This is a genomic window from Paenibacillus sp. GCM10027626 (assembly GCF_042676285.1).
Classification (GTDB): domain Bacteria; phylum Bacillota; class Bacilli; order Paenibacillales; family Paenibacillaceae; genus Paenibacillus_Z.
Map to the genome: position 1 here is coordinate 576714 of NZ_JBHTHC010000003.1, position 57671 is coordinate 634384.

At 48.3% G+C, this 57671-nt stretch carries 50 protein-coding genes, 1 tRNA gene and 1 other RNA gene; 12 read left to right on the forward strand and 40 right to left on the reverse strand.

Features of this window, described 5'->3' with window-relative positions:
* Positions 1-99 precede the first annotated feature (99 nt).
* On the reverse strand, positions 100-1023 hold the full coding sequence (locus ACFQ0N_RS09490) for an Abi family protein (RefSeq protein ID WP_379325223.1): 924 nt from the start codon (positions 1021-1023) through the stop codon (positions 100-102).
* A gap of 271 nt (positions 1024-1294) precedes the next feature.
* Between ACFQ0N_RS09490 and ACFQ0N_RS09495 the strand changes: the two genes are divergently transcribed.
* Positions 1295-1522, forward strand: a complete 228-nt coding sequence (locus tag ACFQ0N_RS09495; RefSeq protein ID WP_379325225.1) for a ribbon-helix-helix domain-containing protein — start codon at positions 1295-1297, stop codon at positions 1520-1522.
* Positions 1523-1549: 27 nt separating this feature from the next.
* The gene (locus tag ACFQ0N_RS09500) at positions 1550-2362 is read left to right on the forward strand and encodes an alpha/beta fold hydrolase (RefSeq protein ID WP_379325227.1); all 813 of its coding nucleotides are present in this window, start codon (positions 1550-1552) and stop codon (positions 2360-2362) included.
* Here the strand turns inward: ACFQ0N_RS09500 and ACFQ0N_RS09505 are convergent.
* From ACFQ0N_RS09505 to ACFQ0N_RS09550, 10 genes are all read right to left on the reverse strand, one after another.
* Complete coding sequence (locus ACFQ0N_RS09505) at positions 2313-3644, reverse strand: alpha/beta hydrolase family protein (protein ID WP_379325229.1); 1332 nt, start codon at positions 3642-3644, stop codon at positions 2313-2315. The two genes, ACFQ0N_RS09500 and ACFQ0N_RS09505, sit on opposite strands and share 50 nt — an antisense overlap.
* A 231-nt stretch (positions 3645-3875) precedes the next feature.
* On the reverse strand, positions 3876-4316 hold the full coding sequence (locus ACFQ0N_RS09510) for a DUF3021 family protein (protein WP_379325231.1): 441 nt from the start codon (positions 4314-4316) through the stop codon (positions 3876-3878).
* A gap of 14 nt (positions 4317-4330) precedes the next feature.
* Positions 4331-4780 carry a LytTR family DNA-binding domain-containing protein gene (locus ACFQ0N_RS09515; RefSeq protein ID WP_379325233.1) on the reverse strand — a complete coding sequence of 150 codons (450 nt, stop codon included), beginning with the start codon at positions 4778-4780 and terminating at the stop codon, positions 4331-4333.
* A 19-nt stretch (positions 4781-4799) separates the two neighbouring features.
* Positions 4800-5192 (reverse strand): type II toxin-antitoxin system death-on-curing family toxin, encoded by a 393-nt coding sequence (locus ACFQ0N_RS09520; RefSeq protein WP_379325235.1) that lies wholly within the window; start codon positions 5190-5192, stop codon positions 4800-4802.
* A gap of 1 nt (position 5193) precedes the next feature.
* Positions 5194-5487, reverse strand: coding sequence for an AbrB/MazE/SpoVT family DNA-binding domain-containing protein (locus tag ACFQ0N_RS09525; protein ID WP_379325237.1), 294 nt, complete (start codon positions 5485-5487; stop codon positions 5194-5196).
* 205 nt (positions 5488-5692) lie between these two features.
* Positions 5693-6451 carry an ABC transporter ATP-binding protein gene (locus ACFQ0N_RS09530; protein WP_379325239.1) on the reverse strand — a complete coding sequence of 253 codons (759 nt, stop codon included), beginning with the start codon at positions 6449-6451 and terminating at the stop codon, positions 5693-5695.
* Between the two features lie 4 nt (positions 6452-6455).
* Entirely contained in the window at positions 6456-8774 is a 2319-nt protein-coding gene (locus ACFQ0N_RS09535; protein ID WP_379325241.1) for an ABC transporter permease, read from the reverse strand.
* 20 nt (positions 8775-8794) lie between these two features.
* Positions 8795-9442: a TetR/AcrR family transcriptional regulator gene (locus ACFQ0N_RS09540; RefSeq protein ID WP_379325243.1), complete on the reverse strand. Its 648-nt coding sequence runs from the start codon at positions 9440-9442 to the stop codon at positions 8795-8797.
* A gap of 220 nt (positions 9443-9662) precedes the next feature.
* Positions 9663-10055: a DUF8051 family protein gene (locus ACFQ0N_RS09545; protein ID WP_379325245.1), complete on the reverse strand. Its 393-nt coding sequence runs from the start codon at positions 10053-10055 to the stop codon at positions 9663-9665.
* A gap of 93 nt (positions 10056-10148) precedes the next feature.
* Positions 10149-10943 (reverse strand): DUF6597 domain-containing transcriptional factor, encoded by a 795-nt coding sequence (locus tag ACFQ0N_RS09550; protein WP_379325247.1) that lies wholly within the window; start codon positions 10941-10943, stop codon positions 10149-10151.
* Positions 10944-11292: 349 nt separating this feature from the next.
* On the opposite strand from ACFQ0N_RS09550, the gene ACFQ0N_RS09555 reads away from it, so the two are divergent.
* Entirely contained in the window at positions 11293-11733 is a 441-nt protein-coding gene (locus ACFQ0N_RS09555) for a Dps family protein (protein WP_379325249.1), read from the forward strand.
* Between the two features lie 114 nt (positions 11734-11847).
* On the opposite strand, the gene ACFQ0N_RS09560 is transcribed toward ACFQ0N_RS09555, so the two are convergent.
* Positions 11848-12837 (reverse strand): hypothetical protein, encoded by a 990-nt coding sequence (locus tag ACFQ0N_RS09560; protein WP_379325251.1) that lies wholly within the window; start codon positions 12835-12837, stop codon positions 11848-11850.
* Positions 12838-13123: 286 nt separating this feature from the next.
* Positions 13124-17206, reverse strand: coding sequence for an NHL domain-containing protein (locus ACFQ0N_RS09565; protein ID WP_379325253.1), 4083 nt, complete (start codon positions 17204-17206; stop codon positions 13124-13126).
* Between the two features lie 393 nt (positions 17207-17599).
* Here ACFQ0N_RS09565 and ACFQ0N_RS09570 point away from each other — a divergent pair, with 393 nt between their 5' ends.
* Entirely contained in the window at positions 17600-19678 is a 2079-nt protein-coding gene (locus ACFQ0N_RS09570) for an AAA family ATPase (RefSeq protein ID WP_379325255.1), read from the forward strand.
* A gap of 103 nt (positions 19679-19781) precedes the next feature.
* Here ACFQ0N_RS09570 and ACFQ0N_RS09575 read toward each other — a convergent pair whose 3' ends face one another.
* Together ACFQ0N_RS09575 and ACFQ0N_RS09580 are read right to left on the reverse strand one after the other, a co-directional pair.
* A complete protein-coding gene (locus tag ACFQ0N_RS09575; protein ID WP_379325257.1) occupies positions 19782-24326 on the reverse strand; it encodes an NHL domain-containing protein in 4545 nt (1514 codons plus the stop codon).
* Complete coding sequence (locus ACFQ0N_RS09580) at positions 24283-24876, reverse strand: TetR/AcrR family transcriptional regulator (RefSeq protein ID WP_379325259.1); 594 nt, start codon at positions 24874-24876, stop codon at positions 24283-24285. Before ACFQ0N_RS09580 ends, ACFQ0N_RS09575 begins: the two co-directional genes overlap by 44 nt.
* 411 nt (positions 24877-25287) lie before the next feature.
* Between ACFQ0N_RS09580 and ACFQ0N_RS09585 the strand changes: the two genes are divergently transcribed.
* From ACFQ0N_RS09585 to ACFQ0N_RS09595, 3 genes are all read left to right on the forward strand, one after another.
* Positions 25288-25512 carry a DUF6843 domain-containing protein gene (locus ACFQ0N_RS09585; protein ID WP_379325395.1) on the forward strand — a complete coding sequence of 75 codons (225 nt, stop codon included), beginning with the start codon at positions 25288-25290 and terminating at the stop codon, positions 25510-25512.
* A 27-nt stretch (positions 25513-25539) separates the two neighbouring features.
* Complete coding sequence (locus ACFQ0N_RS09590; protein WP_379325261.1) at positions 25540-25920, forward strand: hypothetical protein; 381 nt, start codon at positions 25540-25542, stop codon at positions 25918-25920.
* 149 nt (positions 25921-26069) lie between these two features.
* Entirely contained in the window at positions 26070-26414 is a 345-nt protein-coding gene (locus ACFQ0N_RS09595; RefSeq protein ID WP_379325263.1) for a hypothetical protein, read from the forward strand.
* 416 nt (positions 26415-26830) lie between these two features.
* On the opposite strand, the gene ACFQ0N_RS09600 is transcribed toward ACFQ0N_RS09595, so the two are convergent.
* From ACFQ0N_RS09600 to ACFQ0N_RS09610, 3 genes are all read right to left on the reverse strand, one after another.
* Positions 26831-27340 carry a serine hydrolase domain-containing protein gene (locus ACFQ0N_RS09600; RefSeq protein WP_379325265.1) on the reverse strand — a complete coding sequence of 170 codons (510 nt, stop codon included), beginning with the start codon at positions 27338-27340 and terminating at the stop codon, positions 26831-26833.
* Positions 27341-27600: 260 nt separating this feature from the next.
* On the reverse strand, positions 27601-28110 hold the full coding sequence (locus ACFQ0N_RS09605; RefSeq protein ID WP_379325267.1) for a GDSL-type esterase/lipase family protein: 510 nt from the start codon (positions 28108-28110) through the stop codon (positions 27601-27603).
* The gene (locus tag ACFQ0N_RS09610; protein ID WP_379325399.1) at positions 28046-28306 is read right to left on the reverse strand and encodes a hypothetical protein; all 261 of its coding nucleotides are present in this window, start codon (positions 28304-28306) and stop codon (positions 28046-28048) included. The genes ACFQ0N_RS09605 and ACFQ0N_RS09610 overlap by 65 nt, the downstream gene beginning before the upstream one ends.
* An 88-nt stretch (positions 28307-28394) precedes the next feature.
* Here ACFQ0N_RS09610 and ACFQ0N_RS09615 point away from each other — a divergent pair, with 88 nt between their 5' ends.
* Positions 28395-29294, forward strand: a complete 900-nt coding sequence (locus ACFQ0N_RS09615; RefSeq protein ID WP_379325269.1) for a helix-turn-helix transcriptional regulator — start codon at positions 28395-28397, stop codon at positions 29292-29294.
* A gap of 23 nt (positions 29295-29317) precedes the next feature.
* Here ACFQ0N_RS09615 and ACFQ0N_RS09620 read toward each other — a convergent pair whose 3' ends face one another.
* The 11 genes from ACFQ0N_RS09620 to ACFQ0N_RS09670 all read right to left on the reverse strand — a co-directional run bounded on the left by ACFQ0N_RS09620 (position 29318) and on the right by ACFQ0N_RS09670 (position 41322).
* Positions 29318-30481, reverse strand: a complete 1164-nt coding sequence (locus ACFQ0N_RS09620) for a Gfo/Idh/MocA family protein (protein WP_379325271.1) — start codon at positions 30479-30481, stop codon at positions 29318-29320.
* A gap of 22 nt (positions 30482-30503) precedes the next feature.
* The gene (locus ACFQ0N_RS09625; protein ID WP_379325273.1) at positions 30504-31334 is read right to left on the reverse strand and encodes a carbohydrate ABC transporter permease; all 831 of its coding nucleotides are present in this window, start codon (positions 31332-31334) and stop codon (positions 30504-30506) included.
* A 13-nt stretch (positions 31335-31347) separates the two neighbouring features.
* Complete coding sequence (locus tag ACFQ0N_RS09630; protein WP_379325275.1) at positions 31348-32256, reverse strand: carbohydrate ABC transporter permease; 909 nt, start codon at positions 32254-32256, stop codon at positions 31348-31350.
* 75 nt (positions 32257-32331) lie between these two features.
* Positions 32332-33807, reverse strand: a complete 1476-nt coding sequence (locus tag ACFQ0N_RS09635) for an extracellular solute-binding protein (protein ID WP_379325277.1) — start codon at positions 33805-33807, stop codon at positions 32332-32334.
* Positions 33808-33840: 33 nt separating this feature from the next.
* Positions 33841-35826: a hypothetical protein gene (locus ACFQ0N_RS09640; protein WP_379325279.1), complete on the reverse strand. Its 1986-nt coding sequence runs from the start codon at positions 35824-35826 to the stop codon at positions 33841-33843.
* 4 nt (positions 35827-35830) lie between these two features.
* The gene (locus ACFQ0N_RS09645) at positions 35831-36520 is read right to left on the reverse strand and encodes a hypothetical protein (protein ID WP_379325281.1); all 690 of its coding nucleotides are present in this window, start codon (positions 36518-36520) and stop codon (positions 35831-35833) included.
* A 159-nt stretch (positions 36521-36679) separates the two neighbouring features.
* A complete protein-coding gene (locus tag ACFQ0N_RS09650) occupies positions 36680-38230 on the reverse strand; it encodes an alpha-L-rhamnosidase-related protein (protein ID WP_379325283.1) in 1551 nt (516 codons plus the stop codon).
* A gap of 61 nt (positions 38231-38291) precedes the next feature.
* Positions 38292-39284, reverse strand: a complete 993-nt coding sequence (locus tag ACFQ0N_RS09655) for an alcohol dehydrogenase catalytic domain-containing protein (RefSeq protein ID WP_379325285.1) — start codon at positions 39282-39284, stop codon at positions 38292-38294.
* Positions 39281-40288 carry a zinc-dependent alcohol dehydrogenase gene (locus ACFQ0N_RS09660; protein ID WP_379325287.1) on the reverse strand — a complete coding sequence of 336 codons (1008 nt, stop codon included), beginning with the start codon at positions 40286-40288 and terminating at the stop codon, positions 39281-39283. The genes ACFQ0N_RS09655 and ACFQ0N_RS09660 overlap by 4 nt, the downstream gene beginning before the upstream one ends.
* 508 nt (positions 40289-40796) lie before the next feature.
* A complete protein-coding gene (locus ACFQ0N_RS09665; RefSeq protein ID WP_379325289.1) occupies positions 40797-41132 on the reverse strand; it encodes a hypothetical protein in 336 nt (111 codons plus the stop codon).
* Entirely contained in the window at positions 41125-41322 is a 198-nt protein-coding gene (locus ACFQ0N_RS09670; protein WP_054403700.1) for a hypothetical protein, read from the reverse strand. The genes ACFQ0N_RS09665 and ACFQ0N_RS09670 overlap by 8 nt, the downstream gene beginning before the upstream one ends.
* A 759-nt stretch (positions 41323-42081) precedes the next feature.
* Here ACFQ0N_RS09670 and ACFQ0N_RS09675 point away from each other — a divergent pair.
* Positions 42082-42519: a DUF6978 family protein gene (locus ACFQ0N_RS09675; protein ID WP_379325291.1), complete on the forward strand. Its 438-nt coding sequence runs from the start codon at positions 42082-42084 to the stop codon at positions 42517-42519.
* 1 nt (position 42520) lies between these two features.
* The gene (locus ACFQ0N_RS09680; protein WP_379325293.1) at positions 42521-43291 is read left to right on the forward strand and encodes a DUF1829 domain-containing protein; all 771 of its coding nucleotides are present in this window, start codon (positions 42521-42523) and stop codon (positions 43289-43291) included.
* Between the two features lie 42 nt (positions 43292-43333).
* Here the strand turns inward: ACFQ0N_RS09680 and ssrA are convergent.
* The 11 genes from ssrA to ACFQ0N_RS09735 form a co-directional block, all read right to left on the reverse strand.
* Positions 43334-43697: a transfer-messenger RNA gene (gene ssrA / locus ACFQ0N_RS09685) on the reverse strand.
* A gap of 159 nt (positions 43698-43856) precedes the next feature.
* Complete coding sequence (gene smpB / locus ACFQ0N_RS09690; RefSeq protein ID WP_379325295.1) at positions 43857-44336, reverse strand: SsrA-binding protein SmpB; 480 nt, start codon at positions 44334-44336, stop codon at positions 43857-43859.
* A 141-nt stretch (positions 44337-44477) separates the two neighbouring features.
* Positions 44478-47435 carry a ribonuclease R gene (rnr, locus tag ACFQ0N_RS09695; RefSeq protein ID WP_379325297.1) on the reverse strand — a complete coding sequence of 986 codons (2958 nt, stop codon included), beginning with the start codon at positions 47433-47435 and terminating at the stop codon, positions 44478-44480.
* A 179-nt stretch (positions 47436-47614) separates the two neighbouring features.
* Positions 47615-47854: a preprotein translocase subunit SecG gene (gene secG, locus ACFQ0N_RS09700; protein ID WP_379325299.1), complete on the reverse strand. Its 240-nt coding sequence runs from the start codon at positions 47852-47854 to the stop codon at positions 47615-47617.
* 124 nt (positions 47855-47978) lie between these two features.
* Complete coding sequence (locus ACFQ0N_RS09705) at positions 47979-48746, reverse strand: sugar phosphate isomerase/epimerase family protein (protein ID WP_379325301.1); 768 nt, start codon at positions 48744-48746, stop codon at positions 47979-47981.
* 192 nt (positions 48747-48938) lie between these two features.
* Complete coding sequence (gene eno, locus ACFQ0N_RS09710) at positions 48939-50231, reverse strand: phosphopyruvate hydratase (RefSeq protein WP_379325303.1); 1293 nt, start codon at positions 50229-50231, stop codon at positions 48939-48941.
* A gap of 38 nt (positions 50232-50269) precedes the next feature.
* On the reverse strand, positions 50270-51802 hold the full coding sequence (gene gpmI / locus ACFQ0N_RS09715; RefSeq protein WP_379325305.1) for a 2,3-bisphosphoglycerate-independent phosphoglycerate mutase: 1533 nt from the start codon (positions 51800-51802) through the stop codon (positions 50270-50272).
* Position 51803: 1 nt separating this feature from the next.
* Positions 51804-52556 carry a triose-phosphate isomerase gene (tpiA, locus tag ACFQ0N_RS09720; RefSeq protein ID WP_379325307.1) on the reverse strand — a complete coding sequence of 251 codons (753 nt, stop codon included), beginning with the start codon at positions 52554-52556 and terminating at the stop codon, positions 51804-51806.
* 51 nt (positions 52557-52607) lie between these two features.
* Positions 52608-53789, reverse strand: coding sequence for a phosphoglycerate kinase (locus ACFQ0N_RS09725; protein WP_379325309.1), 1182 nt, complete (start codon positions 53787-53789; stop codon positions 52608-52610).
* Positions 53790-54075: 286 nt separating this feature from the next.
* The gene (gene gap / locus ACFQ0N_RS09730) at positions 54076-55080 is read right to left on the reverse strand and encodes a type I glyceraldehyde-3-phosphate dehydrogenase (protein WP_379325312.1); all 1005 of its coding nucleotides are present in this window, start codon (positions 55078-55080) and stop codon (positions 54076-54078) included.
* Positions 55081-55169: 89 nt separating this feature from the next.
* Positions 55170-56210 (reverse strand): sugar-binding transcriptional regulator, encoded by a 1041-nt coding sequence (locus ACFQ0N_RS09735; RefSeq protein ID WP_379325314.1) that lies wholly within the window; start codon positions 56208-56210, stop codon positions 55170-55172.
* Positions 56211-56441: 231 nt separating this feature from the next.
* On the opposite strand from ACFQ0N_RS09735, the gene ACFQ0N_RS09740 reads away from it, so the two are divergent.
* Positions 56442-56516, forward strand: a tRNA-Arg gene (locus ACFQ0N_RS09740).
* Positions 56517-56683: 167 nt separating this feature from the next.
* The gene (clpP, locus tag ACFQ0N_RS09745) at positions 56684-57265 is read left to right on the forward strand and encodes an ATP-dependent Clp endopeptidase proteolytic subunit ClpP (protein WP_379325316.1); all 582 of its coding nucleotides are present in this window, start codon (positions 56684-56686) and stop codon (positions 57263-57265) included.
* Positions 57266-57671 lie beyond the last annotated feature (406 nt).

Sequence of the window (57671 nt, forward strand, 5' to 3'; positions counted from 1 at the left end):
GCTCCGATCTAGGGTGGCCAGATAAAGCAGCCGCCTTATCGAAGAGTGACGAATATGCATCATCGCCAAATACGACTTGCACAGACTCCGACTGGAGCTTTATTGAATTCCTGATTTATCAGGATGGATATCGGTTGGGATAGAACGTAAGTGTTTTTCCCAATCTTCTATAAATCCCATCCTGCTTAAATCGCAGACATCTCTGTAGTGATCAATTAAGGAACTTAATTCAATAATCCAGGGATTCAAGACAGAATATTCTTTTACTGGATATTTCAAAGTAAAGATAATACTATAAAGAGAATTCGGTTCGATTTTCAATTCCTGGGCGTTAAAAGTTAGGGATATTTGCTGAGTTAGTTTGGTGTTGTAGATTCTGGAGAAATGAGCACACCGATTTCGAAGAACACACATGGAATGTAGCCAACTGTCCAATAGTCTGGCGGTTTTCAGTCCAAATTCTCTCGAGATAATCCTCTTGTCCTCTGGTTTCAAGTTCGTATATAGAATAGACAAGCTGGAAAATGAGAGCACTTCAACTGCTACCCATATTGGATACCTATTTCCATATTTCGTTTTATAATGATTAACGAATAATTCCTTGCTTCGATCTAATTCTTCACTTATTTTTGTTACAAAATTATGGTGATCGGTAATTTTTCGAAAGGAAAAGTTAGAAGGATTTTCATAGCACTCAGAACCATATTTATGAGCCAGATGATATGAAATCTTAGACCGCATACTAATTTCAACATATTCAAATATATCTAACAGCAGAGACCTTAGACGCATATCAAAATCATACAAATCCACTACCTGCTCAAAGGTAGTTCCATGAATATATTCTTCTTCATTGATCTTATATGGTAACAGATACCCTGTTAATCGATAGTAGTTAATTCGCTTGAGAATGTCGATGGCTCTACTCTCGTTCTCAACCGTTAACCCGCGAGATTTAAGAATACCTATCATTTCTTTATATGTTGCAGGGGGTTTCAGTTCGTACTCACAACTTTTGTCCATTGGCAGATGTCCCCCTAAAATAAAATGGCCCGCCCAGTTTCGCATTGTTAAGAGGCGCGGGCGGGATCTGTTAATTTCAGTATACACCTTCGTCATTTTATCGTCAATTCTTCAGCAACTCCCGGGCGGTGATGTGACAGTGGATCCCGCTAAGTCTTCATCTCGGTGTTTTAGAATACGGTATCTCAATTTAGAGTTTAGAGTTTGATTAAGGTAGCATTAATTGACTGCAAAATAATTATATGGAATCATATGGTTGGGTGGTGACATGATGGAGTTGATAAATAATAAAGATTCGGGTTGTCCGACTGGCAGCAGAGGAGGCAGCCGCAAAGGCGCCGGCCGCAAGCCAATCGGTACGACTCGAAAAATATCATTAACCTTGCCGCAGGCATGTTGGGATGAAATCGATCGCTACTGCCACAAAGGCGATTATTCCGTTTCCGAAGTGCTGAGATCCATTATAGAAGACAACCTTCATAATGCCGATCTCTTGTAAATCAGTAGGCGAAGGAGATTCAATTTTATGGTTCAGGACTATTTAAACTTAGACAATGGTCAAATTTTTTATACGGTTTCAGGAAACGGAGAGCCGCTTGTTCTATTGCATGGAAATTTCAATGATCATCAGATCTGGAACGAACAGGTCGGCTCTCTCTCCACCTATTATAAATTAATCCGCTATGATTTACGGGGATATGGTCTTTCCAGTACACCGAACTCTTCCTACTCCAATGTCGATGATTTAAAAGCACTCATTGATTCCTTAAAGCTGCATAACGTTACACTAATCGCTTCTTCCTTGGGTGGCGGCACTGCTATTGACTTTACGCTCACATACCCCAATCTAGTTCGCAGCCTTATTCTGGTTTCTCCATCTATAAACGGCAATCCTTATCCAATGAATATGATGTGGCAAGGAATTAAAAATTATCTCAATGTTCGTCTAAAAGGGCGTGAGAAAGCTATCGAATCATTCATCACAAATCATTTTTGGCAATACTTCTTTCCCTCCCTGAGAAAAGAAGAAGCGCGAAATAAAGTTCTCCATAATGTTCGGAACCCTAGAAACTTCTGTCGGTTCTCTCCAAACCTCTCGGCCGCTGTTAAACCCTACGCCATCAGCCGATTGCACGAGATTAACATTCCGACCCTTATCATCATTTCTGATCAGGATCATCCATATAACATAAAGACTGCAGAGACCTTGCATACAAGCATAAAGCAATCTTCCAAAATTATGATGCAGGGCTGCGGCCACCTCCCATTTATTGAGGAGCCGCATGAATTCAATCAAGTGGTTCTTGATTTCCTGATCCATAGGTTCCCTCTGATGTGAAGCGGCCCCTACCCTTCAATGTATAATCAAAGAATCTAAGAATAAGTTCATTCTCCGTTTCGATGCAGTAATATTGGTCAATCGTCGCTTTTCCGCCCTGCAGCATATTTGCAAGCAGAGGAGAGAAAAGCGGTAAATCGGTGAGGCTTAAATGCTTTGCGCCTTGGAAATGAACGGTATATGATTCTTTGAAGTTTTTGTCAGCGGCGTAGTTTGCCGCATAAGTGGAGTTGCTTCCAATCTGTCTCCAAACATCGTCAGAATAAATGTTAAGAATTGGGGTCGTGTAGGCTTTGCCGCTTGCCGCAAAATCACCAGACTCTCTATTATAAACAAGCTCGCTAAAAAACGGGGCATCGATATTTACAACTGCACTTACATCTTTACGTTCTCTGCCGAGCCAAACACTTGCCGCACCGCCCATGGAGTGCCCGAACACACCAAGTCTATCTTTATTGATATGCTCGTAAACAGGGGCTTTATCGTTTTGGGATTTTTCAATGATTGTATCAATGACAAAATTCATGTCGTCCGTTCGCAGTTTCATCCATTTTTGAATGAGCCCATAGCGCTGCTCCCTAGTGTAAATGCCCTCTTTGGTGGCATTGTCGAATTCCCTCTTATATTCCGAATTGATTAAGATAAAAGACTCGTCCTCTGAAACTGTATAGAAAGAATGATAAGGATGGTCAATGGAACATACAACATACCCGTGGCTTGCAAGCTCCCTAAACGTAGAGGCGTTGCTTGCTTTAATCCCAACGGCCCCATGCGAGAATACCAAGAGCGGGTATGTTCCATCAGCATTCTCGGGATACCAAAACTGTACATTAACAACCCTGTTCTTGCCGGTATCGTCAAATTCCTCGATGCGGCTTTTGTCTATGTATGTATATGTTGCCGTTGCTACTTCGTATTGGCCCGTAACTTTAGGCAGTTTATACTGCGGAAAAACAATTGCAGGCACAAGTGCAAGTGTCAGCAATAGTGTCATCGTCACTGCTTTTACGACCATACGGGAAGTTTTGTATGCACGGTGGCTCGCTTTATTACGAATAAGGGAAAAGCCCCCGATTCCCGCTAGTATGAATAGCAATGCTGCAAGCAATATCCAGCGGAAACTCCAGACGATAACCGATGAAAAGACGAGAATCGCAAATGCTGCGAAGGCTGAAATTCTCACCCAATTCCTACTCTTTTGATGGTTTTGCTTCGTTACAATACAATACACGGTGAAAGCAATCTCGAAAATCAAAGCGATAAAAAATAGTGTAGTTCCCACAAGTGGTTACTCCTTTCTGTCTCTGGCAGTTTTTTGTGCATTCAGCATACAAAACTCGCAGAAAGGATGTATATAGAAAATCAATAAGCTGTATCTACAGGCCAATAAGTTGCATGAGAAGAAACGGCTGACGCCGTCCTTGGCGCGAGGCAAGTTTCTTCCCCTGAAATTTTATAGAATTTACCCTAGTGAAACTTATAAATTCTATAAAATCAAAAAAGGCGGCAAGCCTTATGGCTCACCACCCATGTCTTTCTTCAATGACTTGAGGCCTTCGTTAATTTGTTCGGCCACTTTTTTATCGTTTTGCCATGAGAGCAGACGAACGATAACATAGATTACCGCTATTTCCAATGCTAATATGAGTATGCTTGATGCACTAGTCGGAAGACCAAAAATAACTCCAAGGGAGATCAGTATTGTTTCTAAAGCAAAAAAATGAATGGCCATTCTGATACGCATATTCTTCTCGCTTATGTTCAGAGAAGAATTCAAAATGAATCCAACCAATGCACTTATGAATGAAAAGCCCATGATGATATAAATCGACTTCAAATCAAAGGGCATGTCGGGGTAAAAAAATTGCCGCAAAATCGTTAAAACAATGATGATGGATGCGAAGATGAGCATATAGTTTTGAACCAGCTTTTTTATAAATTCATTCAGTTTCATCGTTGTCCCTTCTCTCACAATCCAAGCATATTTTTTAGCACCGGCACGTACTGCCTTGATATCACAACATGTTCCCCGTTATCAAGCACTGCTTTAAATCTGCCGCTTAACGATGGACGAATGAATGAAATTTTGGCTATGTTCAAAATCGTTGATTTAGATGCACGAAAACATTTCTTTCCTTTGCATAATTCCTCCAACTCATAAAGCTTGTGCTTCACCTCAAAAACTTCATTCTTGCAATAAATAAAAACTTTTCCGTCAACGGCCTCGAAATAATAAATATCGCTAATCTTTATACGGTGAATACTTTCATTTTGAAATCCTAACAGTATAAGCTGTTCCATTTTTAGCTTGTTTACGATTTCGTATATTTTGTTATTCACCTCATGGCACCTGATGAGGATTTCCTCTTCCTGCTCTCTGCCTATCTCTTCTATTGAAACTTTCATATCCTCACTCATTCAAGCATCACCCTTTAAATCACCTTTCATCGGAATGCTCTTCCAGAACTTGAGCGATACTCTCTAATGCATGCAGCCCTTTTGCAATATCGACGATAAACTCCACTGCATACGTCCGTTCCATTCGCAAATGGTATCCGTTCAACAATAGAAATGACTTGGTAACAAGATAGGCTGTCCGCTTATTCCCATTATGAAAACAATGATTCTTGACCAGAGATTCCAGTAGTGCCGCGGCTTTATCAAATAGAGATGGATAAGCATCTTCTCCGAAAACACTTTGCTTAGGTCTATGTACCGCAGAGTCCAGCAAACTATGATCTTTGACACCCGCTTGCTCTGTGTCATTCATTCTTTTCATCATGAAATAATGTGCTGAGATAGCCTCTTCTTTGGTTAGAAAGTTCGTCATATCATCGATCCCTTAAGTCCTCAAGAATGCCCTCATCTTCTTCAAATACATCATAGAAAGCTTCCAGAACCTCAGGACGGACGTTATCAGGCAGTTTACCTTGCCGTGCTTTTTTCAGCACAATTTCACCATGATCATTTTCAATGAATTCGATCTCGTCTCCCTGCGTTACATTTAATTTTTCGGCAAGGCTTTTGGGCAAGCTTACGCCCAAACTGTTTCCCATTCTGCCTATTTTGCGGGAATAACGAGTCACATTCCGTTTTTCGTTCGTCAATTTGACCACACCATTCATTTTCCTATTCTCCTCTCATAGTATGATCAGCAACATATAAGTTATACCTTATAACAGTTATAACATTTATAACGTATGTACATTTTATCAAATTTATCTATCCATATAAAGCAAAAATCCACGGGCTGCATGCGGCCTGCGGATTTTACATGGCGGGAGCGAGGGAATTTGAGCAAGCTCCCATCTCCTGCCGTTAATTACCATGTTATATTCCTATTTCCCTCATTTTCGCCGTTACTTTCTCAACCCTGCCATCCATATCCGTCGCGTTATACTTCGGAAGCTGCAAATCGCTTACGATTGTTCCGTCGCGCATGAACATAATACGCTCCGTCCGCGCCGCAACCTTGGCGTCGTGCGTTACAAGCATAACCGCAGTCCCCTCCGCGTTGATTTCGGAAAAGATGTCCATAATTTCCTGCGCGGATTTTGAGTTGAGCGCACCCGTAGGCTCGTCGCCAAAGATAATTCTCGGGCTATTCATAAGCGCGCGGCATATGCCCGCACGCTGAAGCTGGCCTCCCGAAACCTGTGTAATATCGCGCTTTTCAAGCTCCGCAATGCCCACCCTTTTCATAAGCGCTCTGGCTTTTCCCGTCATTTTTGCGGCGTTTTTTCTATTGTCCCGCATGGACGGAAGAATGATATTGTCGAGGAGATTCAGATTTTTCAGCATAGTCGGCTGTTGGAAGACAAATCCTATTTTTGTTCGGCGTATATCTGCAAGCTCATTCTCCCCGATCTCCGATAAATCCCTGCCGTCAACAACGACTTTTCCGCCATTAACGCCATCCGTCCCGCTCAGTGCAAACAGCAGTGTGGATTTTCCCGAGCCCGAAGGTCCCATAACCGCAACAAACTCGCTCTCGTTTATATAGGCGGACACTCCGTCGAGAACATTGCGCTTTTCATCGCCCTCGCCGAAAGATTTTACGATCTGATCACCGATAATAACCTTCTTCATATGCCTACTCCTTAATATTTCCGGAAATTTTTATTCGTCCCGCGCCTGATGTCCCGATCAATGTTGCAATAAGTACCGTGCCGATCATCATCAACGGACTAAGCAGATACGCCGAAAGCGGATTTGCCGTAAAATGAAACGATGATGCTCCAAAGGAGGAAATCGCAGCGCCCGCGAGCATCTCTCCGAGCGTGTTAGCCAGAAGCGTGCCGAGAACAATTCCGACAATCAGAACGAATACCGAGCGCGAAACATATTGCGCCATAAAATCCGAGTTTGTAAAACCGAACGCTTTCATGACGGCAATGGAATATCTGTCTTTTGCAACAAGCATTTTCATAAACAACAGTGTCACCAACAACGCGATAAGCAACGCGACGGCAATTGCAGCATAAGAGGCCTTTCCGACAGAACTTATTGTGGGCCCGTATGTCTGTGCGATATATTCATCAATGTCTGAAACCTTTGCATAATCAAACCTGTTCGCATATTCCGAAACCTTACTGTCGATAAGAGATTGATCCGAAAGCTTCACACAGATCACGTACCACATAATGTCCGCCGAATTGTCGGTGAAAACAGCCTTTGCGGTTTTACCTCCGTTGGTAATGTCGGAATAAATGCCGCTTACCGTGAAATTTTTTTCTTTCCCCTCAATCAACAGTGTAATGATTTCGCCGACCTTTTTGCTCAGTTCGTTGGCGTTCATAGCTGAAAGCGCAATTTCGTCTTCTGCGGCGGGTGCTCTGCCCTCGGAATATTCTACAGGGAATATGGAATGATCGCCCAGTTCAATTTTCAACCTTTCCTCCGAACCGTCCTCCGTCTTTGCTTTGAATGTTTTTGTTGTAAGCACAGCATATTTTGAAATGGCACTGTCGCTGCTCATCGCTTTTATAATTTCAGCGGCTTTTTCAGAAATATGGTCGGTCTGCTGAATATCAATACGCATATCGCTGCTGCCTATCCCCATATATTTGATGAAGCTTTTTGAGGAAATCGTATGGTACAGATTCTGCGGAACAATAATGATAAATGACGAAATCATCAGCACCGCAAGCATTGTGATATAAAGCTTTTTCCTTGCGAGAACATCTTTGATACCAAGAAAAATATTCGTGTTAAACAGCCTGTTTCCGCTCAGGGTAAAACGCTTTGCGCCCGCTTTTTTTTCCTGTGAAGCGCCAACGCGGATTGCTTCGGCAGCAGATATTTTTCGAAAGCGTCTTAGCACTCCGCTTACATAAGCAATTATTGCAAGGAATACGAGCAGTATGCCGATTATTCCGAACAGTAAGGCAAAAGAAGCATTTTCGCTTTCACCCATATACAGCCGGATATTTTCAAGAAGCATGCCTTTGAGCATAAAAGAAAGAGCAAAACCAAGCATACTGCCTGCCGCGGCAATCGCCGCGTACTTCGCAAGATAAATCTTCTTTATGTCAGAGATACGCAGCCCTATCGCCTTCATCACGCCAATTTCGCGGTAATCGTCTTCGATTTTCGCAAGAAGCGTAAAGCGAATGCACATCAAGGCGATTGCCACGACAAGCACACTTACAAGCAGAATAACCCCAATCATCATCCCGTCAGAAAGTGCGTTAATCGTTTTAAAAAGCGGATAGGTAATCGTTGGTCCGTTCGCTTCAAGTCCCGCGGAAGCATACGCCGTTTCGAATTCGCTGAGCTTCGACAAATCCTTTAATCTAAATTCGATCAGATACTCTACACTTCCAACATTTTTTAGCTCCGCGAAATCATTTTTACTGATCAGAAATCTTTTAGAAGAGGCTAGCATGGAGTTCATCTGCGAATCTCGAAGAAAACCGGCAACTGTAAATGCTTTTCCGAATATAACAGCTTTATCGCCGACCTTTGCGGTACCGTCCTTCATATAGCTGATCGGAACATATAGTTCGCCATCTGATACGTTTATAATTTGTCCCTCAAGGTCAAGAAGATAGTCGAACTTTTCGCTCTGTATGCTTAATCCATTGTCCTGAACACTACTCACAAGCGAACGGTCGCCAAATCGAATCTGCGAGCCGTCCATGTTAAGAAATTCAAGCACCTGATATTCATCAACATTACTGTTCTGCTCCGCGAAAGCCGCCAGCCGCTCATGATCAACGTCGCCCGAATGCATCTGCATAAAATGCGGGGTCTTCGCTCGTGTCATAAGCGTATCTATCGCGCCCGAAAGATTTACGACGAGAATCGCCGCTAGTGAAACAAGCATAGCTGCAGCCGCAACAAATATCATGGTTGTCAACGTGACCAGTTTGCTTTTTGAAATATCATTGCGGATTATCCTGTAATACATAAGTCACCTCTGTTTTTGCTCTACATATTGCCGCTGTTATCCTCTCTACCAAACATCCTCATCGTGTCCATCAAGCTTCCGCTTTCTGCCCCAAGCAGCCTTTCTACATTGAAAATAAAGGCCTGTATTCGTGAGAAGCGCTCCTCGTCCGTCATCGTCACCATATCGTCGTCAAAAACGGTATTCGCATAGATCACAACCATTTCCATGCACTCATACGGAAACGGTGTGTTGAATAGTCCCTGCTCAATGCCCTCACGGATGATCCCTGTCAATATCGGCGGAACGCCATTGATGATGACCTTTTGTATTTTTTGATGCATCAGCGCGTTCTGCGGCTTGTGAATGTGCTCCATAATTTCCTCGCTGCTTCCGCCGCTTATGTTCAGTGCCATAACAACGCGGATAATGCGCTCGACTACAGGTATGCTCTTGTCTGCGGCAATTTCCTGCGCCGCACCTAAAAGTCGGACATTATACCGCTCAATCAGCGCGTCCATAATATCCGCCTTCGACTTGAAGTGATGGTACAATGTTCCCCGCGCAATTCCGACCTTTTGGAGAATATCATTTGTACTTGTGCCGTCAAAGCCCTTCTGACCGAAAAGCTCGTCCGCCGCGTCAAGGATTTCGTTCCTGCGTTGCTCCGCTTCTTTTACAACTCTCATATTTATATACCTCCGATATAACCGACCGACTGCCTGTCGGTTAAATAGTAACATACTATTTTATCATGTCAAGAGGGTTCTACCTCTCATCAACAAAAAGCCAACCTCACATGGTTGGCTTTTTTGATGTTGGCCCTAGCGAACTCCCTATAATCGGATTCCATTTAGAGGCGGACATAAGATAAAGTATCCCCCGGAACCGTAAAAGACAATGTACGCCTCATGCTCCGGCATGCCCAATCGCTGTCACAAAGAGGAAGAGAAATACAGCCATAGTTGTATTTATAATTTCGAAAGACATGAGCGGCTTAGACATTTTAGTCGGTGACTTTGGAAACATACCCGCCAAATCGATTGCGTACACGATAAAGTATAAAACAGCGATAATTTGCGTGATAAGAATGGCATTAGAATGGGAAATCAACAAAAGATAGCACGCGATAAACGAGGCAATTCCAAGCGAGATCAGAAACAGATTAAATCCCCAAAACACTACTCCTGTTAATTTTGAAAAGTCTCTATTCTCAATCGGCCCTCCCGGAACCAATATCGTGAGTAATGTTACATTTAAAAACACCAGCAAGCTTGCAATAATCATGATATTCTGCATCATTATCCCTTCCTCTCATCTATTAGTGTGTCTCAAGCATAGCAGGAGGGATAGATGTTGTATTGTAAAAAATCAGCACCCATGTTCAGCCGTTCATTACTTCTGACCGTGCCAAACATACTCAAGGGTCAGCTCTTGCTGCTGCTGTTCCAATTCTTTGACCGTTTTGCCTGCCAATTTTTTGGATGTTTTAATCAGATGAGACTGATCATAGTAACGATACTGTATATCCTTCCTCAGCCTTTCATCCTCAACATGCTTTTTGAATTTTACAATATCTCCATAAGCCTTTGGCGTGAGTCCGATATATTTTTTGAAAAATCGTTCCAACGAACTTACCGAAATACCAAAAAATTGGGCCATACTCACAATGTTCAGGCTTTCATACTCTCGCTCAACATATGTCAGCATTGCCTCGATACGGCCAGTGTCCTTGCGATTCAACGCCATTCTATGCAGCAAATAATGATTAATTAATGTGACTTGTTGCTCCACATTTTCAGATCGCAGCATCGACCGGTACAGTTCCTCCAATCCAGGATCCACATCAGCGGCCTGTACGATTCGCTCTGTCAATTCGAGACCGGGCAAATGAAATAATTGAATAAACCCTAGTGGAGTTAATAAAATTCCGATTTGATATAGCTGTTCGCCATACCGGACATGTTTGGCCCTTTTCATTTGGCCAATTACAGCCGCATCGGGAATCATCGTTTCCTGCTTCTCTTCCGCCAGCTTATAAGCAGACCTATAATTAAAAACAATATGAATTTGCCCCGTCGGCATAATTATGTCTTCCCTGCTGTCATCAGCGAGAAAGTCAAAGTCTACGATCCAGATGTAGTCCACAAGCTTATGCAAGGCATTGTTAGGTTCAAAGGTTCGAATCATTGCAAGCATCTCCTTAAACATCGAGTTCCGTCCGTGACCGCCTCACATCCAAAGTCATTTTTCTCAATCGCTATATGATCCCCTAACCTCTCTATTATAACTCATACGCAGGGTCAATTGGAGGCAGCAAGCGTCCATAACGATAAGATACTCATAGGCTAGCACACTATCCTTGAAGTTTCCCAGGTAACAAAAAAGTAGGGGATCCTTCGGATTTATCACTGACCTGCACTTGACATCCCACTTTCAATTTTTAATAATTATAAAAAAGAAATTATTATAATATGAATTTCCTAGCATAAAAAAAGTACCATTGATTGACCCTATATAAAACTGGAAAGGACTGACGATGAACATGACCTTGCATAATGAACTGAACAAACAAATCGCCAACTGGAGTATTTTGTACATCAAGCTTCATAACTTTCATTGGTATGTAAAAGGACCCCAATTTTTCACCTTGCACGCCAAATTTCAAGAGCTTTATGAAGAAGCGGCTCTGCACGTCGATGAAATTGCCGAAAGGCTGCTTGCCATTAAAGGACAGCCGCTTGCGCGCATGAGCGATTACCTGAAAGTTTCCAGCATTCAAGAGGCAAACAATAATGAAACGGCCGAGCAGATGGTTGACCAGCTTATCGCCGATTTCTCCACGGTCATTCAAGAGCTGAAAGAGGCGATGGCTATCGCCGATCAAGCAGGCGACGAAACAACTGCCGATATACTGCTTGCCATCCATACCTCACTTGAAAAGCATGTATGGATGCTGAGCGCTTTTAACGCGAGATAAGAAACTTTCTATTACAAACACCTTTCCGCTGTATATGCCACGTTCTACTAAATCATCGCGGCGGAAAGGTGTTTTTTACATGCTTTGCTCACCGCCTCTTCCCTTCATCTTAAGTCACGCTTTCTTCAATGAAAACAGAATATAGATCGTATCAATTTCATGGGATTCTTCCAAAATCCACGAGGTTTGGGTTAATATTCGCTGCAACCCCTCCAGCCCAAGATATCGGATTTGCACGCCAATAAACTCGGTAAATCCCAGGTATCCCGGATTTACATGCGTCCGGTCGAAAATTAATGAGCCCGTGACCCGGGCGTCCGCCGGGGAGTTGGTAAAGAAATGGTTTAAATTTTCAATAATATCTGAATCCGAACCGTACTCAAAAAGACCGCCCTCCGATGAACAGAGCTGAATCCAGCCGGAACGTTCCAAACTCATCTTTAGTAATGCCTCCGGTTGGCTCCAGTCATAATGAATAGTATTGAGGGTAATGTCCAGGCCATGGAAGCGTTCCCCCGGCTGCTTCAAAACATCGATGCACCGTTTTGCGAAATTGGGGCCGTAGTTATCGATATCTAAAATGTTGATCTCAATCTTCCGTCCCTCGAGTAATTCCGGGTCCGATTCCTGAATCAAAATCAGGGTGTTGATACTGTCGGTAGCGGCCCCCCCAGCAATATTGAAGAAGCAAAGGTTCCGTTCAGGGAATTGCTTGAGCTGGGGCAGCAAAATTTTCGACTGGCGCCGGCAAAGATCCCTCAGCCTGATCCGAAGTCCCATGAAAGAGGTTTGCTTCACCGCCCACTTGTCCCGGAAACCTAATTTTAGCCCCCGGCTTAAGCCGGGGCCAAGTTTGTACAGCAACGTACGCATGCCGCTAAGATAGGAATTGTCGACATTTGACATTTTTATAAAGATGTTCCTGATAAAGCCAGGCATCTTCTTTAATGATTCAATGCTCCGGGCTGACTTGAGACAGTTCAAATGATAAGCCTGTTCATCAATACTTGCGTTGAAAAGGGGATGAGTAATATCAAGGATCGGTAATTGAAGTTCATTCTCGAAAACCGCATAGAGAATTCGCTGATTTTGATTTGCATTCATGGTTTTCAACTCCACCTCACTTGAACGATGATTGATCGAACTAAAACCCAAAGCTTGCGTAATGGATCTTCTCGGAAGAAGTCCGGGGGAATCTACATAATTTATCACTTTTCGCGAGGTCTTCCCAGCAATACCCCTAAACCCGTCATGACATTCGGATCTTCGTAAATTAGCTCGCCTTGGAGTAAGGGATCTGTGACTTGAAAAAATTGGATACCCCCGACTAATCATAAACGATCAAAAGCCACCAGTAAAGATACTGGCGGCTTTTGCATTCATCCTACTGTTAATCTTCCTTGTATTCGAGCATTCGCAGCAGCATGACCGTCGCTTCCGCTCGCATCGCCGTTTCATTCGGTACAAAACGGTTCTGCCCGCGGCCATCCACAATACCAAGCGCGTGAATCGCTTCTATCGCCCCTTTTGCCCATTGCGGAATTGCTTCGTCGTCGGCAAAGCCGGTCGATGCATGGGCGTTGCGTTGTAGCTGGAGCGCCCGGGCGATCATGACTGCCATCTCTGAACGGGTAATGTGGTCATTCGAACGGAAACTGCCGTCTGCATATCCATTTACAATGCCCGATTGTACCGCCTGTGCAATGGCCTGCTTTGCCCATGCGCCGATTTGATTTTGATCAGAGAATGTCAACGAGGCACCTTGCCCCTCCAGTTTCAAAGCACCTGCCAGCATCACCGTAAACTCGGCGCGGGTGACGGGATCATTCGGTTTGAATGCTCCATCCGGGTAACCGCTGACGATGCCTTTCGCCGCGGCGCTTTTGATGCCGCTCTCCGCCCAGTGTCCGGCGATGTCGGTAAACGAGAGTACCGGAGATTCGGGTTCTTCCGGTTTAGGCATTACCCGGTTAACGGTGAGCGTATACGTTTTTCGAGAACCGTCTTCCGCCTGAACGATCAGCGAAATGACGTTCTCTCCTTCCTGCAAGTCAACCTGGATGCCGTCACCCAACGCCTTCCCTTGCCATGTGACTTTGGATGCCGCATGATCCGCAGTTACTTTCACTTCAATTCGTTCCGCTTCCGTTTCAGCCTTATACGAGTAGGAATTTGCCGAAAACGACGGCGTGAGGGAAACACGTTTGCCCGCCGTCCAAATTTCCAGCGCTTTCAGACTCGCATTGTTGGACAAATACCAGCCGCCCCCCCAGTTTCCACCTGAATCGTTACCACCTGAGGAGGAACGGCTCGTTGTGGCCGTTTTGCTTAATCCGGCTTTGCTTTCGTTCCCCGTCGCATCATAAGCCGTGACTTTGAACGTATAAGTGCTGTCTGCGTTCAAGCCATCAACAGTCGTTGCATAGACACTGCTACTTACCGTCTTGCGCTCCGTATCGTTCACGTAAATCCTGTAACCCATCACCCTTACATTATCCATCGCACTTGGCCACGACAGCTTCACACCAGTCTGAGTAATGTCTGAGACGGTCAGCTCACTGCCTTCCGGCCATTGCGGCACTTCGTTATCCGGTGGTGTTTGCGGCGTAGCGCTAACTTCCGCCGAATAGTCACTTTCGGTATCCTCATTACCTGCTTTTACTGCATAGTAACGGGTGATGTTATTAGCCAGTCCTTTAATAGAATAACTGCCCGTGAAATTTGTGATTCTCTCTATTTTTAGATAACTGCCCGGAGCCAAACCCTCATAAATATCATAATGAGTGGCTCCTGTCACGGGCTCCCATGACAAAATAACTTCGCCATCCCCGGCTGTCGCTTTCAAACCACTCGGCGCAGGGAGTATTACGATTGGCTCGATATGAATCGTAATCGTCTCCGTTCGCTTCACATCTGTCGAATCCATAACCGCTACCGTAATCGGATAAGTACCTTCACTAACAGGAGTACCGGAAATCAGGCCGGTTTGACGATCCAGGTCTATGCCAGCAGGCAAGCTGCCCGATTCGATCGACCAAGTTCGATTCCCGATGCCCCCTGTCGCTTCAAACTTACAAGAAAAGAATTCTCCCGTCGTTCCGTTACATGTGCCGGGGACAGATACATTTAAAGGCTCATAGATCGCAAGCCCCCAGCTGTTTACCAGTTGCTGCTTGACCCCCGGCGCCTCTACTTTTATGATTTCGTTTCCGGCAGAAAGAGGCGCTTCGTATACGAAAGAGAAATGTCCCTGATTATCTGTATAAGCGTTGATTAATCCTTTGCTAGTTATGATCGTAATCGGCAAACTGGCCATGGTATCGATAGTTCCTTTGATCGTGATCGATTTACCTACTTCCAGTTGATCCGGAACATCAAGGGTAATAACCGTTGGTGCTTGCAGCAAAACAATAGATTCCGAATCGTCTCTGGCATCTGATGTGGCCCGGATATTGATCAGGTTGCCTGTCCTGGTAACAGGCTGTGCCACGAAACGCAGTAAATGAGTGTCCATGATAGGGTCTGAAGCGTCAATCTTAAGCGAACTTGTACCTTCTGTAACGACTAAGTTTCCAGACGTATCCTTCAATGCAACCCCTTTGCTACTGTCATCAACGAAAACTTCGAGCTGATCAACGCCTTTGGTCGTGAACAATACATCCGCATAAGGTTCATTCGTGAGATAAACGTTGCCAACTATTTTTTTAAACTTTTCCGAATCATCATCTAAATGCGGCTGTTCGGGGTCATAGGGAACAGGCCACAACTGCGTGATTAATTTGCCGGAGTAAATTGGCGCCGGCAGCGTCACGGCTGCGCTCTCGATCGGTGATAAGCCCGCCGCCTCGAATGAAAGCTTGGCTCCTGTCACCATAGCTGCATGGGTTGCACCAAGATCGCCAAAGGTGACAACACCTGCACTGGCCCTCGCCGTCGCTGCACCTGTTAGCGTCCACGCTCCTGTGTCCTTTTTCGATGCTGTTACAATGGTGGTGTTATCGCCCACGCTCTTATTGCCGTAAGCATCGAGAAGCGTGATGACCGGCTGCTGCGCGAACGCACCTCCATTGCTGGCCGGAGCCGTAATATCCGTGGTTAGCTCCATCGAAGCTGCGCTTCCTGCTACTGGCGTGATGATCAATGGATTTGCCGCTGGCGATGCTACGTCCGCTACACTTAGGTTGATCGTTTGCGCTCCCGCTTTGTTCAGCTTGAGTTTTACCGTGGCAACGCCATTGTTAAACATGACGCTGATCGTGTTCGGAGATGCGCTTAAGGCCGTCCCGTTCAAGCTGCCATAGGAGTTATCCGGCGCTTGCAAGTATCCGGAGATCGTCACCTCATGCTCCCCGCTAAACGACATATCTGTGACCCCATTCGCATTCTTCACAAAGATCGTAATTGTATTATCCACATCCGCTCCGACTTCAGGGCTGTGCGAGTTGGCGAATGCGTCGACGGTTTGTGCACCCAGGCTTAATTTCCGAATCCGTTGGTTGAACACATCCGCAATATACAGTTCTCCATCGCTTGCTGCCGCTAAAGCGTAAGGATTGTAAAATTGAGCTGACGTTGCCGCCCCTCCATCTCCCGCATAGCCATGACTCCCCGTACCGGCTACTGTACTGATCGTCCCAGATGCGTCCACTTTTCTGATGCTGTGATTTCCTGCGTCTGCTATATACAACTGTCCGAAGCGATCTACCGCTACTCCCGAAGGATAGTTCAATTGGGCTGAAGTTGCTGGTCCTCCATCTCCCGAATAGCCATAAGCCCCCGTACCGGCGACCGTACTGATTATTCCAGCTGTGTCTACTTTTCGGATTCGATTGCCAGCAAATTCTGCTATATACAGATTGCCGCTGTCGTCTACCGCGATGCCACTCGGACTCCTCAACTCGGCTGATGTCGCGGATCCTCCATCACCCGAATCTCCAGCACTCCCCGTACCGGCGACCGTACTGATCGTCCCCGACACATCTACTTTCCGAATCCGATGATTAGACTGGTCCACAATGTAAACATTGCCATCGTTGTCCGTCGCCACTCCGCTAGGATAGCTCAACCGAGCTGATATTGCAGGTCCTCCGTCTCCCGAATAGCCAAGAACCCCCGTACCGGCGACCGTACTGATCGTCCCGGATGCATCCACTTTTCGGATTCGACAGTTTACCATATCCGAAATATACAGATTGCCGCTGTTGTCTACCGCTACTCCCATTGGGTGGTTCAACTTGGCAGATAGCGCATTCCCCCCATCTCCCGAATATCCGGCACTCCCCGTACCGGCCACCGTACTGATTGTCCCCGACGCATCTACTTTCCGAATCCGACTGTTTTCGTAATCGGCAATGTACAGATTGCCACTGCTGTCTACCGCCACTCCATGTGGATTGTTCAACTGAGCAGATGTCGCAGTTCCCCCGTCCCCCGAAAAGCCGCCAGTACCCATGCCAGCTACCGTATTTATCATGTAAGTGCCTGCAGCGGAGGTTTTTCCCCCAGACAGTTCCGGCAGCAGTGACGTGATCAACAGAAAAGCCAGCACACTGGCCGTTATTTTTTTTAGCTGCTTACGAATTTTGTCCCTCTCCTTTTATTGCTTTCGGCTTTAGATCTTTGATCTTTGCCACAGATTCATTTCTCCTCAAGAAACGACCGTTACTTTGCTTAAGCGTTTCCTTTCCAAGCTTCACCCTCCCAGTTTATTGTATAGGACTATGATCGCAATGGTATCTCATTTTTATCGCAATTTCGTCTCAGGTTAGAAAAGGATCGCCGTCTTTATTGTCGAATTGGTACTGCATATGGACGTTCCGACGCAGGTCCATGATCCTAATTTATCGAAAGGAGGAGCATATCTGTTATGCAGAAACTCGCCGAAATACTTGATATAGAGCGAAGCCGCTTGTTTGTAGGCAGAAAATCGGAGCTTTGCCTTGTACAAGATTGGCTGAAGCGTGCTCAAGCGCCCACTGAAGTGCTGTTCCTCTCCGGTATGGGGGGAGTAGGAAAATCTGCGCTTATGCTGCAATTTACGCGGATAGCGCGACAGGAAGGAGCGACCACAGTCTGGCTTGATGGTCGCGCCTGTACAGATTCTCCTGCTGGCTTCATGGAGGCGTTGCATCACTTTTTTTTGTCTAATCCGCAAGCCCCTCATGCAGCCGACAGTTCCTTTCAACAGCTTGCGTCTGCAATTGCAACAAAAAAGATGGTGCTGTGCATCGATAATTACGAATCCTTACAGCGAATCGAAGGTTGGCTTCGTGAAGCATTTCTTTCCAGCCTTCCTGCAACAGGCCTGCTCGTTGTGCTTGCGACCAGACAGGATGTATCTGCTGCCTGGGCAAGCGATTTGGCGTGGCACAGTCGCAGCAGGAGCATTCATCTCGGTTCTTTGTCGCGGGAAGAAGCGCTGGACTACTTGCGACAAAGAGGCTGGTACGATACGAATGAAATGAATCAGCTTATCAGCCAGTCTCGCGGACTGCCTTTGGCGATGGCCCTTTTTGTTGACCGCCTGCGATATCCGGAAGCACAACCGGGTTCATTCGCCTGGCCAGTCTCGATGCAGATCAGCGCAGGCATGCTGCGCGAAGCCGCCTCAGACGAATTCAAAGACCTGATCGATATATTATGCATCATCCCACATGCGACACCAAAGTGGTTGGGAAGATTTCTTGGCGCTCCGTTGACTTCGGTGGAGCTTCAGCGAATCTGCCAACTTTCCTTTATTCGGCCTACGGCCGGGGGAATTGCTCTGCATGATGTAGCGCGCACCTTTCTGACCCAGGACTTCCGGCTTCGCGAGCCCGAGCGTTATCAGTCGCTGTGGCACCGAATTATAGAAGAACTAGCGATAGAACTAAAGCATGCGACCAGTCATGAGAAGAGACGCATTGCTTCCGTTATGCTATCGACCTGTCAAGATATTTATCATATAAATTCCGTTTCCGTATTGTCTACCAGTAATCTGGATTCCCTGCATATGGAATCTTTTCAGCCCTTTGATCTGCCCCACTTGCATCAAATGATGAAAGATGAGGCGCAATACTCCTTTTCGGTCGAAATCGATCATGCCGTTATCGACGTCTTATCCGTACATTTTCCAGAAGATATTCGCGTGTACCGCAATTCGAAAGGGAAACCGATAGCTTTTACGGCGGGGCTGCTGTTATATAAGGAGACCGTATCGTTATTAGAACGCCTTTTTCCCGGTTTGCTTGATACTGTTTTTCCAAAGGAGATCAAAAGACTGCGGCAATCGTCAATTGAGGAAGCTGACACCTACTATCATTTGCGAGCAAGCGCATCGCCGTGCGATCCAATCTATACCTATCACCAATTGGTCGGTATCATCATGAAAGAACTGATTACTCACAAATCCGTTGGAATGCGCTATATCATTGTAACGGCTTACGAGGAGACAAACGAGTCTCTGCAAAATGCCGGTTTTCGAATGCGTACATTGCCGGATCATATCAGGGAGCACCTTTTTCAGGGAGCGAAGGCAGCTATTCATGAACAGGATTGGCGCGGCACAAGCTTTGTGGATCAAATCCTTGATCTGATTCATTTTGCTCCGGATTACAAAGAAAACAGAGCCAATAATTTCGAACTTACGGAAAAAGAGGTCAAAGCAGCAATCTCTTTGATTAACGATCCTGAAGCGTTGGCAGGGACCGAGCTTGCAGGAAAACTTGCATGCGATGGTCTTAAATTACAGCAAAAATTGCACAGGATTTTCTTAAATCCCCCTCCCTTTCCGCTTAACGATAACAACCTTGACTTGCTGAAGCTATATGCGGAAGCACCGCAGGTTACCGTGGACGCGGCTGCTGCGCAATTAAACATGAGCCGGGCGACTTACTACCGTGTCCGCAAGGAAACACTGCTTAATTTGAAGGATGTACTTATCAGAAAAACGATGGAATCAACGTAACGCGCGCGCTCCAGCCCGTCCAGCTCATCCACGTAACAAACCAGCTTCCCACGACAACGAAGCTGGTTTGTTAAAGAGTAAACTCCCCGCATTCATCTCACTGCTAACCTTCCTTGTGATCGAGCATTCGCAGCAGCATGACCGTCGCTTCCGCTCGCATCGCCGTTTCATTCGGTACAAAACGGTTCTGCCCGCGGCCATCCACAATACCAAGCGCGTGAATCGCTTCTATCGCCCCTTTTGCCCATTGCGGAATTGCTTCGTCGTCGGCAAAGCCGGTCGATGCATGGGCGTTGCGTTGTAGCTGGAGCGCCCGGGCGATCATGACTGCCATCTCTGAACGGGTAATGTGGTCATTCGAACGGAAACTGCCGTCTGCATATCCATTTACAATGCCCGATTGTACCGCCTGTGCAATGGCCTGCTTTGCCCATGCGCCGATTTGATTTTGATCAGAGAATGTCAACGAGGCACCTTGCCCCTCCAGTTTCAAAGCACCTGCCAGCATCACCGTAAACTCGGCGCGGGTGACGGGATCATTCGGTTTGAATGCTCCATCCGGGTAACCGCTGACGATGCCTTTCGCCGCGGCGCTTTTGATGCCGCTCTCCGCCCAGTGTCCGGCGATGTCGGTAAACGAGAGTACCGGAGATTCGGGTTCTTCCGGTTTAGGCATTACCCGGTTAACGGTGAGCGTATACGTTTTTCGAGAACCGTCTTCCGCCTGAACGATCAGCGAAATGACGTTCTCTCCTTCCTGCAAGTCAACCTGGATGACATCACCCAACGCCTTCCCTTGCCATGTGACTTTGGATGCCGCATGATCCGCAGTTACTTTCACTTCAATTCGTTCCGCTTCCGTTTCAGCCTTATACGAGTAGGAATTTGCCGAAAACGACGGCGTGAGGGAAACACGTTTGCCCGCCGTCCAAATTTCCAGCGCTTTCAGACTCGCATTGTTGGACAAATACCAGCCGCCCCCCCAGTTTCCACCTGAATCGTTACCACCTGAGGAGGAACGGCTCGTTGTGGCCGTTTTGCTTAATCCGGCTTTGCTTTCGTTACCCGCTGCATCATAAGCCGTGACTTTGAACGTGTACTTCGTATCTGACGTCAGGCCGTCAACCGTGATTGCGTATACGTTCCCGCCTACCGTCTCGCGCTCCGTACCATCCACGTAGATCCGGTAGCCGGTCACCCCGACATTGTCCATCGCGCTCGGCCAGGACAACTTCACATTCGTTTGCGTAATATCCGAGACAGCCAGTTCACTGCCTTCCGGCCATTCCGGCGCTTCGGTGTCCGGCTCCACTGGCTGCTGCAATGTTTTGGCCGTAGCTGTCAGTGCCGCGCTTTCGTTACCCGCCGCATCGAATGCTGTAACTTTGAACAGATAGGATGTATCAGCCTTCAAGCCATCAACAATCGTTGCATAGACACTGCTACTTACCGTCTCGCGCTCCGTATCATTCACGTAAATCCGATACGAGGTCACCTTGACATTATCTGCCGCGCTTGGCCACGAAAGCTTCACACTCGTCTGGGTAATGTCCGACGCCATCAATTCGCTGCCAACCGGCCATTGCGGCACTTCGTTATCCGGTGGTGTTTGCGGCGTAGCGCTAACTTCCGCCGAATAGTCGCTTTCGGTATCCTCATTACCTGCTTTTACTGCATAGTAACGGGTGATGTTATTAGCCAGTCCTTTAATAGAATAACTGCCCGTGAAATTTGTGATTCTCTCTATTTTTTGATAACTGCCCGGAGCCAAAGCCTCATAAATATCATAATAAGTGGCTCCTGTCACGGGCTCCCATGACAAAATAACTTCTCCATCCCCGGCTGTCGCTTTCAAACCACTCGGCGCAGGGAGTATTACGATTGACTCGATATGGATCGTAATCGTCTCCGTTCGCTTCACACCTGTCGAATCCATAACCGCTACCGTAATCGGGTAAGTACCTTCACTGACAGGAGTACCGGAAATCAGGCCGGTTTGACGATCCAGGTCTATGCCAGCAGGCAAGCTGCCCGATTCGATCGACCAAGTTCGATTGCCGATGCCCCCTGTCGCTTCAAACTTACAAGAAAACAATTCTCCCGTCGTTCCGTTGCATGTGCCGGGGACAGATATATTTAAAGGCTCATAGACCGTAACGCCCCAGCTTTTTACCAGTTGCTGCTCTACCCCAGGCGCCTCAACTTGAATGGTTACGTTTCCAGCTGACGAAGGCGCAGTAAATGCGTAAGAGAAATTCCCTTGGTCGTCTGTGTAGGTATCAAACAATTCTAGGGAAGTGGTGATCCTGATCGGTAAACTAGCCTTAGTATCGATAGTTCCTTTGATCGTGATCGATTTACCTACTTCCAGTTGATCCGGAACATCAAGGGAAATAACCGTTGGTGCTTGCAGCAAAACAATAGATTCCGAATCGTCTCTGGCATCTGATGTGGCCCGGATATTGATCAGGTTGCCTGTCCTGGTAACAGGCCGTGCCACGAAACGCAGTAAATGAGTGTCCATGATAGGGTCTGAAGCGTCAATCTTAAGCGAACTTGTACCTTCTGTAACCACTAAGTTTCCAGACGTATCCTTCAATGCAACCCCTTTGCTACTCTCATCAACGAAAACTTCGAGCTGATCAACGCCTTTGGTCGTGAACAATACATCCGCATAAGGTTCATTCGTGAGATAAACATTGCCAACTATTTTTTTAAACTTTTCCGAATCATCATCTAAATGCGGTTGATCAGGGTCATAGGGAACAGGCCACAACTGCGTGATTAATTTGCCGGAGTAAATTGGTGCCGGCAGCGTCACGGCTGCGCTCTCGATCGGTGATAAGCCCGCCGCCTCGAATGAAAGCTTGGCTCCTGTCACCATGGCTGCATGGGTTGCACCAAGACCGCTAAAGGTGACAACACCTGCACTGGCTCTCGCCGTCGCTGCGCCTGTTAGCGTCCACGCCCCTGTGTCCTTTTTCGATGCTGTTACAATGGTGGTGTTATCGCCCACGCTCTTATTGCCGTAAGCATCGAAAAGCGTGATGACAGGCTGCTGCGCGAACGCGCCTCCATTGCTGGCCGGAGCCGTAATATCCGTGGTTAGCTCCATCGAAGCTGCGCTTCCTGCTACGGGCGTGATGATCAATGGATTTGCTGGCGATGCTACGTCCGCTACACTTATGTTGATCGTTTGCGCTCCCGCTTTGTTTAGCTTGAGTTTTACCGTGGCAGTGCCGTTGTTAAACATGACGCTGATCGTGTTCGGAGATGCGCTTAAGGCCGTCCCGTTCAAGCTTCCATAGGAGTTATCCGGCGCTTGCAAGTATCCGGATATCGTGACCTCATGCTCCCCGCTAAACGACGTATCCGTGTTCCCATACGCATTCTTCACGGTCAGCGTGATCGGATCATCCACACCGACTCCAGGGATGGACGAGGCGGCGAATGCGACGACGGTTTGTAAGCTTAATTTTCGAATCCGATTATTTAAAACATCCGCTATGTACAGGTTTCCACTTCTATCTATCGCCATTCCATAGGCGTCACTCAGGTCGGCCGAGGTCGCTGGTCCTCCGTCTCCCGAATAGCCGTATCTCCCCGTGCCCGCTATCGTGCTGATCTTCCCCGATGTATCGACTTTCCGAACTCGGGAATTGGATCTATCCGATAGATACAAATTACCAATACTGTCTACCGCCACTCCATCCGGAAGACTCAATCGAGCCGACGTCGCAGGTCCTCCGTCTCCCGAAAAGCCATAGCTCCCCCCAATACCCGCTACCGTGCTGATTTTCCCCGATACATCAACTTTTCTTATACAGTAGTTAAAGTAGTCCGATATATACAGATTTCCAATACTGTCTACAGCTACTCCAGTCGGAAAGTTTAATTGGGCCAACACGGCATTTCCTTCGTCCCCCGAATAGCCGCGACCTCCCGTGCCCGCTACCGTGCTAATCGTCCCCAATGTATCGACTTTCCGAATCCGGTGGTTGCCTTTATCCGCGATATACAGATTTCCGCTACGGTCTACCGCCACTCCATCCGGATAACTCAATTGAGCCGACGTCGCCGGTCCTCCGTCTCCCGAATAACCGTCTCTCCCCATACCCGCTACCGTGCTGATTTTCCCCGATACATCAACTTTCCGTATAGAGTGGTTAGAGTAGTCCGATATATACAGATTTCCAATACTGTCTATCGTCAACCCATAAGGGTTATTCAATGACGCCGATGTCGCAGGTCCTCCATCCCCCGAATAGCCGCCAGTACCTGTACCCGCTATCGTGCTAATCTTTCCCGACGCATCGACCTTCCGGACCCGGTGGTTGGAGGAATCTGCGATATACAGATTTCCGCTGCTGTCTATCGCCACTCCACTAGGGTTATACAATTCGGCCAAGGTTGCCGGTCCACCGTCTCCCGAATAGCCGTTGGTACCTATGCCTGCTGCCGTGTTGATGGTATAGCCGCTTGCAGCGTGGACTTTTCCACCGCTTAGTTCCGGCACCACTGATGTGATCAATAAAAAAGCCAGTACGCTGGCCATTAACTTTTTTATCCGCTTACGAATTTTTTTCCCCTCCCAAGGCAAATTTCTATGGTACTGCAATTCCATATAAAAATAGACGTACAACCTCATCCGCCAACATCTCCGGCTTTTTAGACGCGCGGGCTTTTTGTGTCGCGATAAAGCGCTCCATCATGCCGACGAGACTATCCGCAACGATCCGCATATCCATGTCTTTACGGAAATAGCCTTCCTGCTGCTCCGCAATCAGGTTCGCAAGGATCTGATCGGCCAATTGGTCTTTAATCTCAGCCGCCTGGGGGGCAACCAAAAAACCGATACTGGCCAGATAGGGTTCTTCGATGAAAAACCGGAAGAACGGCGTAAGCCCCTCCACAATCCTTTGGCGGATGAGGGTTTTTGCAATACCTGGCTCGAGGCGACTTTTCTGGGTATAATCACTCAACCGGGAACGAAATAAATGGACCAACTCTTGAAACAACGCATCTTTATTCTCGAAGTAAAGATAGAAGGTTGGTTGGGTAACCCCGGCCTTCTCGACGATGCTGCTGATCTTCGTCTCATGATATCCTCGCAAAGCAAATTCCTCTGTGGCGATGCTTAACAACAATCCTCGACTTTGTTCGCCGCTGGCTCCTTTCTTCCTTCCTCTCTGCCCCATATCTATCGATCTCCCTCAATCAATCAAAATATATTACTATAGAGTATTATATTATCATTTCCCCCGATTTCGTCAAGGACTTGATCAACACTTGACACGAACTTATTACTTTCACGACCATTGGCGATGCCGGGCGACTTACTGCCGTGTCCGCAAGGAAACGCTGCTTTATTTGAAGGATGTGCTCATCAGAAAAACTAGCCTCAACAGTTTGCCTTCATTTATTTATGCCATAAAATATCATCAAAACCCAGCCCTCATGCGGACTGGGTTTTCACGGTGGAGTGAGGGGATTATTGAAATCCTGATCTAACTTACGCTGATAATAGCTCACCAACTAAGGTAAATTTCAATGCCATGTTCGTTCATGTTACTATTCAATGAAGCAGGTCATTGATTTCCTGCGCGCGGTTGAAGTCCCTAGATACAAATCGAGAATCGCTTTCCAGTGGCTATATTGGTAAAGTGGAAGTCGAGTACAGTGTTGATGGAGCGCCAGCTTTACCTCGCGATGATCGAGCATCCATACATCACATTCCAAACTCAAGGGTATTGCAAACATCTGCAAAAATGAAACCTGGACGCAACGAATTTTTTTATGTTGTAAAAAGAACGGAATGCAGTTTAGTATGTTAGTATGACTGTAGCCAGGGGTGAAGCTGAATGATTGACATGCGGTATATATACGATCTTGAGGCAGAGATGGATATAATGAAGCTTGTAGGTAATTATAATGAAATAAAATCAATCCTGCAGCAGTACCCTCAGGAACAGTGGTCATATGAAATGATTTTAGCATATGCAAGGGCACTGAATTATCTGCAAGATTATTCTGACCAGACCAATCCATTTGAGCAAGCATACGAGCTGCTGCAAACTGTTTCTGATAAGGGATTTACGGACGCTGAATGGCATTTAATAATGGCTTCTGTTAGTTTTAATCTACAACTTTACGCTGAGGCAGTACAACATGCTGAACAAGCAAATAGCATCATAGCTGGCTGTGCTGATGATATGCTTGCGCTGTACTCACAATATGACTAGCGGAACGCTTCTGAGGCATGGCTAGCATTTCGCTGTAGCTCGCGACTGTTGGTTGCAGGAGTGTCTGCCAAGCTCCTTGGCAACGTCTCTGGCACTTTTCTCCTGCTGAAGGAGTGCTACTATATTACCTAGCTGAAGGAGATCTCTTGATGAAACACACATTAAAAATCATCCCGGATAAATGGAAATGGAATGGGATTGTAACTATCGGCGGCATATTAATAGGGGCAGGAGTCGCCGATTGCCTATTCGCCGTTAATCAATTAGATTTAAATCAAATTGCTAGAGGGTTAACGGTCTTTAGTGCGGGCCTTACCATTTTAGTCGTAATGGATAACTCCAAAACGCAAAAGGATACCGAAAGAATTCAAAAAGAAACTCAACTTCGATTAGAAAAAGTAGAGGATAAGCTAAATGCAATTCATCAATCTCAACAAATGACTGAAAAACAACTTCATGAAATAAAAGAGCTGCTGCAAAAATCAAATTCGTAGAAATCTTCACATACACACCATACTCATGCCGTTGTTCCAGATGTAAAAGCAAAAACACCATCCTCATGCGGATGGTGTTCATGATGGTGAGAGGCGAAGGGATTTGAACCCCTGTCCGAAAATAACTTTAGCACATGCTTCTACGGGTGTAGTCACAGTTTTGATGTCACCTGATCATATATAACCAATAAGAACTGTCTTAGACCAAACAGGTATTGATTCTAAACAATAAACTAGTTTATCATGCATGATTTCTGCAACAATCGAAGGCTCGTATGTATTATCAATGATGATAATCTAGTCTGCGATGGCTCAAACAGGTTTTAGATTTTGCAAAGATTGACCATATCGAAAGCGAATATCCTCTTCTGCGATCACCAATATGATATCAATTATATTATTTACAGAAAAGTATTTCATCGATTCGGGAGGCGATTAAGCCCGCTCCTCTTACGACATTTGCCAAAAAAATGAGCTTCCGCCTTCAACGCAGGGTAATACGAAGATTGGATGACAACACCGGGATCTCCTCCCATGACAAAATACTTGAATATTTCATTGTTTATAATTGTAATCCATACTCCATAGCCATAATGGATATATTCGCTGTCTTGAGCGTGCGGGTAAAGCATTTGTTCAGTTAAGCTTTTCGATAATAATCGATTTCTCATTAGCGAATTCCAAAATTTAACTAAATCATATACCGTAGGATATGCCCCTCCATCAGGCCCGCCTACAATTGGTATCGAGTATATGTTGGTTTTCCAATTATCATCGTTACCCACGTAACCTATAGCAGTACGATCAGGTAACTGATCCATGCGAAAATATCCTGATTCATTCATTCCACAAGCTCGAAAAATGTTTTCTTCGATATAATCGTTAAAACTTAATCCAGTTAATTTTTCAACAATTAATCCGAGCACAATGAATCCAGCATTGCTGTATGCAAACTAGGTTCCGGGTTCAAACTTCATGGGACTATTCTGAAACAATGGCAGAAAACACTTTGGTGAAGTAATATTGTACATCGGCACTGTTTTCCAAAGACTTTCATAGTCTGTCATGAATTCTTCATCGTAATAATCAGGAATACCGGAAGTATGAGTTAGTAAATGATGCACTGTAATTCTTGGATCAAGTTGATCTAGATTGATTTCTAAATCACTTAATAATGTATCAAATTCTAAAAGCCCTTTCTGAACAAATGGACGGCCAGCTCCTCGTGGAATGCCGAATCCGGGTGATTGATGCCATTAGCCAGGCGCGTGTGGATATCGATTCCGTCCTTCTCCATCTTCTCCCAGATGTGATAGGAGTCCACGCAAGGCAGATCCCTTTCCAGAACAAGTTTTCTTAGTGCTTCAATGTACAATGTGAGATAACCCGCTTCCGCTACTTGGATGAATCCCGGAACGGCAGCCCGATGCTCCCGATGAATGCGTTCGTTATCCCGCTTCATCATCATGCCGGGGATGAACAGCACGATATCCGCATCCGTCTGAGTTTGCAAGCGCACAACCAGATCGCGAATCGCGCAGATGAACCGGTCCAAGACGGCGGGTCCGGCGTGCGCGTCATTTAGACCGAAACCGATCGTGACCAGATCGGGTTGATACAGGAACACGTCTCTATCCCACCTTTGACGCGATTCGTCGGCGCTGTCTCCCTCTACCCCGGAATTGATCACATTCACACCGTGCGGGGAAATCTTCGCTCCATTCTTTTTTCAGCGCATGATGGTAGACGGATTCGTATTCGACGACCCCGTAGCCCATACACCCTTGGGTGACACTGTCACCCAAAGCAACGAAAGTTACGGCACGCGCCCTCGGATGGTCCGCTTTCTCCTTCAACCGGTTCCGCAAGCGCTCGAATTTGTTACAGTTCACGTCATTCCCTCCTTGTCTAAATCCCTGTCTCATGCTAGAATGAGCCTGTAAGATCGGCCAGTCATCTTGACATACGGGAGAGGATCGCATGCAGGTTCGCGCTTTCGGTTATGATAATTCTCTTGACACGTCTCAGCCTGTACTGGATAACCTTTCTCTCTTCCCCTTTGAGCCGAGAATCGGCGGTCTTCACCCTCAGCATCACGAATTGCTCTATATTATCGAAGGAACCCTTAGAATTACGATCAACAACGTAACCTATCGTATGACGGGTCCCGCCGTCCTACTTATCCCTCTGAATACCACCCACCATTTGCAATTCCTATCCCGATTTTACCGTTATACCTACTGGGAGCTGCAGGATGACGCGAACGAAACCTTCCCTATCCCGTCGGACTGCGAGGCCTGGAACAGTCTTCAAGCTGATCCGGACGGAAGCTTGCCTGCCGTTCGATTGGTCTATGAGCGTATTCACGCGCTTCACGAGATCCTGATGGCGGAGTGGATGCGCAAGCAACCCGATCTGGCCCGGCAAATCAGTTATTCCGACATCCAAGCCATCCTTGCTCTTATCCGTCATGTGGCCAATCCGGATGCGAAGCTCTACGAAAAGACGATTCACCCGCCGGACAATCGAATTGCTTCAACGGTGGAAACCATCGAGATCCTCGTCCGTTGGATGGAATCCAGCTACTGGGAGAACTTCACCTTACAGAAGCTGTGCGAGTATGCCCATTTGAATTCCTCCTACTTGATCCGCACGTTCAAAGCCTGCAAAGGGGTTTCCCCGTTGCAATTTCTCAATAACCTTCGAATGAGCGCCGCCGAGAAGTACTTGCTGGAAAGCAATATGAGCGTTCAGGATATCGCGCACGCCACGGGTTTTCAGACCATTCACTATTTCAGCCGCTTGTTCAAGCAGAAATACGGCAAAAGCCCCGCCCATTGGAGGAGCGAGCACAAGAAGACGACTTCGGACTCGGACTAAGGCCCTCCCCGATCAGCCGAACTTCAATCCGGCCACCTGACTTCGCAGAAGGTGCCGGTCTCCGCAGACTCCTTGGCCTTCAGACACAATAACGTGCTGTTCAAGCCATCCTCCAGCGTGGATACGGACGTTTGCGCCTTCCCCTGCATGATCGAGATGAAATTCTCGAGCAACGTAGAGTCGCCCCCTGCATGGCCGACTGCCGTGGCCGCGTTATCGATCTCGTATGATTCGACTCTAGGCGTATGATGCATATATACCTGAATTCGGTTCGTGGCCCAATCGAATTCGACCGTCCCTTTGTAACCGAGAAACCGGGCGCCTCTTGCAGCCGCTTTTTTTCTGACGAAAAAATTTTGCGAATAGGATACGTGCATGCCCGATTCATAAGCGATTAATGCACTGCCCGAATCCTCGTTGCCGGTATCTTCCGCGAAGCAACAGTAAGGGCCCAGCGGTTCCTCGAAAGCATGTTTTCGAAGATTGTCCGGACTTTCCGGACATGTGCTCGTCTCTTCGCAGTCCTTGCATTGCAACCCCGCTCGCTTGTTCCCCTTGAAAATTTGCTTCGACGTCATCGCACATACGGTTACGGGCTTCAGCCCCAGAATATGATTGATATAATCGAAATCATGCGTCGCTTTTTGTACGAACAAGCCTTGTGTCTCCGTCTCGTCGCGGAACCACCCGTGATAATAAATATTGCCGTAGTTCACGTTATTTACGGCCTGTACATGCTCCACCGTTCCGATTTTTCCGGAATCGATGATTTCCTTTACAAGCTGCACGTGATGCGTAACCCGCAGCGGGAACGACACGACCGTCTTGCCGCCGTATAAGGCGTCCGCATCCCTTAGCTTCACCAGATCCTCCATCGTTGTCGCGATCGGTTTCTCCAGGTAAAGCGGAATTCTTCTAGGCAACACTTTTAAGGCCATGGGGGTATGAAGGGAGCAGCGCGTTCCGACGAATACGCCGTCGAATTCCCCGCCGTTCAGCATCTCATCCGCGTTCTCGTAAAATGAAATCCCCGACGGGTCGACCCCGTCGGCTTTCATTCGCTCGCGGATTTCATGATGGCGAATGTCGGCTATCGCTGAAATTCTGCAACCGCTATCCATCTCCTGCATCATACCCAGAAGCCTTTTGACTTGATGACCGTACCCGATTACCCCTACTTTACTCATGCATTTCCCTCCTGATCCCCATTTAGCCCTTGACTCCGCCCATTGTGGCGCCTTCTATGATTCTTCTCTGAAACAACACGTACACGATAACGGTAGGTATGATCGTGATGACAAGACCCGCAAGCAGCGTCACCCAATCCGCCTTGAATTCCATCATAGCGTTGGCATTATACATGTTCACGCTAATCGGATACTTGTCTGGATCGCTGATGAGAATAAAGGGACCCAGGAAATCATTGTATAAGCCAACGAACTTGAAAATGCCGATCGTGACGATGCCCGGCATCGACAGAGGCAAGATGATTTTGCGGAAAACCTGAAATAACGTGGCCCCGTCGATAAACGCGCTTTCGTCCAGCTCCTTTGGCAAGGATCGCATGAAGCTACCGAGCAGGAGCAGTTCGAAGGCCCCGACAGGCAGACCGGCCAGGAGCACCAATCCGTTCAGGCTGTCGGTCAGATTCAAGGCACGCATCAACGTATACTGGGATACGAGAATGTTGATGCCCGGCAGGAACAAAGAAATCATGATGACGCTCCACAGCAAGGACCTCAGCTTCCATTGGATTCGCGTGAAGGCGTAGGCGTTCACCGTGGAGACAAAAAGACTAATGAGCAGACTCAGCCCTACATAATAAAGGGTGTTGATCACCGATTGGCCGATACCGAGCCGCGTCCAAGCTTTCTCGTAGTTGCCCCATTTCAGGTGCTCGGGGAAGGCCCATATATCGGCAAAAAACTCTTGATTCGTTTTGAGAGATTGGTAGAAAATCCAGAATAGTGGAAGCAGGACGGTAAGCGCCCAGACGAACAGCACCACTCGCCATAGCCATGAAGTGACCCCGGTTCTCATAGAACCCCTCCTTTCAGTACTCGATGCTGTCTTTGGCGAAGAATTTGTCTACGATCAGCTTCAGACCGACGAGCAGGACGAAGATCATCATGCCGATCGTGGATGCGTAGCCATAAAGATGCTGACCGAGGTTCAGACCGCCGAAAGCAAGGTTGAACATGTACAGGGAGATGACATCCGTCGAACCGCCGGGCCCCCCCTTGGTCATGATAAACATATATTCGAAGCCTTTGATCACGGAGAGCATCAGGAAGATCGTCCCGACTCGAATGACGCCGGACAACAAAGGAAGCGTAATCTTCGTAAACCGTTGCATATGTGTGATTCCGTCCAAGGTGGCGGACTCGTACAAAGATTTAGGGATGCCTTGCATGGCATTCATGAATATGACCACGTAAAACCCGACGTAACACCATACGTATAACGGAATCATGGAGAGCAGCGCCGTGCTTTTGCTCCCAAGCCAGTTATGCTCCCCTCCTAGACCGAACACGCGAAGCAGTCCGTTCAGCAAACCAAAGGTACCGTCATAGATGAACGACCATACGAGCGCGATGACGACTAGAGACAACACGTTCGGGAAAAAATAAAGGACTTTATAAAACGAATTTTCCGCGAATGAACGGTTGACGAGAAGATCGGCTAGTACCAACGAGATCGTAAGAGTAATGGGAATGACCGTAACGAGTAATATCAGATTGTGCTGCAAAGCCCGAGAGATGAATGGATCTTGGAACAGCCGGATATAATTGTCCCATCCAATAAACGTTTTGGCGCCTATGCCGTCCCAATCCAAGAAGGAATAGTAGATGGAGAGGGCATTCGGATAGAGCGTGAATAACACATAGGCTGCAAACGCCGGTGCCACGACAATGAAAAGAAATATCGCTTTTTGAAACCGTGCGCGTTTCAAGAGTTGCATAGTGGTCTTCTCTCCTCGCATAGCACGGTCGAAAGGCAGTCCGAATGATTGCCTTTCGACCGCTTCGTAATCCGTCTACTCTTTGTTTTGAGCTTTCTTGTCGTTCGCGATGGCGTTCTGCAGCAGCTTCTCCGCGTCTTGCAAGATCGGTTCCGGTTCTTCCTGCCCCGTTAGCACGAGGGCCATGTTGTCTACAATAACCTTGAGCGACGCTGCAAAATCAGGGTGCGTAAGCTCAATCTTGCGATTTTTCAGTTCCAATACGACATTGTTGTCCTTCAGATACGTTGCGATCGACTTCTGTAGCGGCTTCATATTGTCCGCGCGTGCCGGGTCATCCAAGTAGTCTATGCGTAGCGGAAGCGCACCGCCCTTCTCAACTAGTATTTGCTGAACCTCGTTCGACATGAGCGAGCGGAGGAATTGCTTCGCCCATTTCTTGTTCAATTCCGGCTTGGCCGCCCAAAGCTCGAAGGAATAGCTTAATCCGTTCGTAATATAGATCGGAACGTTCGAATTGTTCGTGAATGGAACCGCCATGTATCCCCATTGGAAGTCATCCGGGGCAGCTTCCTTCATCTCGTTCTCGATCCAATCTCCTGAAGGAACCATTGCCGCTTTATGTTGGAGAGCGAGCATTTGCGACTGCGTATGATCCATGCCTACGCTCTTCTTGCTGATATACCCCTTCTTGCCCATGTCGTAAAGTCGCTTGTATACCTCGATATTTTCTGGGGTTGTATTCTGCGGACCATTGTAATACTCGAAATTGTTGCGGAAATCCTTATTCCCGCTGTCGTCGGCAATCTCGAAAACTTTCGTATCGAAAGCGAACTGAGCGTAATTATACAAGCCGGCATACACAATCGGATCGATGCCTTTGCTCTTGATCGCTTCGCAAAGCTGAATAAATTCGTCATACGTCTTAGGATTCTTGTTCCAGCCGTTCTCATCGAACAGCTTCTGATCGAAGAACATACCGCCAATGTAGTTCGCAATCGGGAATACCCAGGCATTGTTTTTATAATATTTCTCAGGATCGTTGAAGCCTGGAACGATCAAATCATTCAGCTTCCGGCCCGGCACATCGTCCGGCGACATATCGAAAATATCGGTTACCGGCTCCAACTTGTTGGCATTTACGTACTCCGCCCAGGGGACGCCATAGAACAAATCGAACATATCGTCGTCGTTGCCGGCCGATGCCTTGGTCGAGATGAGGTCGGCGATCTTCGGAGAAGCCTTAATATCAAATTTTACGTTCGGATATTTTTCCGTGAAGAGCTTGACGGCATAATCGAACCATTCCCTTCCATAGCCCGATTCGAGCAACCCGACCTTTAACGTCACTTCCTCGTTTTTAGGCAGTCCGTTTTCATAGTTGGCCGCTTCTTCGGATGACTGTTCGCTCGCCGCGGGCGCCGTGGACCCGGAAGCCGGGTTGCTAGCGCTCTGCGTTTCCTTCGTATCGGCGGCATTCGAGCATCCGGCAGCAAACAGGACTATGCAGAATATGAGCGCTAGAGAACTCCATGTCATTTTTTTGTTCATCGTTAGACCCTCCCAGGTTTTCTGCCTGTATTTTTAATATGGGGTTGCTGTAAGCGCTCCGCTATTATCCACCGTAATCTTATAGCGTGCGCCGTTTGGTGATTTCAGAATAAAGCCCTCGCCGGCAACATCCAGCGACCGGTTCAGTTCATTAATAAAGGAGTTATGGTAGTTGTTGTCGATTGCCGTGCTGAACTCCATGCCGGTCGCTAAGAGAGAGCCTACCTCCGCGGTGAGTTTGATTCTGGCGTAAGCGGCATCGCCCGGTATGGCGGCCGTCACCATTAAATCCGACCAGCCGGTGCCGATGTCCACGGTACCGAATAAGGAGGTTTCCGCTGTTGCGGACGCCGTGCCATCAGCTTGGAACCAGAGCAGCTTAATCCCGGCATGACCTCCGCCGCCGATCCTTTTGGCCTTCATTCGGAAAACCGCCAACGCATTCGGGGTTACCGCGAACGGTTGTGAGGTAATATACGATTCGCCTGTCGCGACAACCTCGATCGCGCTTGCGTAGCCCGCCGGAATATCCGCGCTCGTTTTACAGAAATAGACGGTCCCCGAACCGTACAGATTGGTCCATACCCAGCCGGATTTATCCGTCGTATTTGCGGTTGTCGCCATATTCTCGCCGGTCGTATCAACCGAAGCGATCAGATTGACGTAATCCTTCTTGTCGTGAATTGTATGGCGCTGCGAGGCGCCTCCCGCCGTATAGGTAAAATGGGTATCCTGAACGAATACGCGGCTTCTTTCCCTCGACAAAGCAATATAGTAAGGCGCCCACTCGCCTAGATCGCATCGGGCTATGCTCACGTTGTAGTTCGGAGAGCTCTCCAGCCCGGCCACGATATAATTATTCAAGTAGCCTCCTACGCCCGCGCTTCGCGACATCCGAACATTCTGAATTCTTAGGGAGCCCGTTGCGCCCGGAGCAACCTGGAACATCGGCAATCCGGAATTGCCGCCCATAAATCCCCCGTGAACGACGTCGATCGTCACGTCTCCCTCGGCTTTCACCCATGTACAGGGCATTTCGATGACGCAGTTCGATACGACGAGGTTACGGCCCTCAAGCCCGCACCCCTCCAAATATTCCACTTTCAACAGTTCGCTGTCTTCGACCGAGATCTGGCCGATCTTGCACGTAATGACGGTCGAAGCCGGAATGCTGAATGGGTTGCCCGCTTGAAATATCCATTCCCTCTGATGGCAATCGATCGTGCTACCGGATATCTTGAGGAAGCCATTCGGCTGATTGCTGACGATGCAATTCTGCAAGCTCCGGCAGCGAAAGCCGTACAAATAATTCTCACTCTGAGGCGCGTCATGGGGACTCGGATCATCCAGCCAAGCGCCGTACTGAATGCCTACGAGAATATCCCGAATATACATGCCGTACACGTTAATAAAGCCGGCTTGGGGGTAACCTGGACGCGAATACCAATGAATCGCCGCGCCATAATTCCGGTTGAACTGACCATTGATTTTGATATCGTAGAGCTCCAGGTAGATGCCCGTAATTTTGAGTATCGCATCCTTATCGGAGGCGGAATCCTCACTTCCGGTAATTCCAATCAACCAATACCCGTTGAAGTTGATGGTTTGCGTGTCGCCCTTCATCTCTACCGATCTGACGGAATAGTTTCGGGTAAAGATGACCGTGCGGCCCGAGTCGAATGCCGCTTGAACGGCCGCCGTGTCGTCCGGGTCCGTACTTACCTTGTAGAAATCCGGCGTAACAGCGCGACCACCCAACTCCTGATCGATCTGGTCGAAGTTGGCATTGACGTCGGCAGCGTCTAGCGGATCCGTTTTTTTGAGCTTCATGTTCGCGGTTAGGGTAGCAGATCGGGCGTAGGAGATTCTGCCGCCCGCCATTAACGAGAGACCAGTCAGCCCTAGAGCCGTCATCATCTTCCTGCGGCTGATCGGCTTTGCGAGCGCTTTGTCCAGCTTGCCGATCGTCTCAGAAGAGTTATTCCCTTCAGGGATGGAAAACTCGTCATTATTCGACATTCCTTCATTCCTCCTCGGAAGTATAAAATATCGCTGATTCATCCATCTTGCCGTTGAGCGGGAGTCCGGTTAAATTCTCAACTTTCACCTTGTAGCCCGGAGGGGCGTCGATTCGATATTCCACTCGTCCGTCCACCTTTGACCATTCTAAGTGAACCGCACCGTCCCCTAGAGGCAGCACCCCCTTGCAGAAGGAAATTTCCAGATCGCAGAACCTCAGCGTAAGGATTTGCGCGATCGGGTCGATTCTGTAGATGCCTAGCACGTCGCGAATCAAGCTGTGTACGACATGGGAAGCGAATCCGTGATTGCAGCTGGCATAATCTCCGTCGTTCTCCCAGAGTGTCCCGGTTCGTTCAGCCATGTAATGCAGGTAGTCCGCGGATTCGTCCACCGCCTGCCGTACATACCCGTACCTTGCCAGCAATTCGAGGCGTAAATAATTTCCGATAAAGGCATTCGCTTCATGAACGTCCGTATACGCGTTCGTCCGATTTCTGGACGGCCCGAACCGGGTTAACAGCGTATTCCACAGCTCGGGATTGCTGTCGGGGTCGGCCGTCCCGAAATAGAACGCGTAATACTGACAAATCTCGCTTCTATTCCGCGTAAGGACGAGGCGGCCGTCCAGCCTCACTGCATTGTCTATGAAAAAGCCTCCATCATAGGACTGCCCCCGGATCACCTCATGCACCTTCTCGGCCTCTTGCAACAGGCGAGGCAGTTGGTATAATCGACCCGCGGCGGCAAGCGAGGCTGCATAAAGCATATTGCTTGGATAATTGACGTCCTGTACGAATTCGTTCGCCTTTGACCACTCCAGGAATACCCAACTTTCAAGACTCTCCAGCAGTCAGTCTTCGTTCTTGAACCGTTCGAAGTAGTCGAACAATTCAAGGATTCTCGGCTGCATCGCCTCGATCAACTGCCGGTCTCCGCTCCGTTCCAGATACTCCTCCAGTTCTATAACGAACCAGAGCGACCAATTCGGAATAAAGACGCCGTCGTTATGGTCCGCTGGATAGCACATCGGAAGCATGCCGTCGGGCAAATGCGGGAAGCCATCAGGCAAGAGGTAATTCTCGAAGAAGGCTTGCTCCACCTTCGTCTGCCCCGTCAAGCTGAACGCCGCCCGTCCCATGAAAAAGCTGTCGCAGAGCCATCCGGCGCGTTCCCTTGAGGGACAATCCATGAACAGATCGACCACGTTCTGTCGGAAAGTTTCCCTGCCTGCTTCGAAGATCGCGTTGAGCCGATCATCGCTGGATCGAAACCGCGCCTTGCCGGCATCGGCGTTCGCATATTCCCTCATGTAAATTCCTGACACCTCGCATTCCCCTTCGGCTGCGATCCACTTCATATAGCGAAGCGTATACGGCTCGAACGATTCCAGCCGGTAGATTCCGGGTTCAAGCTCATACCGCAGGGCATTGACGCAACCGAACCGCAAATGATCCACGTCGTCTTCCCGTAGAACCTCGTCGAACGTCACGTACAGCAAGGTCCTACGATGGCAACGAACGGTACCGCCAATGAACCCGGTCCGGTTGATTCCCATGTCCAGAATTCCGAACTCGAGTGTAGCGAGCAACAAAGAATCGTCTTGCGCATGCGGTTGCTGAACGATACGTTGGCTCCGTACCGGCAGATCGGCCAATTCATCCGACAAAATGAAGGCCAGATCGCTCATTTCGTAGCCTCCATACTGAGGGCCTACGCCTGTCAAGGAACGATCGCGCCAATAAGCTCCTTGCGATTTCCGGCGAATCACTTCTCCCCTCACGTACACCACAAGCGGATAACGCTCGGTGAACTCAGCTAGGGGGACGCCCCTGGGAATCAATGTTTTCGCGTCCGTCTCCACGCAGGCAACTCGGTTGAAGGGAGCGCTTCCATCTGACCGCCAGCGGTCATAGCCAGATTGGAGCGAATACGCTTCGACGAACGTTCTCTGAAAGCTGAATCGCTGCACCTTCTGTACGCGTTCTTTCAATAGAGTCGCCTCGAATCCGTCTTCGACCCCCGTCGCCAGAAGGGCCTCCCCGCTTGCCCGGACCTCCGCCTGTAGGAAGGATGGCTGATCGAGTACGTAATAACTGTTGATATTATAGCCCGCCACCTCAATAGCTACGAGGTTATCGCCCTCGTTCGCGTATTCGCTCAAGTCCCATACATCGACTCGATAATGTCCATGGGGTCCGCGGGCAGGCCCGTGCCCGATGAACTTGCCATTTATATAGCATCGATAGAGGGTTGATGCGGCAATATGCAACGTCAGATTTGCGTCCTTGCGCGTAGTTACTAAACCTCTGAACCCGGCGGTGATATTTTTGTCCCTCTGCCGTTCCTTCGGCCATATGGGTCTTGCCGATCTAAAATGCTCGAGGTTCGCCGTTCTAGTCACCCTGCGCCTCCTCCTCTTATCTCGGATGTGTTCGAAGCCCGTCCCTTGCGCAACGGCGTCGTTACGATTTCCAATCCAGAACTACGCCGAGACAGGGTCGTCTCTTATCCAGAATAAGCGCCCAGGCGTCTTCGGCGCGTTCGACCGGGTAACGGTGAGTAATCAGCGGCTCCGTCGGAAGCCAGCCCTCCGTGATGCCCTGCAGCGTAGCATCCATTCTCTCCCTGTCCCAGCCGGATGGACTATGCAGCGTAACCTCTTGGGCACGCAGCGATTGAATGTCGATCAGCCCTTCCGTGCCGAGGAAGCCTGCCGAAACCAGGTGACTGTTGTGCTTCATCAGCGGCTGAAGCTCCTTAACCGAATCCAGCGAGCCTACTGTATCTACAACGATAGCAATGGCTCCGCTGTCCCCATGAAGCGCGTCGGCGGCTCCCGTTCTTCGCGCATTGACCTTGACCACCCGTTCCGGAAGCAGGCTCAACCGTTCGTCATGCCTGCCCAACACCGTAACCCTTGCACCCCTATGAAGCAGCGTATGGGCAGCCCATTGCCCGACAAGTCCGTCCCCGATCACGACCGCGCAATCGTCGGCACGAATGTCCGGTCTCGAACCACAGTTATAACCGACCTGTGTCAGTACCATTCCGGAATAGGCTACGGCGTTGACGTCCTTGGGAAGCTTCCATACTTGACTGACGTGGGTAATCGCCGGAGAGACATGCCCGCCGCTCGGAAACGCCATTCCGTTTACTCGGCCCATAGTGGCGAATACGCGATCACCCGGCTTGAAATTCTGCACCCGCGAGCCTGTCTCCACGATGACTCCAACCTTCTGATAGCCGTTGATCTGTGGAAACGGCTCGGGGTCGCCTTCCCTGTAGGGGGTTTCCCCCGCTATTCGGTCGCACCTGAGAAAGGAGGACTCCGTACCGATACTGATCCAGGAATGCTCGACATCGATAACGACTTCATCGGCTAGAGGTTCGGGGATGTCCACCTCTTGATAAGAGACCTTTAATCTGCCCGTAAAGACGACGCCCTTGCCCTTCATGCACGAACTTCCTTGGCGACGGCCGCGGCGGATTGTCCTAGATTATCGCCAGCCGATACAAAGTCGGTCTGGGGACAGAAGAACGCTTTAATCGCTTCCTGCCGGTTCAACAGCTCTACGGCTTGACCATAATCCGCGAATGACGCATGATGCGTCTGGAGGCATTCGGTGTTTAGCCCCTTGTTCACGACAAGATCGATTAACAGATGATGATCCCGTGGACCTACGGGCCTGTATTTGTACGATTCCAGCTTCGTACCCTGCGCCCACAAGTCTTCGGGATAAGTAATGTCTCCGCGCAGCACTCCGAAGATGACGACATGCTCGTTCACATGCGCGAGCACATTCTGAACCGAAGAAGCCGCACCCACGCAGTCGTAACCGAGCTCGAATCGCAGATCCTGCAATTCGTTCGCATGCATGACCGTACCAAGGTTTAGATTCCGAACGTATTGAATCCTACTCTCGTTGACGTCGATACCGACGACCTGGGAAGCCCCCCACAGACGAGCCACCTGAACGGCCAGAATGCCGGCAGGTCCGAGACCCGATACCAAAAGCGACTTTCCTTTAAGATCGCCGAGCTGCATTAACCCGATGACCACGCATTTCAACAGCTCGAACGAAACCGCCTGCTTAAGTGTTATGCTGTCAGGAAGCTTAATCAGCTCCTCCTCACGGTAAGCGGCGTACTCCGCATAGGCCCCTTTAGGGACGATATGCTCTAGGGCCGCGACGCGATCCCCAACGGCGAAGCGGTATACGCCGGGGCCCACGGCCTTGACGACGCCCGCCATCTCATGCCCAGGAAAACCTATCGGCAGCGGATATTCCGGAGATTCGGCATAATTGAACATATCGCGCCCGGCCATCATATTGATGTCCCAGCGCGGGCAGGTCGACACCATCTGTATTTCTACCAGTACCTGATGATCCTGAAGATCGGGCATTTCGGCATCCACGATTCGGAATTGTCCGGCACCGACGATTTGTAGCGCTTTCATTGTTGTTCCTCCCTGCTTATATTCGACATTGGCCTCTCGCTTTGTCTTATTCTACTGTGAAAACACGGCCACGTATTTGCAGATTTTATTGTTTTGCCGCGTATGACTTGGTCTTTCTTCGGGCATCCGGACGGCGTTTGCGACACGTCGTTTGCACAAAACTGACTTTCTCTTCGACTTCCAACGACTGAACGGCTAACTGTCCAACATGAAAAACCGTCAGGGATAAGTTCGCTCGCTGACGGTCCTCTAAATTAGGCGATTTCATTTTTTGCTCTTATTCCAGGGTGTGAATAAAATGCGTTCTGGGCTCTTACATTTTGTATTCCAATGAAAATTGAATATCCGGATAGGCGCCGCAAACCTGCTTGAGGCCCACTGTCATCCATGCTCGTTCCTGCAAGAAATCCGCTTGGAGCGGATAGTCGTATTGATTGACCATACCGAAAGCGAATATCCTCCTCTGCGATCCAATGTCCACCCTGCTCAACACGAGAAGCTACACGGTCTATATGCATTTGGATGTCTTGCAGGCCGATATAGTAAACGACAATGCTATAACCGGTATCTTTGGCATTTGCATATGCTTCAAAACAAAGGTGCCTGATAAAGTAGTTTCAATGGCAAAGTGTTGACCGCTTTTGATGAGAGAACGGATTCTTTTCACAGCTTCCCTTCCAGCAGAAAGATCAGCACTCCGCGGATTATCTGGCCTTAATTCTCGTGCAATCTGGTCCGGGTCAATCAGTTCGCCGATCCATTCTCTCATTTGCAAGCTAATCGTGCTTTTGCCAGCTCCATTGGTACCAGCAAAAACCGTCATGATTGGTTTGGTATCACTCATGATATTCAAATTCCTGCCGTTTTCCGGTTGCATCAAAAACGATCTCGAACTTATTGCCTTCTGCGTCTTCACGTACACGCTTGTTATTCTTTATATAATAAATAGATGCACCCGACTCTCTGGCTTGCTTCCGTGCATGTTGATTCGCTTTTTTCAAAACTTCTTGGAGTTGTTCTCGATTTGCAAACATCCTCAATCCCCTCCGGTTTTAAAATTATGCTTATTATATCATAAAATGAATTACCACCAACCAGAACACGGGTTGAGGGTGTTAAGTGTAAGCGAGAGTGTGAACCTTACGCAAAAACAGCATTACTGTCCAAAACAATTACTTCTCTCGCAACTCCAACCTAATCTAATCACTCTTTGAAACTTCATCCGTGTGTAGATCTTCGCATTCTCAATTTGAATAAAAGATGACTGTAGCTCCTCATTCTTCTTCCATCGTTTTATTAACCCTTTTGAGTAATCCCAGTAACTTTTCACTTCTTCCGCTTTAAAGATTCTATAGCCATTAATCCATAATTCAGGACGTATCTCTTTTTTATCGTATATATAAAGAAGTGCCTTCTTAGGTGAATGAATAAGTCGATAATTTATCGTGACCCCCTAGACTTTTTCCCCAAATTATATAACTTCTCTTCTCTCAGAATGAGTTAGTCATTAAGGTCATTATTTTCACTCCAAATCTAATATTATAGTAAATTTGTTTTAACAGAATAATAGATTGGTATACAAAATGAGACACCGTACTGGTGTCTTTTTTGATAGAAATGGAAGGCGAGGGGATTTGAACCCCTGTCCGAAGATAACGCAACACAAGCATCTACGGGTGTAGTCACAGTTTTAATGTCACCTTAGCAAAGGTCATTTCTACTTTTTAGTTCCCAAACGCTTTTATTAATTGTAATATTATAGATAATTCAGATAAAATGGGGGACATATTTTGTTGACTGATTTCGAAGCTCGTCGATTACTAAATGCTATCAAAGAATTAGTTAGTACCAGGCCAATCGTATTTCCATTAGTTCAAACACATACTACTCTGGAGGCTATTTCTACCCAAACTAATGATAAGTTTCTTATTGATGTACAACGAAAAACATTAAACGTTAAAAAGTGTACTTATCAAACCCGATATAAAAAATCAATTAACTTGCTCCGAATTGATATTGAGGGTCCTCCTCATCCAAATCCAGACGGCACTGAGGTGCCATGTCCACATATCCATATTTACAGAGAAGGATATGATGATAAATGGGCATTTCCTTTATCCAGTAAAATAAATACTGATCAGACCGATCTGGTTCAGGTATTAATTGACTTCTTGGAGTATAATAATATTATTAATATTCCGAATGTCATCAGCCAAATTGAGGTGAACTAAATTGAACCTGGTTGAACAATTGTCTGATTCGTATGTCAATTGGCTAAAACAAAAAATAACATTGAAAGAATTAGGGGATGCAGTGGAGATAACCACCCCCTTTATGGACAGGCACAATGATTATCTTCAGATATATGTACAGCAGAAAACCCCTAATAAACTAACGCTGAGTGACGCTGGCTACATACTTACTGATCTCAAACTGTCTGGATGTGATGTTTTTTCTTCACCAAAGAGAAGAAATATACTTCAAACGATTTTAAATGGATATGGTGTCAAAGTTTCAACAAAAGAAGAATTGTTCGTGGAAACGACAATAGAAGCTTTCCCTCAAAAAAAACACATGCTTATTCAAAGTATGATGACTGTAAACGATATGTTTATGACCTCTAGAGAAAATGTACAAAGCATTTTCCTCGAAGAAGTTGATCATTTTCTTCTTGATAATGATATTCGATATGTAGAAAATGTTAACTTCACTGGAAAAAGTGGATTTCCACATACTTTTCATTTTGCAATACCACGATCCAAGCAACATCCCGAAAGAATTCTTCACGCACTTAACAACCCAACAAAGCACAACTCCGAGAATCTCCTTTTCGCTTGGACAGAAACAAAAGAAAACAGAAGACCTGATTCAAAGCTTTTCGCTGTTCTCAATGATTCCGAAAAATCCATCAGACCAGGTATAATTAACGCTCTGCACGAATACGACGTACAACCAATCTTATGGTCAAAAAGAAATCAGTTTATAAATCAATTAACTGGATGATCGGAAGAAAACCCCGACCTCATAAGGTCAGGGTTTTCACATTGGTGGAGGCGAGGGGATTTGAACCCCTGTCCGAAGATAACGCAACACAAGCTTCTACGGGTGTAGTCACAGTTTTGATGTCACCTTAGCAAGCGCCCCGTAACCGGCTATCGCTAAGGTCAGCCTGATTGTCTTCTTCAGCTAGCCGCAGGCGGAGACTAGACAGCGTATCCCACTAAGAGTGAGCCCCTACACCTGGCACATGGGCGATGCAAGGGAGGAGCTTAGCGCACAGTTTCTTAGGCTGCTGCTAAAGTTGTACGTTGGTTGCCATTTAATTGGCTTTAGCGTTGATAAAGCGGACGCGTCCCCACTACCCGCAACCTATGCCCGACCTATCCCCGTCGAATCCATAAACGCCCCCGACGTCGCATAAACGGCTCGTCTTGAAGACCGTCTAGCAGTAAATCAGACATTATTGCTTCATTTGTTACTATTACTAGTATAGCATATCTGAAATGAATTTACTTCACGATGTTGTTGGCACCGTTGGCGAAAGCCGCCACAGCTGCCAGGAGCCGCTCTAACGGGCGACCTTTTGCTTCTCTCGCAATGCCCGCTGAATGTCGCGCTGTGCATCGCGCTTCGCCGCGGTTTCACGCTTGTCATATTGCTTCTTGCCTTTGCCCAAACCAATCAAAAGCTTGGCATAGCCGTTGCGTACATAAATTTTGAGCGGCACGATTGCATAGCCGTCCTGCTTCGACTGTCCGAGCAGCTTATGAATTTGTGTCTTATGAAGCAGTAATTTGCGCGCACGGGTCGGATCAGTCGGGTTATGCCGGTTGCCCTGTTCAAATGGGCTTATATGCATATTGTGAATAAACATTTCCCCGTTGCGAATCGTTGCGAAAGCATCGTTGATATTGGCACGTCCGGCACGCAGGGATTTAATCTCGGTACCCATCAGCACCATTCCCGCTTCATACGTATCCTCAATGAAATAGTCATGGGAAGCTTTTTTATTTTGCGCCAGCGGCTTATCATTATTCTTCTTACCCATGCAATCATCACCTCGCCACGTATAAAACAATGGATTTCCATGTCTTTTCTGCCCTTACCCGGCTGAATCGGCCTAGAAACCCATTGTAACAAATTTCGGCTGGGGAAATCAAGAACCGCGGCCGCAAGTATCCTTATTCTTTTATTTCCGCTTCTTTCTCACAAAGGAAGCCGTACCGCTGTTACTGCCTTTCTTTTTTCGCTTTTGTTTTTGCACGATTTCCAGCAGCTTTTTTCCTTCCTCTTTTCCCTGAGCCTGTTGTCCGCCAGACGCTTCAGGCCCTGCAGTCCGACCGTGGCCCTTTGTACGCTTCCCTCTGGATCCGCCGCTATCCGCTGCACCGTTCGCTCTACCATGCCGCCGCCCGCGCTCGCCACGCGACCGGCCACCCTCAGGGGTGAAATGCTGGTACTCCCCATCGTCGATAATTCCGCCCGTGCCGCGCACAGGCAAGCCCCACATATCCGTACGGACGCTGCCACGGCGCGCATTGCCATCCCCGCGTTTAAACTGCTCAAAAAACGGGCGCTCCTGGGATTCGGCCGAATCGCCTTGGTTGGCCTTCTTCTCTTCTTGCCCAACGAGCCGCTCCAAATTATAGTCATCCTCCGGCCGCCAGCCAGCCTCTCTCTTTGCCTCTGCTTGTCCGCGGCGAGATGCAGGTATGAAAATTCCGTCGGCATTGGATTGTTTCCGGGAGCCTCTGGCTCCTTTCCCCTCCGAACGGCCGCCATTTCCATGCTTGCGGTCAGGTTCGCCAGAACCTTTCCGGGCCCCGAAGCCTCCTGCATTTCTATGCTCTGCTCCCTTGCGGCCGTCTCGTTTTCCTCCGCGCTCGTGATCACGCCCACCATCACGCTCGCGACCGCCCGCTCTGCGGCCACGATCATCTCCGCCGCGGCCGCGCTCTTTCCTTTTCACCGGAAAGCTGCGTTCTCCACGTTCGGCCGACTGCTCGTGCTCCAGCAAGGCAAATTCGACTGTATGCTCGTCCATGTTGACATCCTCAACCCGTACGCGGACCTCATCGCCGATGCGGAACATGCGGGACGTGCGTTCCCCGACAAGCAGCATATGCTGCTCATGGAAATGATAATAATCATCGGTTAAATCGCCTAAACGGATAAGCCCTTCAACAGTGTTGTCCAGCTCAATGAAAATACCGAAGCTCGTTACGCCGCTAATAATTCCATCGAACTCTTCACCAATCCGCTCTTGCATATATTCCGCTTTTTTCAGCTTATCGGTATCCCGCTCGGCATCGACCGCTACACGCTCCCGCTCCGACGATTGCTGGGCAATATCGGGCATCTTGGCCGCTAACGATTCAATCCGCTTCTCCGACAGTGTTCCGCCATTTTCGAGCACTTCCCGAATGACCCGGTGAATGACTAAATCGGGATAACGGCGGATTGGCGACGTAAAGTGCGAGTAAAATTCCGCTGCAAGCCCGAAATGCCCCAAGCTTTCTGCATCATAGCGTGCCTGCTTCATCGACCGCAGCAAGACGGTCGAAATGACGGTTTGCTCCTTTGTACCGTGAATTTCCTCAAGCAAAGTCTGCAGGGCGCGCGGGTGAATGGAATCGCCACCCTTTCCTTTGATCTTGTAGCCGAAATTAGCAGCAAACTGCACGAAGTGGAAGAGCTTTTCGCTATCCGGATTTTCGTGGATCCGGTACAAAAACGGTACGCGCAGCCAGTAAAAATGCTCTGCTACCGTCTCATTTGCCGCCAGCATGAATTCTTCAATAATCTGCTCCGCCACAGACCGTTCACGCTTAATGATATCAACCGGCTTGCCGTCAGAATCCACCAGCACCTTGGCTTCGACAAAATCAAAATCGATCGCGCCGCGCTTCATCCGTTTTTTGCGCAGCTTCATGGCCAGATCTTCCATTAGCTTGAACATATCCACTAATTCGGCATAGCGTTCCGTCACTTCAGCATCTTCATCAAGCAAGATCTTTCTTACATTCGTATAAGTCATCCGTTCCTTCGTGCGAATAACGCTTGTGAATACATCATGGCGAACCCGCTTCAACGTTTTCGCATCAAACTCCATCTCACAGGACATCGTCAATCGATCTACTTGCGGATTCAAGGAACAGATGCCATTCGATAAACGGTGAGGCAGCATTGGAATAACACGGTCCACCAAATAGACGCTGCAGCCGCGGCGGTATGCCTCTTGATCAAGTGCCGATTTTTCCTGTACATAGTAGCTGACATCGGCAATATGTACCCCTAACAAATAGTTGCCGTTGGGCAGGCGCTCTACATTCACCGCATCGTCCAAATCTTTGGCGTCTTCACCATCGATCGTCACAATGACTTTGCCGCGCAAATCACGGCGCCCTTGACGGACAATTTCGTCCTCCGTAATGGCTTCCGGAGCGCCTTCAGCCTCAGCCATCACTTCATCGGGGAAGCCTTCTGGCAGCTGGTGCTTGCGAATAATCGACAAAATATCGACACCGGGGTCATTCTGATGCCCGAGAATTTCAATGATCTCTCCCGTTGCTGCGGAGCGCCCCTCAGGATAGGTCACAATGCGCGCAACGACCTTTTGTCCGCTGACCGCTCCTTTAAAGGCTTCCCTGGGAATAAATAGATCGCGGTTAATCCGCTTGTCATCCGGCATCACGAAGCCAAAGGCCTCATGACTTTCAAATGTTCCGACAATTTGCGTAACCGCCCGTTCTACCACGCGCACCACTTCGCCTTCAAGGCGGCCGCCATGCTCGCTTCGTGACGTAATCCGCACCAGTACAGTATCGCCATTCATCGCGGTTTGCAAATCATGGGCATGCAGATACACATCAGGATGCTCCTTATCTTGGGGCAGCAAAAAAGCAAACCCCTTTGCATGCGCCTGCACACGTCCCCGCAGCAAATTCATCCGTTCCGGCAAGCCGTAGCGGTCGTTGCGGTTGCGCATAACTTTTCCTTGCTCCTCCAATTGATTAAGCAGCACTAAAAAGGCTTTGAATGACTCAGCGTCTTCATCCACCCCCAGTTCATCGCTTAATTGTTGATATGTCATCGGCTTATAAGCCGCCTCTTTCATAAACTCCAGCAAATTCTGCTCTGTTATCATAAGGCCTCCGAGTCCAAGTTGATAGAATTCTCCATAATTTCAGTATACACGAAATGAAACTCCGCCATCCGTTTTTACAAAAATAATTGTTGGAACTCCTACTGGTCATATCCCCAAAGAAAGCAAAAAGAACGAGAGAATAATCTCCCGTTCGTGAGTTACGTTATAAACGTTGATAACTAGGTTGTTTTGACCAAATAAGCGACAATCAATGCTGTGATGAAAAATCCAGCTGCAATCCCAATCGTCAGCCGTTGCAAGAACAGATCCAGGCCGCGTGCTTTCTGTTTGCCGAACAAATGCTCAGCACCGCCAGAGATGGCACCCGCCAGACCGGCACTCTTTCCTTTTTGCAGCAGAACGACCGCGATCAAGGCAATCGAAAATATGACGAGCAGCACTTTAAAAAATATTTCCACAATTCCACCTCCAACGCAAGCAGCATCAGCATTTGCCGTAGTGATGCCAATATAGGCAAACACCTAGAAACAGCATTTTTATTTTACCACATCGGAGCTGTCAACTGCAAGCATTGACTGGAGATTACAGGCAGCCGTTCTCGCGGAAGAACTCCAGCGATATTTTTGCGCTTTCCAGCGAAGAGGAGGCAAATTCTTCCTGTTCGACGATAAAGTATTGAATGCCCGATTGCTCGGCAATCGCTAGAACATCTTTAAGATTAACTACGCCTTTGCCCACTTCGGTATCGCGGGTGCCATCTCCAAAATCTTTAAAATGCGCGAGCGGAGTCCGGCCGGCATAGCGCTTCACATAATCGACCGGATTTTGGCCGCCCATATGCACCCAGCCCAGATCGAACTCTGCAATTAAATATTCAGCCGGAACCAGCTCCAGCAGATGATCCATTACCGGCTTGCCTTCTACAAGCTTAAACTCGAACGCATGGTTGTGATACCCATACTTCAAGCCTGCCGCTGTCACTTGTTTTCCAGCTGCCTCAAGGATGCCCGCCAAATGCTTGACGTCCTCCATCGTCGGCTCCTCCGGCAGCGGCGCCCAAGGCGTTACAATATATTGCAGCCCAATCTCCTTCGCATATTCGATTTGCTTTGCCAAATCCGCTTCAATACGCTCCGGCTCGTTAAAGTTCAGCCCGACGTGCGCAGACGGCGCCTCAAGCCCGAGCTCCTCCAGCAAGGCCTTCAGTTCGCTTGCCGGTGTATCGAAATAGCCGGCAAATTCAACTGCCTGATAGCCCATTTCCGCCACCTTTCGAATCGTTCCCAAAAAATCTTTTTCAGTTTGATCCCGCAATGTATACAATTGCAAGCCAATAACCGGTTTTGCCACTCCAGCCACCATCCTCACTGTTTTTTTAGAAAAGAGTCAATTGTTATGCGATTTTGCTGTCAACAAAAAATACAAAAAAGGAGAGGCAACGCGGCAACTCCGCGTCTTCTCTCCTTTTATTATAGCGAATGCCCTTCCGGAAACTATCCGGGCATTTGGGACATTCTTTTGTCATTTTGTTATTAAATCCAATTATTTGAAGTTTTTCAAATTGTAGAAGGCATCCTTGCCGGCATATTGCGCCGTTGAGCCCAATTGATCTTCGATGCGCAGCAACTGGTTGTATTTTGCAACACGGTCAGTACGCGAAGGAGCGCCAGTTTTGATTTGGCCGGCATTTGTCGCTACTGCAATGTCAGCGATTGTGCTGTCCTCGGACTCGCCGGAACGGTGAGAGATAACAGCAGTGTAGCCCGCACGCTTCGCCATTTCAATGGCATCAAATGTTTCGGTCAGCGTACCGATTTGGTTCACTTTAACCAGGATGGAGTTGCCGATGCCTTTTTCAATACCTTGGGACAAACGCTCAGTGTTAGTAACAAACAGGTCGTCACCAACCAGCTGTACTTTGCCGCCCAGCTTCTCAGTAAGCAGCTTCCAGCCTTCCCAGTCGTCTTCGGAGCAGCCGTCTTCGATCGTGATGATCGGATATTTGTCTACCCAGGAAGCAAGCAGGTCTACGAACTCAGCGGAGGTAAACGATTTGCCTTCGCCTTCCAGGTGATATTTGCCGTCTTTATAAAACTCGGTAGAAGCAACGTCCATACCCAGGAATACATCTTCGCCTGGTTTGTAGCCCGCACGCTCGATTGCAGAAATAATCGTGGTGATCGCTTCTTCGTTGGAGCCCAGGTTCGGCGCAAAGCCGCCTTCGTCGCCAACAGCGGTGTTCAAGCCTTTATCCTTCAAGACTGCTTTCAGGTTATGGAAAATTTCCGCACCAATCCGCAGCGCTTCTTTGAAGCTTTCTGCGCCAACCGGCAAAACCATGAACTCTTGCACGTCGATGTTATTGTCTGCATGCTCGCCGCCGTTAACGATGTTCATCATCGGTACTGGCAGTACTTTCGCATTGAAGCCGCCCAGGTAATTGTAAAGCGGAACACTCAGCGCGTCAGCCGCTGCGCGAGCCACTGCCATCGAAACCGCCAGAATGGCGTTAGCGCCCAGCTTGCCTTTGTTAGGCGTACCGTCGAGCTCAAGCATTTTGCGGTCGATCAGCACTTGATCCAGCGCGTCCAGACCGATAATTTCCGGCGCGATAATGCTGTTTACATTTTCAACAGCTTTCAGAACGCCTTTGCCCAGGTAGCGGCTTTTGTCGCCATCGCGAAGCTCTACAGCTTCATATGCGCCTGTGGACGCGCCTGAAGGAACAATTGCGCTGCCTTTGCCGCCGGATTCCAGAACAACTTCAACTTCTACAGTAGGGTTACCGCGGGAGTCAAGTACCTCGCGTGCATATACGTCAGTGATGATAGACATGGACGGAACACTCCTTTTAGGTTCTAATTTAAAAGCTTCTAGACCAGCGATTCGCCAGTCATTTCAGCAGGCTTCTCAAGTCCAAGCAATTTCAAGATTGTCGGGGCAATATCAGCCAAAATGCCGCCTTCACGCAGCGAAACATCCGCTTTCGTAACAATGAAAGGAACCGGGTTCGTCGTATGGGCTGTAAAAGGACGGCCTTGCTCGTCAATGACCATATCAGCATTGCCATGATCGGCAGTAATCAGACATACGCCGCCTTTAGCCAGCACCGCTTCTACTACTTTGCCCAGGCACTCGTCCGTCGCTTCAACCGCCTTAATCGTCGGCTCCAGCATACCGGAGTGGCCGACCATATCCGGGTTGGCAAAATTCAGGATAATCGCATCATGCTTGTCAGCTTCGATTGCCTTCACCGCTGCCTCGGCGACCTCATAGGCGCTCATTTCCGGCTTCAGATCATAAGTGGCAACCTTTGGCGAATTGATTAGAATACGTGTCTCGCCAGGCAGCTCCACATCGCGGCCGCCGCTGAAGAAGAAGGTTACATGCGGATATTTTTCCGTCTCGGCAATACGCAGCTGCTTCTTGTTATTTTGCACAAGCACTTCGCCCAGCGTGTTATCGAGGTTTTTAGGCTTGTACGCGACATAACCGTCAACCGTCTCGCTAAATAGCGTCAAGCAGACAAAATAGAGCGATTGCGGCACGCGCTCGCCGCGGTCAAAGCCGCGAAAATCGGTGTTCGTAAACACCTGCGACAATTGGATCGCACGATCCGGACGGAAATTGAAAAACACAACAGCATCTTCTGATTCGACAAGACCTACAGGTTTTCCTTCCTCGTCCACAATAACAGTCGGCATAACGAATTCATCCATAACCGACTGCTCATACGATGCCACTACCGCCTCGACCGGATCTGTATACGTCGGTCCTTCGCCGTATACCATCGCGCGATACGATTTTTCCGTCCGCTCCCAGCGCTTATCGCGATCCATCGCATAGTAGCGTCCTTGCACTGTCGCAATGCGCCCTACGCCGACTTCAGCAATCTTCGCCTGCAAAGCCTCCAGATAGCCTTTTGCACTGTCCGGGGCCACGTCGCGGCCGTCCAGGAAGGCATGAATATAAACGTCCGTCAGGCCATGCCGCTTCGCCAGCTCAAGCAGCGCAAACAGATGATCGATGTGGCTATGCACACCGCCGTCGGAAAGCAGTCCGTACAGATGCAAGCTTTTTCCTTTTGCTTTTGCATGTTCAATGGCGCCGAGCAGCGTTTCGTTATCAAAAAATTCGCCTTCACGAATCGATTTGCTGATCCGCGTCAAATCCTGATATACGATCCGTCCCGCACCGATATTCAAATGACCAACCTCCGAGTTGCCCATTTGGCCTTCCGGCAAGCCTACCGCTTCGCCGCAAGCCGTTAATGTCGTGTGCGGATAGCTGGCCCGATAGCGGTCATAATTCGGTTTATTCGCTTGCGCTACAGCGTTGCCTACCACGTCGCTGCGCAGGCCGAATCCGTCCATAATGATAAGTGCAACCGGTTTAGGAGCAGTCATCTTACTTCGCCCCCTCGACGAGTTGAACATAAGAGGCTGCTTCCAGACTTGCACCGCCTACAAGCGCACCATCGATATTAGGTTTGCTCATATATTCCTTCACATTGTTCGGCTTCACACTGCCGCCGTATTGAATGCGGACAGCGCTCGCAGTTTCGGCATCATACAAGCCTTCCACTACGCCGCGAATGTAAGCAATAACATCCTCTGCATCTTCAGCAGTCGAAGATTTGCCAGTACCGATCGCCCAGATTGGCTCATAAGCAATAACGACTTCAGCCGCCTCTGCTGCAGACAGGCCTTGGAATGCGCCTTCCGTTTGCACTTTGCAAACCTCTTTGGTTTGACCCTCTTCACGCTCTTCCAGTTTCTCGCCTACGCACACAATTGGCTTCAGACCGTGCTTGAATGCTGCCTGAACCTTTTTGTTGACGATTTCGTCCGTCTCCGCAAAATATGCGCGGCGCTCGGAGTGACCGATAATAACATATTCAACACCGAGATCCTTCAGCATTACACCGCTAATTTCGCCCGTAAATGCCCCATTGTCTTCAAAGTGAACATTTTGCGCGCCAATCGCAATCGACGTGCCTTTGGCTGCCTCTACGAGCGCCGGCAGCGTTGTATAAGGCGCGCAAATGACCGCCTCCACGCCTTCTACCTCCGCCTTGCCTTTAACATCTGCAATAAACGATACCGCTTCAGAGACCGTTTTAAACATTTTCCAGTTGCCTGCAATAATCGGTTTCCGCAATTGTGCTCAGCTCCTTGACTGCATAATTTCAATTATGTCTATATCCCAATCTTACTTATCGTTCAGTGCGACAACCCCTGGCAGTTCCTTGCCTTCCATAAACTCAAGGGAAGCTCCGCCGCCTGTCGAGATATGATTCATCTTGTCAGCCAGGCCGAATTTCTCTGCCGCTGCCGCCGAATCGCCGCCGCCGATAACCGTGTAGCCCGCCGTCTCTGCGCATGCGCGCGCTACAGCCTGTGTACCGTGGGAGAATGGCTCGATTTCGAACACGCCCATCGGTCCATTCCAAACGACCAGCTTGGAGTTTTTAATGACGTCTGCATACAGTTCACGGGTTTTAGGACCGATGTCGATGCCTTCCCAATCTGCTGGAATACCGTCTACATTAACGATTTTCGTATTGGCCGAAGCGCTGAAATCGTCCGAAACGACAATGTCCACAGGAAGCAGGAAGTTTTTGCCGAGCTCTTTCGCTTTATTGATGAAGCCCAATGCCAGCTCCAGCTTCTCATTATCTACCAGCGATTGGCCAATTTCATAGCCTTGCGCTTTGAAGAAGGTATACGAAAGGCCGCCGCCAATAATAATGTTGTCTGCAATTTCGAGCATTTTGTTGATGACATCGATTTTATCTTTAACCTTGGAGCCGCCAACAATCGCAGTGAACGGACGCTCAGGATTGTTCAGCGCCTTGCCAAGCACGTCCAGTTCTTTTTCCATCAGCAAGCCGGAGACGGCCGGCAGTTGACGTGCAATTCCTTCTGTCGAAGCGTGAGCGCGGTGAGCTGCGCCGAACGCGTCGTTCACGAATAAATCAGCCAATTCAGCAAAAGCTTGCGCAAGCACCGGATCGTTCTTTTCTTCGCCCGGATAGAAACGGACATTCTCAAGCAGCAACACATCGCCAGCTTGCATAGCGTTAACTTGCGCTTTAACCGCTTCACCTACAGCTTCATCGGCTTTAGCTACCGGCTTGCCTAGCAGCTCAGACAATCTTGCCGCTACAGGAGTCAGGCGAAGCTCTTCCACAACTTGTCCCTTTGGCCGGCCAAGATGGCTGGCAAGAATGACTTTAGCGCCCTTCTCGATCAAGTAATTGATCGTCGGCAGCGTCTCGCGAATCCGCGTGTCGTCCGTAATGGCTCCATTCTCCAAAGGTACGTTGAAATCTACCCGCACAAATACACGTTTGCCGTTCACTTCAACATCGCGCACACTTTTCTTGTTCATCCGTATACCCTCCGATTCATCGGACCTTGAGCCGCGCGTCCGCCCCTTCGTTCCCTCTTGCTTCGCAGAAGCCCGGTACCGGCCGCATCAAATCTCATTGTCCATATTAGTTATCTTTCCAATTTCATCCTATCCCGCCCATGTTATAGCATTCTACAGGGCTTTTCTATCTCTATCTGTCTTCCAGAACTGCTTCTAAAAGCTATTGTATCAAAAATTGGAATGCGTGCGCCAACCGACGCGAAGGAGCTGCACGGACAGCTCCTTCGTTTGGTTGTTCTCTATATTACAAGCCTTTGGATGCGATATATGCAGCAAGGTCTACAACGCGGTTGGAGTAGCCCCACTCGTTGTCGTACCAGGAAACGACTTTAACCATGTTGCCTTCAACAATCATAGTCGATAATGCGTCGATTGTGGAGGAAGCAGGGTCGCCATTGTAGTCGCTCGATACAAGCGGCTCTTCGGAGTAGTTCAGAATGCCTTTCAGACTGCCTTCGGAAGCCTCTTTCAATGCAGCATTCACTTCTTCAACCGTTACATTCACTTTCAGCTCAGCTACCAGGTCAGTAACCGAAACGTTAGGAGTAGGAACGCGCATAGACATACCGTTCAGTTTACCTTTCAGTTCAGGCAACACGAGCGATACCGCTTTTGCAGCGCCTGTAGAAGAAGGAATGATGTTTTCTGCAGCAGCGCGAGCGCGGCGCAGGTCTTTATGCGGAAGGTCAAGTACGGATTGGTCGTTAGTGTAAGAGTGAACAGTTGTCATCATACCTTTAACGATGCCGAACTTGTCATTCAATACTTTTGCAAATGGCGCCAAGCAGTTAGTTGTACAAGAAGCATTCGAAATAACAGTGTGAGCGGCTGCATCGTATTTTTCTTCGTTAACGCCCATAACGATCGTGATATCTTCGTTAGTAGCCGGAGCGGAGATGATTACTTTTTTCGCGCCGCCTTTCAAGTGAAGCTCAGCTTTTTCTTTCGCTGTGAAAATACCAGTCGACTCAACAACGATTTCTACGCCTTCTTGGCCCCAAGGGAGGTTCTCAGGATTGCGCTCAGCAAATACTTTGATTTCTCGGCCGTTTACGATCAACGCGCCTTCTTTGGCTTCAACAGTTGCGTCCAGCTTGCCGTGAGTTGTGTCATATTTCAGCAGGTGAGCCAGTGTGCTCGTATCCGTCAAATCGTTAACTGCAACGACTTGCACATTAGGGTTATTCAATGCTGCGCGGAATACGTTGCGGCCAATGCGACCAAATCCGTTAATACCAACTTTTACCATGTTGATTTCCTCCTAGTATACCTAAGTTTTTTAATTTATCTCAAGACGATTCCTGCCATACGGCAATGCCGTCATGCAGACCGCCAAGATCAACTTTCTTGTTCTCGATCAATAATTGCAGCAATTTCCAAAGCGGCGGATTCGTCGGTTACGAGCATGTCGTCATGCCCAAAGCGCATAACGGCGGCGATTGCTTCTCCCTTGCTGCGTCCGCCAGCGACTGCGATAACGACTTCTGTAGCCTGAATATCCTCCAGCCGCAAACCGGCAGTCGGCATGCGATGTACCACCGTGCCATTGCGGTCAAAATAATAGCCAAACGCTTCCGCGTGTGCACCCTCCGCTGTCAGCTCATCAAGAACTGCATCGGGCACCCGCCGTCTGCGGGCCATAACCATGGCATCGCCAATGCCGTGAAGGACGATTCGCGCATTGCGGATAACCTCAACAATCTCGCGAATATTCGGCTCCTGCATAAGCGATTGGTAAGCTTCCTCGCCAAGATGATCCGGTACATGCAGCAATCGGTATTGCGCGCCTGTGCGCTTTGCCATCGTGGAGGCGATTGTATTGGCTTGATAATCCAAGCTTTCCCCCAAACCGCCGCGGGCCGGCACAAACCAGTTCCCTTTCAGCGGCGTTTGCGTGGCCAGCTGATTCGCTACTTGCGCTAATGTAGACCCGCCTGTAACAGCCACTACATCGTCCTTTTTCATGACTTTACGCAGCGCAGCGCAGCCTGCCCGCCCCAGCTCCCGCTGGGTATGAGGCGAACTGTCTGAATCGCCCGGTACAATCGTCACCTGCTTTAAGCCATATCGCGCGCGTATCCGTTCTTCCAATTCGGAAAGACCGAACATCATCTTATACAGCGGCTCCATATCAGCAAGCAGCTTCTCGCCAGCTTCACTGATCCGCATTCCAGCCGTATCAATATGAAGAAGACCTTGCGCCTTCAGAAAATCCGTTTCTGCCCGCAGCACCCGTTCCGTCATTCCAAGCGAAGCTGCCAGCGTTCGTCTGCCAATCATTTCTGAAAGCATGACTTGATGAAGAATTAAGTACCGCTTCTTCATAACAGCAAGCATATCCGGTAGAAGCTGCTGTTGTATTTCGATGAGAGAATCCATCTGTCACCATTCACTTCCATCGCCGAATCGGACTCATAAGCTGGATGGACGTTAAATGTCCCAATATGTGCATTTTTAGTCCCACTAATATTGTACTTCAAAGCAATTCGATGAGCAAGTACGGTTTTGCTGATGAAACCGTTTGCTATTCCAATTTGCATAAAATTTATTTTTCCACAACTCTTGCTTTTTCATGCATTATTAGATATAATAATCTTTGCTATCGTTTTTGCGCCCGTGGTCCAATGGATATGACGTAGGCCTCCGGAGCCTGAGATCGAGGTTCGATCCCTCGCGGGCGCGCCATATATAGTAATCTGTACCGGCTAAAGCCGGTTTTTTTATCCGATTTGTTTGACCATCTTTGACTTTCGATCAGCAATCCGTTATGATATGAGTACACAGCCGGCCGATCACGCATTTGGCCCGTGAGTTTACTACAGTATAACCATTCTAAGGAGGGATTCCTGGATATGAATTTCGTACCAATGGTCATTGAGCAAAACAATCGCGGCGAACGTGCCTACGACATTTACTCGCGTCTTTTGAAAGATCGTATCGTATTTCTCGGTACACCTGTCAACGATGTTGTAGCTAACTCCATCATCGCGCAACTGCTATTTTTGGCTGCTGACGATCCCGAAAAAGATATTTCGCTTTACATCAACAGCCCCGGCGGCTCGGTTTCTGCGGGTCTCGCCATTTTTGATACGATGCAGTTTATTAAACCCGATGTTTCTACCATTTGTGTTGGCATGGCCGCTTCAATGGGCGCTTTCCTGCTTGCTGCCGGCGCCAAAGGCAAACGCTTTGCCTTGCCTAACAGCGAAGTCATGATTCACCAGCCGCTTGGCGGCGCACAAGGTCAAGCCAGCGACATCGAAATTCGCGCCAAGCATATTCTCAAAACGCGGGACACCTTGAATCGCATCTTGTCTGAACGGACAGGGCAGCCAATCGACAAAATTGAGCGCGATACAGACCGCGACAACTTTATGAGCGCAGCTGAGGCTGTAAACTACGGTCTCGTTGATAAAGTAATCGAAAAGCTGTAAGCTCCTTGACTGGACGGAAACTACGGAGGCTGTCGATTTTCTGTGGACACCGATTTTTTCCGGGGAATCGGGCAACTGGAGATCATGCGGACCTACGATCCGTTATTTGGTCGAAAACCGGATGATTCGAAGGTTTCGCGGACACATGATCCGTTATTTGCGGCTCTTGCCTGGTTTTCGTGCCGTTTTGAGGCCAATAACGGAACCACGGTCCGCAAGCACGCCAATTAGCTATTTTGTTCACAGATAACGGATCTACGGTCCGCTCATGCCCGCCGCTTCACACAGCCTGGAAACTTACAAATTCTTATATAGTCAAAAAAGCGTAATTCCATTCAGTTCATTCTGAGGAATTACGCTTTTTTTGTATCTATCATCCCTCCGATAAGAAGCCCCTGTATAACAC

Bases quoted from the DNA above. Each gene is read 5' to 3' on its own strand.
- ACFQ0N_RS09490 (WP_379325223.1), bottom strand. From the start codon at position 1,023: ATGGACAAAAGTTGTGAGTACGAACTGAAACCCCCTGCAACATATAAA.
- ACFQ0N_RS09495 (WP_379325225.1), top strand. From the start codon at position 1,295: ATGGAGTTGATAAATAATAAAGATTCGGGTTGTCCGACTGGCAGCAGA.
- ACFQ0N_RS09500 (WP_379325227.1), top strand. From the start codon at position 1,550: ATGGTTCAGGACTATTTAAACTTAGACAATGGTCAAATTTTTTATACG.
- ACFQ0N_RS09510 (WP_379325231.1), bottom strand. From the start codon at position 4,316: ATGAAACTGAATGAATTTATAAAAAAGCTGGTTCAAAACTATATGCTC.
- ACFQ0N_RS09515 (WP_379325233.1), bottom strand. From the start codon at position 4,780: ATGAGTGAGGATATGAAAGTTTCAATAGAAGAGATAGGCAGAGAGCAG.
- ACFQ0N_RS09520 (WP_379325235.1), bottom strand. From the start codon at position 5,192: ATGACGAACTTTCTAACCAAAGAAGAGGCTATCTCAGCACATTATTTC.
- ACFQ0N_RS09525 (WP_379325237.1), bottom strand. From the start codon at position 5,487: ATGAATGGTGTGGTCAAATTGACGAACGAAAAACGGAATGTGACTCGT.
- ACFQ0N_RS09530 (WP_379325239.1), bottom strand. From the start codon at position 6,451: ATGAAGAAGGTTATTATCGGTGATCAGATCGTAAAATCTTTCGGCGAG.
- ACFQ0N_RS09535 (WP_379325241.1), bottom strand. From the start codon at position 8,774: ATGTATTACAGGATAATCCGCAATGATATTTCAAAAAGCAAACTGGTC.
- ACFQ0N_RS09540 (WP_379325243.1), bottom strand. From the start codon at position 9,442: ATGAGAGTTGTAAAAGAAGCGGAGCAACGCAGGAACGAAATCCTTGAC.
- ACFQ0N_RS09545 (WP_379325245.1), bottom strand. From the start codon at position 10,055: ATGATGCAGAATATCATGATTATTGCAAGCTTGCTGGTGTTTTTAAAT.
- ACFQ0N_RS09550 (WP_379325247.1), bottom strand. From the start codon at position 10,943: ATGATTCGAACCTTTGAACCTAACAATGCCTTGCATAAGCTTGTGGAC.
- ACFQ0N_RS09555 (WP_379325249.1), top strand. From the start codon at position 11,293: ATGAACATGACCTTGCATAATGAACTGAACAAACAAATCGCCAACTGG.
- ACFQ0N_RS09560 (WP_379325251.1), bottom strand. From the start codon at position 12,837: ATGAATGCAAATCAAAATCAGCGAATTCTCTATGCGGTTTTCGAGAAT.
- ACFQ0N_RS09565 (WP_379325253.1), bottom strand. From the start codon at position 17,206: ATGATAAATACGGTAGCTGGCATGGGTACTGGCGGCTTTTCGGGGGAC.
- ACFQ0N_RS09570 (WP_379325255.1), top strand. From the start codon at position 17,600: ATGCAGAAACTCGCCGAAATACTTGATATAGAGCGAAGCCGCTTGTTT.
- ACFQ0N_RS09575 (WP_379325257.1), bottom strand. From the start codon at position 24,326: ATGAGGTTGTACGTCTATTTTTATATGGAATTGCAGTACCATAGAAAT.
- ACFQ0N_RS09580 (WP_379325259.1), bottom strand. From the start codon at position 24,876: ATGGGGCAGAGAGGAAGGAAGAAAGGAGCCAGCGGCGAACAAAGTCGA.
- ACFQ0N_RS09590 (WP_379325261.1), top strand. From the start codon at position 25,540: ATGATTGACATGCGGTATATATACGATCTTGAGGCAGAGATGGATATA.
- ACFQ0N_RS09595 (WP_379325263.1), top strand. From the start codon at position 26,070: ATGAAACACACATTAAAAATCATCCCGGATAAATGGAAATGGAATGGG.
- ACFQ0N_RS09615 (WP_379325269.1), top strand. From the start codon at position 28,395: ATGCAGGTTCGCGCTTTCGGTTATGATAATTCTCTTGACACGTCTCAG.
- ACFQ0N_RS09620 (WP_379325271.1), bottom strand. From the start codon at position 30,481: ATGAGTAAAGTAGGGGTAATCGGGTACGGTCATCAAGTCAAAAGGCTT.
- ACFQ0N_RS09625 (WP_379325273.1), bottom strand. From the start codon at position 31,334: ATGAGAACCGGGGTCACTTCATGGCTATGGCGAGTGGTGCTGTTCGTC.
- ACFQ0N_RS09630 (WP_379325275.1), bottom strand. From the start codon at position 32,256: ATGCAACTCTTGAAACGCGCACGGTTTCAAAAAGCGATATTTCTTTTC.
- ACFQ0N_RS09635 (WP_379325277.1), bottom strand. From the start codon at position 33,807: ATGAACAAAAAAATGACATGGAGTTCTCTAGCGCTCATATTCTGCATA.
- ACFQ0N_RS09640 (WP_379325279.1), bottom strand. From the start codon at position 35,826: ATGTCGAATAATGACGAGTTTTCCATCCCTGAAGGGAATAACTCTTCT.
- ACFQ0N_RS09655 (WP_379325285.1), bottom strand. From the start codon at position 39,284: ATGAAGGGCAAGGGCGTCGTCTTTACGGGCAGATTAAAGGTCTCTTAT.
- ACFQ0N_RS09660 (WP_379325287.1), bottom strand. From the start codon at position 40,288: ATGAAAGCGCTACAAATCGTCGGTGCCGGACAATTCCGAATCGTGGAT.
- ACFQ0N_RS09665 (WP_379325289.1), bottom strand. From the start codon at position 41,132: ATGAGTGATACCAAACCAATCATGACGGTTTTTGCTGGTACCAATGGA.
- ACFQ0N_RS09670 (WP_054403700.1), bottom strand. From the start codon at position 41,322: ATGTTTGCAAATCGAGAACAACTCCAAGAAGTTTTGAAAAAAGCGAAT.
- smpB (WP_379325295.1), bottom strand. From the start codon at position 44,336: ATGGGTAAGAAGAATAATGATAAGCCGCTGGCGCAAAATAAAAAAGCT.
- rnr (WP_379325297.1), bottom strand. From the start codon at position 47,435: ATGATAACAGAGCAGAATTTGCTGGAGTTTATGAAAGAGGCGGCTTAT.
- eno (WP_379325303.1), bottom strand. From the start codon at position 50,231: ATGTCTATCATCACTGACGTATATGCACGCGAGGTACTTGACTCCCGC.
- gpmI (WP_379325305.1), bottom strand. From the start codon at position 51,802: ATGACTGCTCCTAAACCGGTTGCACTTATCATTATGGACGGATTCGGC.
- ACFQ0N_RS09725 (WP_379325309.1), bottom strand. From the start codon at position 53,789: ATGAACAAGAAAAGTGTGCGCGATGTTGAAGTGAACGGCAAACGTGTA.
- gap (WP_379325312.1), bottom strand. From the start codon at position 55,080: ATGGTAAAAGTTGGTATTAACGGATTTGGTCGCATTGGCCGCAACGTA.
- ACFQ0N_RS09735 (WP_379325314.1), bottom strand. From the start codon at position 56,210: ATGGATTCTCTCATCGAAATACAACAGCAGCTTCTACCGGATATGCTT.
- clpP (WP_379325316.1), top strand. From the start codon at position 56,684: ATGAATTTCGTACCAATGGTCATTGAGCAAAACAATCGCGGCGAACGT.